Origin of the sequence: Amycolatopsis sp. cmx-4-54 (assembly GCF_046548895.1) — a bacterium.
GTDB lineage: Bacteria > Actinomycetota > Actinomycetes > Mycobacteriales > Pseudonocardiaceae > Amycolatopsis.
In genome coordinates this window covers 223605-279930 of the sequence record NZ_JAEBEJ010000006.1, presented here as the reverse complement: position 1 = coordinate 279930, position 56326 = coordinate 223605, and the positions used below count along the sequence as shown (strand labels likewise).

Sequence of the window (56326 nt, the reverse complement as noted above, 5' to 3'; positions counted from 1 at the left end):
TTCAACGGGTACCGCAGGATGTGGACGCCGTCGATGGTGACTTCGGCTTCGGTGTCCCGCTTTGTCCCTTGTGGACAGATGACGTGGACTTCCCAGCCTGCGTCGCGAAGCGTCTGGCACTCCTGCCAGACGCGGCGATCGAAGGGGACGGACAGGTTCTCGACGAGGATGAGAGCTTTACCAGGCAAGACCGACATATCCCTCTTCAGCCCGGCGACGGTCGGCGTCGGGTACGCGGACGAGATCGATGATGGTGTGGCCGCCGCCCGCCGGGAGGGCCGCGAGAACCTCCGGATCGGTGCAGCCGACGAGACAGACCTCGGCGTGGTCGACGACCTCGCCGACGGAGCCGGCGAGCAGCTGGCCGAGATGCGGCAGCCTGCCCTCGATGTACTCGCGGTTCGCGCCCATCAGCCGCGAAAGGCTGACGTTGGCGTCGTAGATGCGGAGGTCGTAGCCCTTGCCGAGCAGGCGCTCGGCGAGTTCGACGAGCGGGCTCTCCCGTAAGTCGTCTGTGCCGGGTTTGAACGACAGGCCGAACAACCCGACCTTGCGTTTCCCGGTGCGCGCGACCAGATCGAAGGCGCGCTGGAGGTGCTCGTCGTTGGAGGGCAGCACGTGCGACAGGATCGGAACGGCGACGTCCGCGCGATGCGCGGCGTAGACCAGGCCGCGCAGATCCTTGGGGAGGCACGAGCCGCCGAAGGCGAACCCGGGGCGGAGGTAGGCGGGGCTGATGTTGAGCTTGCGGTCGGCGAGGAAGACGTCGATCACCTGATGCGAGTCGAGCCCCAGCGCCCGGCAGATGGCGCCGAGCTCGTTCGCGAAGCCGATCTTGAGCCCGTGAAAGGAATTGTCGGCGTACTTCGTCATCTCGGCGACCGGGATCGGGACGCGGAAGACCTCGCCGGGAAGGCCTTCGTAAAGCGCCGCGACGACGTCACCGCTCGCCGCGTCGAGCTCGCCGATGACGGTCTTGGGCGGATCGAAGAAGTCCTTGACGCTGCTGCCCTCGCGCAGGAACTCGGGGTTCACCGCGACCCCGAAGTCGACGCCCGCCGTGCGGCCGGAGGACTTCTCCAGAATGGGGACGAGCAGGTCCAGGCAGGTGCCGGGGAGCATGGTGCTGCGGAAGACGACGGTGTGTCGTTGCGTCTTGGTCTTGAGCGCTTCGCCGATTTCCTCGGCGACGCGCTCCAGGAACGCCGTCGACAGGCTGCCGTTCGGCGCCGACGGGGTACCGACGCAGATGAGGGAGACTTCGCTGTCCGCGATCGCCTGTCTCACGTCGGTCGTCGCTCTCAGCTTGCCCTCAGCGACCACCTCCGCGGTCAGTTCCCCGATCCGGTCTTCGACCACCGGCGCCTTGCCGCTGGAGACGAGGTCGATCTTCACCGGGTTCACGTCGACCCCGACGACCTCGTGCCCGCGTCCGGCAAGGCACGCCGCGGACACGCAACCGACGTAACCGAGCCCGAAGACACTGATCTTCATGACGAATTCCTCCAGCCGCATTCCGCTGCCCGTTGGTCGGCGGGACGGCCGGGTTCGTTACCGGTGTCCGGCGTTCGGCGGAATTGCTGTCGGACAAAGGAAACGAGCATCGTCCGAGGGGCCCGAAACGCTACAGGCGGGACGTAAGGGTTTCGTCTCGATAGTCGTGAGTGATTCCGGTCGTCATAACGACCGGAATCACTCACGACCTACCACGCTTCGTCCCGGCGCGGGCTTTTTCGACCCGGTTGTGGACAACCATCCCTCCGCTCGGCCGGTTGTCCACAGATTCATCCAGCGTTCACCACCGGCGCTTTCGTGCTGCGATCGTCGACGCATGCCCTTGCCCGAACGACGAGGCACGAGTCTCCTCCCACCGTCTCTCATCAAGAAACAACAGGGAATCGTCAGCAAAGCCCAGCTTCGTTCATCCGGCCACACCCGGTCGGACGTCCGCGCGAAAGTCGACGGAGGTCGATGGCAGATCGTCCTGCCCGGTGTGGTCGCCACGTTCACCGGCGCCTTGTCCCGGCAAGCGAAACTGTGCGCCGCCTTGCTGTACGGCGGGAAGGACGCCGTCCTCAGCCATCACACGGCCGCCGAGGAATGGCATCTGGTACCGATCGCCGGCGGGCCGGTGGAAATAACCGTTCCCTATACGAACTCCGCGATCTCCCGACCCCCGCTAGTCGTCGTGCACCGGTCACGGACGCTGGCACGCACGGCGATCAAAACGAACCCGCCTCGAACCCGATTGGCCGACACCATCATCGACCTGGCCACATCACGGGCCACCCCACAGGAGGCGACGAACGCCATCGTCGACCTTGTCGGCCGCAGCCGGGTGACGACGTCCGAGCTGGAAGCGCGCCTCGACCTCCGGCCCCCGTTCCGGCACCGCGCCGGGATCCGGCGAGGGCTCGAACTGGTCCGCGGCGGCCTGATGTCCGCACTCGAAGTGGCCTACCAGGAAGACGTCGAAGACCTTCATGGCCTTCCCCGCGGAAGCAGGCAAACCCCCTTCGAGGTCGACGAAAAGACACTCTGGGAGGACGTCACCTACGACGCGCAGGGCGCCGCGGTGACCGTCCGGCTCGACGGCAGGTCGACACACTCGACACCGGGTGTCGCCTTCCGGGACCGTCGCCGTGACAACGCCGCGGAACTGGCCGGCCGGGCAAGGCTGGTTTATGGGTGGCGTGACGTCCGGGACACACTGTGCGCGGTGGCCGCCGAGGTTCGGGCCATTCTGCTGCGCGAAGGCTGGAATCCCCGAGGCGCAAGGAAAAACGTCTGTCCGCGCTGCCGCTGATCGCGGGAAGATCTCTAGAACACGTCCAGGACGCCCGTACGGTTGCCCGGCCGTGGCGCCGGAATGTTCCGCGCTGGCCACTCTCCGAACCGGACTTTAGGTTCGATCCGTCAACGATGATCGCCTGGGGGCGTCCGCAAGGAACGGGTGCGTGCCAGGCGGGACTGGGGAACACACCAATGCGAAGAACATCGCTGCGCGCGCTCGGCGTGCTCACCGCGGCCTTCACCCTCACGGGGCTGGTGACGGCCACACCCGCGAGCGCCGAGCCGGGCCCGAACCTCAAAGTGACGGCCACGGTCGTTCAAGGCCGTTACCTGCCGGGGGACGAGATCCCGGTCGACGTGACCGTCACCAACGTCGGTGACACCACCGCCGTCGAGGCCAAGGGGAGCAACTACACGCTCTCGGGGCCGTACTTCACGGTTCCCCGAGGAGCTTGGGGCGATCTGGAGAACGAAGGCCCCGGAGCCTCCTACGCTCCCGGAGAGACCCGGACCTACCGCGTGATCGGCAAGTCGATGTACGGCGGCAAAGAGGACCCCGCCGTGCAGTTCGAGGTGTACACCCCCGGCGATGTCGACTACCGGGACAACGCCGCCATCGTCACCATCGAGCACGTTCCGGCCGGTACGACCGATCGTGTCGCCGGGCAGCTGTACGGAGACGCGAACGAGGACGGCGTGCCGTCTCCCGGAGAGGGCCTGGCCGGGGCCGAAGTCCACTTGAGCGGCGTGGTCATGACGGGCGAACTGGTCACCACCACCGACTCCGCCGGCCGGTTCGAATTCGCCGCCGTGCCGATCACCCCCAACGCGAGTATCTACTTCTGGAAGGTCCCCAACGGCTGGGACTCCCCGCACACGAGTGATCTCAGGGTGGACGGAAGCGGATCGCAGACCGCACTCGTCATCAAGGCGACCCGCCCGTTGACCGACGTGCTCCAGGCGAGCGGCAGCCTCGACAAGGCGAGCTACACCGTGGGCGAGACCGCCAAGGCGACGGTCGTCCTCACCAACATCGGCGACCGGCCGCTGGCCGGCCTGTGGGTGGGTTGCGACCCGGTGGGCAGCGGGCTGGATCTCGAGATCGACGATACCCAATGGGGCCACTTCAGCCCGGCGAAACAGGCGGGCGCGCTCGCGCCCGGCCAGCGCCTGGAAATCACGGTCACGGGCAAGGTCCCGGAGAAGGCGAGTTACTTCGGCAGGGTCTTCCTGACGTGTTACATCGCGAGCAAGAGCGCAAGCTCCGGTCCTCAGGTCGAGGCATTCGGCAAGGTGCCGGGCAAACGGGCCGACTCCCGCGGCCGGATCTGGACCGACAAGAACGGCAACGGCCAGTGGGACTCCGGCGAGCAGGTGCCGAACGTGACCGCCACCTTGACCACCGACGGCGGGAAACTCGTGTCGCTCGCGAGAAGCGACGCCGACGGCTGGGTGACCTTCCCGAACGTCGCGGTCGGCCTCTACCGGTTGCGGACAGTCGCGCCGTGGCGAGCTGTCGGCGACACCGATGTCTACATCATCGCCCCGCCCTACGGGTTCGGTGACTGGCAACAGCGCGTGGCCCGGCGCTGATCGGCCGGACGACGAACGGCCCCGGGGGCGAAAGCTCCCGGGGCCCGATCCTCAGCCCTGCACGAACTTCGCCGCTAAGCCCTCACCCACGGCCGTCGACTTCCCGTTGTCCTCGATCGGCGACACCTTCGAGTTCTTGAAACAGATGTACGTGACCCCCGAGTCGACGCCGCCGTTCTTCGGGTCCGGGTTGATCCCGAGCGCTTTCGCTGCCGCGTAGGACGCTTCGCCGATGATGTCCTTCGGGCCGGTGTCACCGATGACGGTGTAAAGCACCTTGTCGTGGTAGATCACCGCGCACGAACCGGCGCCCTTGAGCCCCGCCTTCTCGAAGTTCCACGTGCTGCTGATGCTCGGCACGACGACATAAGGCGTCTGGTCGGCGATCAGCGCTTTGCCGTCGGAACGCGGGTACGCGGTGCCGTCCTGGAACCACGGGTCCGTGTTCTTGTTGCACCGCGCGGTCGGCTGCCCGTCGCAGTCGACGTCCATGTCGGCCTTCCAGAACACGGCGCTCCCCGCGTCGCAGACCGCGATGGTCCGGCCGGTTTCGTCGTCGGTCTGGTACTTGCCGTTCGACACCTGCTTGCAACCGGTGGTCTTCGCCAGCAACTGCTGCGCGGTCGGGGCGGCCTGTATCGAAGGGGAAGCCACGGCCGTCGCCGCGGGGGCCAGTCCCGCGGCCACCACCATCGCCGAGAACAGGAGCAGTTTCCGCATTCCGAGCACCCCTTTGTTAATAAAGCTTCTTTATCGAGGATGCTCAGAATGCCTTTGCCGACGGTTCGGCTCAAGGGCTATTTTCCCACCACACAACGAAACCGGTCAAAAGCGGGCAAGCCTGGCGACCCGCGCCATGATCCGTCCCGCTCGGCGGTACAGGCCCTCCCGCTCACCGAGCACGCTGTCGATCCACTCCTGGTCGACGTCGTGCCGGACCTCGATCCGCGGCCGCAGCCAGCCGTCACGCGAAGCCGCGCCACCTTCGGTCGTGTAGACCCTCGTCGCGCCGGAACGCCGGAGCCTGCTGAGCACCCGCCGGTCGTAGGCACCGAACGGCGGCGCGTACGCGCGCACGGGTCTCCCGCTCAGGTCCGCGAGCAGTTTCGGCGCGGTTTCCAGTTCACGCCGGGCGTTCCGGGCGTCGAGCCGCCGCCAGTCGCGGTGCTCCCAGCCATGCGAGCCGATCGACATGCCCGCCTCGACCAGCGCGCGAAGGCCGTCGGCGTCAAGGAAACCCCGCTGCCCGATCCGGCCTGCCAGCGGGAAGAACTCGGCCGTGAGATCGCGCTCCACCAGTCTGGGGAGCGCGATCTCGACGTCCGAGGAGTTGCCGTCGTCGAACGTGAGGCCGACGTCATCGCGTCCGGCCACGGTGTCGAGCACCCGCTCGAACTGTTCGACCGTCACCCATGTTTCGTTTTCGCCTGGATCCAGCGCGCGCACGGGCCTGCCCACGCCGCCTATCGCCAGGATCACCATCCGCCGCCTCATTCGGGACCGAGTATGTTTCCCGATTAATCGAGTTCGCGAATGGAGTAGTTACATGATCCCGCAAGGTGTCCACTAATGGATTACTTGCGGATCTCCAGGGTGCAGCACTTCGGGCCGCCGCCCGCCTTTCTCAGCTCGGAGATGTCCAGGAAGACGACTTCGTAGCCACGTTCGGTCAGCCGTGCCGCCAATCCGGTCGCCTCGACCGGCAGAACGACGTTACGGCCGTCGGACACCCCGTTCAGGCCGAAGCACTCCGCGTCGGCCCGGTCCGCGATTACCGCGTCGGGGAACATCCGCTCCAGCACCTTCCGCGACCCGGCCGAGAACGCCTCCGGGTAGTAGGCGATCTGGGCGGGCGTGGCGTCGGTGGCCTCGGCGAGCACGAACAGCGCGGTGTCGAGGTGGTAGTAGCTCGGGTCGATCAGCCGCAGCGACACGACCGGGACACCGAGGACCTCCTGCGCTTCGGCGTGCGCCGCCGGGTCGGTCCGGAAGCCGGTGCCGGCGAGCAGGACCTTGCCGGTCCACGCGAAGTCGCCCTCGGCCTCGTTGATCTTCTCGGGCATGGTGATGTCGCGGTAGCCGTGCTCGACGAACCAGCGGCGGAAGTGCTCGGCCTCGGCGGTGCGCTGCGGCGCGCGGAACCGCGAGCCGAGGACACGACCGTCGACGACGGTGCCGGAGTTCGCGGCGAACACCATGTCGGGCAGCCCTGGCTGGGCGTCGATCTCCTCGACGGTGTGACCGAGGCGCCGATAGGTGTCACGGAGTTCGGTCCATTGCGCCATCGCGGTGTCGACGCTGACCGGGACCGACGGGTCCATCCACGGGTTGATGACGTAGTCCACCGCGAAGTACCGCGGCGGGCACATGAGGTAGCGGCGCGTCGTGGGTACACGGGGCTGCTGCTCCAGTTCCGGCATACCCGAAGGGTAAGGCTTACCTAATTCCGCAATCAATCGCTGTTCGCTGCGCATATACCTGCTAAACATTGCGTGTGAACACCATCGACCAGCGAATCGTTTCATGCCTGATGGCCAACGCGAGGTCCAGCTACGCCGACATCGGCAAGGTCGTCGGTCTGTCCGCGCCCGCGGTGAAACGGCGGGTCGACAGACTGCTCGAAACCGGGGTTCTGCGCGGGTTCACCGCGGTCGTCGATCCCGAAGCACTGGGCTGGGGCACCGAGGCGTTCGTCGAGATGACCTGCAACGGCAACATCACCCCGGCCCGGATCCGCGCCCGGCTGGAGCCGTTGCCGGAGGTCGTCGCGGCGTACACGGTGTCAGGCGCGGCCGACGCGATCGTCCATCTGCGCGCGTCGGACATCCACCATCTGGAGACCGCGCTGGAACGGCTGCGCGGCCTGGAGATCGTCGACCGCACGGTGTCCACCGTCGTCCTGTCCCGGTTACTGGAACGCCCGCCGACGCCGGAAGCGTGACACCCTCGTCCCCGTGACCGATCAGATCCACTCCAGCCACGACAGCGGCGTCGCCGTGCTCACCATCGACGCGCCCGCGACCCGCAACGCCCTGACGCTCGACCTCTCCGCGCAGCTGGCCGAGGCCGTTTCGCGCGCCGAAGCCGACAAAAGTGTCCACGCTTTGGTCATCACCGGCGCGCCGCCGGCGTTCTGCGCGGGCGCCGATCTGGACACGCTCGCCGGCGCCCAGGAGGACGGGCTCCGCGCGATCTACGACGGATTCCTCTCGGTTGCGCGGTGTTCCCTCCCGACGATCGCCGCGGTCGGCGGGGCCGCCGTGGGCGCCGGACTGAACCTCGCGCTCGCCGCGGACGTCCGCATCATGGGACCGAAGGCGAAGTTCGTGGCCAGATTTCTCGATCTGGGCATTCATCCCGGCGGCGGGATGACGTGGATGATCCAGCGGCTCGTCGGTCCGCAGAAGGCCGCGGCGATGACGCTCTTCGGTGAAGTCGTCGGCGCCGAAGCCGCTGTCGAATGCGGGCTCGCGCTCCGGCTCGTCGAAGGGGATCTGATCGACGCGGCCCGTGAACTGGCGAAACCCGCCGTCGGCGCCCCGCGCGACGTCCTCCTCGCGACGAAGCGCACGCTCCGGCACACCGCCGGACTGACCGACCATTCGGCCGCCGTCGACGCCGAGATCGGGCCACAGCTGGCGTCACTCACCGCACCCGCGTTCACCGAACGGCTGGCCAGGCTCAAGGCTTCGATGACCGGCCACTGACCGTTCCTCGACCGGACTTCACTACGCTGGAAGGAGATACGGCTCACAGTCGAGCCGCATCGCCGACCGTTACCATCGGTAACAGATAAACCGGATAATCCCCGCTCAGCGCCGAGCTCAGGACACTCGAGGAGTAGGTCCAGACCGTTTTTACGGCAACCTGGAGAGTGTGCCGAGGACTAACCTCGGGACATGGCACCTGTGACCTGGCCGACATCGCCGGGCGAGGCAAGCCGACCCCCGGCACGGCCGGGGGACGACGCACGTCGGGAGAGAGGGAATCCCTGACCTATGAGCACGAGTGCGAACGGCAACGGCTCCTTGTCGGCCGTCAGGCCCACCGAGGTCGCCAAGCTGGACCGGGTGGTCATCCGGTTCGCCGGTGACTCCGGTGACGGCATGCAGCTGACGGGCGACCGCTTCACCTCGGAGGCGGCCGCCTTCGGCAACGACCTGTCGACCATGCCGAACTTCCCCGCGGAGATCCGCGCGCCGCAGGGCACCATCCCCGGCGTCTCGAGCTTCCAGGTGCACTTCGCCGACTACGACATCCTGACGCCGGGCGACCGGCCGGACGTCCTGGTCGCGATGAACCCCGCCGCGCTGAAGGCGAACGTCGCCGACGTCCCGGCGGGCGGGACGATCATCCTCAACACCGACGAGTTCACCAAGCGGAACCTGGTCAAGGTCGGTTACGAGAACGACCCGCTCGACGACGACACCCTTTCGGTCTATCAAGTCCACCGGGTGGCCATGTCGACGTTGACCAGAGGCGCGCTCGAAGCCACCGGACTGTCCAAAAAGGACGCCGAACGCGCGAAGAACATGTTCGCGCTCGGGCTGCTCTCCTGGATGTACCACCGGCCGACCGAAGGCACGGAACGGTTCCTGCGCGAGAAGTTCGCGAAGAAGGCCGACATCGCCGAGGCCAACATCCTGGCCTTCCGCGCGGGCTGGAACTACGGCGAGACGACGGAGTCGTTCGCGACGACGTACGAGGTCGCGCCCGCGAAATTGAACCAGGGCACGTACCGCCAGATCACCGGGAACACCGCGCTGGCGTACGGGCTGGTCGCCGCCGGGCAGCAGTCCGGCCTGCGGATCCTGCTGGGCACGTACCCGATCACCCCGGCGTCGGACATCCTCCACGAGCTGTCCAAGCACAAGAACTACGGCATCCTCACCTTCCAGGCCGAGGACGAGATCGCCGGTATCGGCGCGGCCCTCGGCGCCTCCTACGGCGGTGCGCTGGGCGTCACGTCGACTTCCGGTCCCGGTGTCGCGCTGAAGTCCGAAGCCATCGGTCTCGCGGTGATGACCGAACTGCCGCTGGTCGTCATCGACGTCCAGCGCGGTGGCCCGTCGACCGGCCTGCCGACCAAGACCGAACAGGCCGACCTGCTGCAGGCCATGTTCGGCCGCAACGGCGAATCCCCGGTGCCGATCGTCGCCCCGCTGTCCCCCGCCGACTGCTTCGACGCGGCGCTGGAGGCCACCAGGATCGCGCTGAAGTACCGCACCCCGGTCTTCCTGCTCTCGGACGGCGCGATCGCGAACGGCTCCGAGCCGTGGCTGATCCCGGACGTCGCGGACCTGCCCGATCTGCGCGTGGAATTCGCCACCGAGCCGAATGCCGAGGACGGTTCCGGGGAATTCTGGCCGTATGTACGTGACCCCGAGACCCTCGCCCGCGCGTGGGCGGTGCCGGGCGCCGCCGGGCTGCAGCACCGCATCGGCGGGCTGGAGAAGGCCGACAAGACCGGCCACATCTCCTACGAGCCCGACAACCACGACAAGATGGTCCGCCTGCGCCAGGCCAAGATCGACGGCATCGATGTCGGAGACCTCGTCGTCGACGACCCGAGCGGCGGCAAGGCACGGGTGCTGGCGCTCGGCTGGGGCTCCTCCTACGGCCCCATCGGCGCCGCGTGCCGCCGCGTCCGCAAGGACGGCATGCCGATCGCGCAGGCGCATCTGCGCCATCTCAACCCGTTCCCGGGCAACCTCGGCGACGTACTCCGTTCGTACGACACCGTCGTCGTCCCCGAAATGAACCTCGGCCAGCTTTCGATGCTCCTGAGGGCCAAGTACCTGGTCGACGTGAAGTCGTACACGAAGGTCGCCGGGCTGCCCTTCAAGGCCGAAGAGCTGCAAGGCGTCTTCACGGAGATCATCACCAGTACGGAGGGGACGAAGTGACCGCGATCGATCTGGGGATCCCCACCCTCGGCGGCTTGGACCTTGTGCCGACCGAAACCGAACCGCAGAAGGCGAAGGACTACAAGTCGGACCAGGAGGTCCGCTGGTGTCCCGGCTGCGGTGACTACGTCGTGCTCAACGCCGTGCAGTCGTTCCTGCCGACACTCGGCCTCAAGCGCGAGAACATCGTGTTCATCTCGGGGATCGGGTGCTCGTCCCGGTTCCCGTACTACCTGAACACCTACGGCATGCACTCGATCCACGGCCGGGCGCCGTCGATCGCCACCGGGCTCGCGACCGCGCGGCCGGATCTGTCGGTGTGGGTCGTCACCGGTGACGGCGACGCGCTGTCCATCGGCGGCAACCACCTGATCCACGCGTTGCGCCGCAACGTGAACATCAAGATCCTGCTGTTCAACAACCGGATCTACGGCCTCACCAAGGGTCAGTACTCGCCGACCTCCGGGCCGGGCATGGTCACGAAGTCCACCCCGATGGGCTCGGTCGACACCCCGTTCAACCCGCTTTCGCTGGCGATCGGCGCCGAGGCGTCGTTCGTGGGCCGCGCGCTCGACTCGGACCGCAAGGGCCTGACCGAGGTGCTGGAGGCCGCCGCGAAGCACCGCGGGTCAGCGCTGGTGGAGATCTACCAGAACTGCCCGATCTTCAACGACGGCGCCTTCGACGTCCTCAAGGACAAGGACGAGGCCGCGACCCGGCTCATCCCGCTGAAGGCGGGCGAGCCGGTCAAGTTCGGGCCGCAGGGCGAATACGGGGTCACGCGGAGCGGCTGGGCCGGCCTGGAGGTCGGGAAGGTCGCGAACATCGGCGAGGAGAATCTCGTCGTGCACGACCCGGCGATCGAGGACACGTCGTACGCTTTCGCGCTCTCGCGGATCGGCGACCAGAACCTGAACCACGTGCCGACCGGCATCCTGCGGCAGGTCGAGCGGCCCACCTACGACGACCAGGCGCGCGCCCAGGTCGCGGAGGCCCAGGCCGCGCGGAAGCCCGATCTGCAGGGTCTTTTGCGCGGCAAGGACACCTGGACCGTCGTCAGCTAGCCCGGTCCCGAACGCCATGAAAGGTCCTTTCCTTGCAAATTTTGCAAGGAAAGGACCTTTCATTGCACTTAGGTGAGGGGGCGGAACCCCACGCGCTCCGCGTCGGCGGCGGTCCGGAACCAGACCTCCGCGACCATCTTCGGGAACTGCGGCGACTCCTCCGTGCAGTACCGCAGGGCGGTCACGCTGGCCTTGACCGCGAAGTCGTCGGCGGGACGGCCACCGCCCGGCCGCGGCATCGCCGAACCGGGACCGAACGGACCGGGCGGGACCGACTCGGTCACCGGAGCGACCTGCCGCGCGGGCGGGGGCTCCGGGGCGGGCATCGCGTCGCCCGGCTGGACGGCGGGCTCGAACAGCGAACCGCTCTGCCCACCGGACAGCTCCGGCTCACGACGCTCGATCGCCCGCATGGACGGCTGGATGGGCTGCGGCGGCTCGAAACCACCGCGCACCGCACCCCGCGGCGTGCGTTTGGGCAGCACCTGGGTGGCTTCGGCGGGCGTCTCTGGCTCCGAGCCGAGGAGCCCGGCCTTCGCTTCCTCGTCGGAACCGAACGCGTACGCGGGCGGGTTGTGAAGCTCCTCTTCCCGCTCGAACCAGTTGGTCTCGACGGGGGCCTGCTCGGTCTCCACGCGCGACGCGGGGTTGAACAGCGAAACCGGCTCCGGCTGCGTCTCGACGCCTTCGGGGTCCAGCTGCATCTCCAGGCGGGACCGGTACGGCCCTTCAGGCGGTGCCGACGGCTGTGGCTCGGGTTCCGGCTCGGGCTCGACGTCCAGCTTCGAGGCGGGCTGGAGGTAGTCGGTCGCCGCGGCGACGTACGGGTTCTCCGGCTCGGGCTCGGGTTCCGGCTCCGGCAAGGCCGCCGGGATGTACTGCGTCCGCTCAGCCGCGAGCTCCACGTCAGGCTCGGGCTCGGGGTCCGGCTGGGGCGCGGTGCGGTACTCGGCCTCGTACTCTTCTTCGGGCTCGAAGATCTGCGTCGCGGAGTGCTCCGGCTCCTCGGCAGTGTCTTCATGAATGTCTTCGCGAATGTCTTCGCGAATGTCTTCGCGAACGTCCTCGTGCACGTCTTCGGCAGGCTCGGTCCACTGCTGCGCGGGCTCCTGCTCGGTGAGCGTCTCGGGGTACGCGGGCTTCGGCTCCTCGACGGCCTGGAACTCCTCGTCCAGCTCGTCGTGCGACGGCTTCGCGAGGTACGCGGTCCCGCCGGCGACGGCCGCGGCACCCGCGCCGAGGCTCACCCCGGCCGGCAGTCTCGACGTCTCGGCGTGCGCGGTGGCCAGCGAGCTTTCCAGCTCACGGATGCGCTTGCGCGCCGGGAGCACCAGCACCAGCCAGGTGAGCAGCGCGCCGACGACGAACGCCAGCAGACTCCACAGCCAAACCTGTCCGAAAATGGACATCTAACCTGCCCTTTGTCAATGCGTTCGTGCGACCAGGTAGTCGGCGACCGATTCGCAGGCGTCCCGGGCGGGCGACGCGGGCAGCGCCGCGAGTTCGGCACGCGCCCGACGAGCGTAGTCGGAAAGAGTTTCGCGTGCGCGTTCGAGTCCGGACGAGGCACGCAGCAGGTCCAGGGCCTCGGCGACGAGCTTGTCGTCGGAGATCGGCCCCGACAGCAGCTCCACCAGGCGCGGGTCGGTGCCCGGGTCGGCCAGCGCGTACAGCATCGGAAGGGTGCGGACGCCTTCGCGCAGGTCCGTTCCCTGCGCCTTGCCGAGTTCGTCCGAGGCGGACGCGATGTCGATCACGTCGTCGGAGATCTGGAACGCCGTCCCGATGATGTCGCCGAAGCGGCGGAGCGCGTCGATGAAGTGGTCGGGCGCGCCGGACATCATCCCGCCGAACCGGCCGGAGGTGGCGATCAGCGAGCCGGTCTTCTGCGCGATGACCGTGAGGTAGTGCTCGACCGCGTCGTCGCCGTCTGCCGGGCCGACGGTCTCGCGCATCTGCCCGGTGACCAGCTCACCGAAGGTCTCGGCGATGATCCGGGCCGCGTCGGTGCCGAGGTCGGCGACCAGCCGCGAGGCGTGCGCGAACAGGAAGTCGCCGGTCAGGATGGCGATGGTGTTGTCCCAGCGGGCGTTGACGCTCTCCGCGCCGCGGCGCATCGTCGCCTCGTCCATCACGTCGTCGTGGTACAGCGTCGCGAGGTGCACCAGCTCGACCGCCGCCGCGGCGGTGACCACCTGGTCGCCCTGCTTCGGCCCGAACTGCGAGGCCAGCAGCGTGAACAGCGGACGGAAACGTTTGCCACCCGCCTCGACCAGGTGCGAAGCGGCGTCTTCGACGGCCTTGACGTCACTGCGGACGACCTCGCGAAGCAGCGTCTCGACGTCGGCGAGACCGGTCGCGAGCGTGCGCAGGAGCTGCTCGTCGGCGATCTGGAGCCCCACGGACGCGCGCAGGTCCTCGATGGCACCACCTGGGGCAGGTGAAGACACAGACACGTCGGCTCCGCTCTCTTTGACACCGTTCGGGGTTGCTCCCAGCGTAGTGGCTAGCAGCTGAGGCCTGTTGACGTGCTGTCCAGGGGAAACGGTGACGAATATGACACCCCCGCCGAGTATCCTGCCCGCTTCGGCGCGAACTGGGGGGACACCGGCGTGACGACGAGGATCTCTGCGAGATCTGCGAGCGCTATCAGAGCCAAGTAGCACACCGGGTCTATTGTGATACTTTTTCAAGCTCAAGTATCACAGTAGACCCGACAGGAGAAGTGAGTACCATGCGGATCACAGCCGTTTCGGAACGCCAGAGAGCACATCTCGTGCGTTCGGAGCGCGGCTATCACGCCTTCGTCCCACCACCTCTCCCTCCAGACGTCGAGTTCGACCTCAACCTGGCGAGTGCGCTTTCCGCCGCGGACCGGGCCGTCGGCGAACTCGCCGGCATCGGACGCACCCTGCCGAGCGCGGCATTCCTGGTCCACTCGATGATGCGACGCGAGGCCGTGCTTTCCAGCCGGATCGAGGGCACGGAGGCGACCATGTCCGACCTCGTGCTGTTCGAGCTGCAGCCAACCGCCTCGAAACGAGGCTCCGACGTCGAAGAAGTACTCAACTATGTGACCGCGCTAGGACACGTCCTCGACCCCGAGCGCAGGCTGCCACTGAGCCTTCCTCTGCTGCGTGAAGCACATCGGGTTCTCCTCACCGGGGTCCGTGGCGGGTACGCCACGCCGGGTGAGTTCCGTCGTTCACAAAACTGGATCGGCCCACCCGGCTGCGTTCTCGACACGGCGAGCTACGTTCCTCCACCACCGGAACTGCTCTGGAACTGCCTCGACGCTTTCGAGAAGTACCTGCACGCCGAGCACGCCCTGCCACCGCTGATCACCATCGCCTGCCTGCATTACCAGTTCGAAGCGATACACCCCTTCATCGACGGCAATGGCCGAGTCGGCCGACTTCTGGTCGCCCTGCTCCTCGTCGAATGGGGCCTCTTGCCCGCTCCGCTCCTGGACCTGTCCGCATACTTGGAACCACGGCGCGACGAGTACTACGCCCGACTGCTCGCGGTCAGCACCCAAGGAGATTGGACCGGCTGGATCCACTTCTTCCTATCGGTATTGGGAAACCAGGCGATCGACGCGCGCAATCGCGCCGTCGCACTGCACTCACTCAGGCAGGAGTACCGGACGAGAACGACGTCCGCCCGCACTTCGAGTCTGCTGCCGCAACTCGTCGACGCGCTGTTCGAGACGCCTGCGATGACGATCAACAGGGCGGCTGACGTACTCGGCGTCACCCATCGGGCCGCGACCCAGAACGTGATCAAGCTGGTCGACGCGGGGGTACTGACGGAAATCCAGTCGCCAGGCCGCGTTCGACTCTTCCTGGCCGAGGAGATCCTCAGGACCCTGGACGGCGGCGGATCTTGATGTCGTCCATGCAGGTCGCCTTGCCCGCGACGTCGCGGTACGGATAGCCCTTGGCGTCCAGCAGTTCCATGACCTTCAGCTCGGCTTCGTCGAGCACGTCGCGTTCCTCTTCGCCCCGCAATGTGACGCGGAAGGTGAACGCGCCGAGGTGCGCGCTGTAGGTGAGCAGCCCGTCCTCGGTGAACCCCATCGACTGGTGCCGATCGAGCTCGGCGAGGAGCCGGGCGCGGGTGTCGGCGTCGGGGTGGTCGAACTTGCCGTTGACGAGGACGCGGTAGGTCGGCATGGGCTCAAATATACAGACCTGTATCCGGATACGAACTCGAATATCCAACGGGTGTGCGTGATCCACGGTCGAGTGAAACGACCGTCACACACGCAACGGGCGAATCCGACACGCAGATAGTGATGACAAAGGAAGAACGGCCAACCGGCTCGCTCTCCGTCACGTGAGGAGGACGTGGAATGCGCATCGCCATCGCCAGCCGGGCAGGCCTGGTCGGCGCCCTGCTGCTGGCAGGCCTCAGCGCCGGGGTCACCCCCGCCGCCGCGTCGAACCCCGCGGGCGTGGCCTCACTCGGCTCCGCCGCCTTCGCCAAGGGGACTTCAGTGCCGATCTCGATCGCCTCGATCGCCGACTGCGCGGTCGAGGGACCGACGAGCAACTCGTCCGGGGTCGTGAACAGGACGGGGATCACGTTCGGTGGTGGCACGACGACGTGCACGACCACCGTCGTCGACCCCGAGAACGACGTGACCACGACCAAATCGGAGGCCAACGGACAGAATTTCGAGCTGTCGGCTCTGGTCTCGTCGAGCGGGCCGAGAATCAAGATCAGGTCCTACTCGGTCAGCTGCACGGCCACGCAGACCAGCACCAACGCGAACTGGACCTACGGCGGCGCGACCGGGCTCGGCACCCTCCCGTCGCCGGTGCCGGCCGGCTACGTCAAACCGATCACCAAGCCCAACGGCACCCTGCTCGCCGAAGCGATCTTCAACGAGCAGACGTTGCCGGGCAACGGCAGCATCGGGCTGACCATGCTGCGGATCAAGTTCGCCCCGGCCTCGAACATCACCGGCGAAGTGATCGTCGGGCGCACGGCCTGCTCCCCCACTCCGTAAGCCATCCCGCCGGGAAAGGGGCGTCCGGGACTCGCCGGGCGCCCCTTTTCCATTCTGGCTTATATAAGCCTGTGCTGATATCTTGTCGGCAACCGAGCCGAGGAGGGCACCGATGGTCGACGTGACCAGCCAGATCAACTCCGTCCAGCGCAGGCTGGGCAAGCGTGTGGTCGAAGCGGGCGAGGCGGTGACGGCCACCGTCAGCCAGGTCTACGACACCGGTCTCGACGATCTCTGGGACGCCTGCACGAATCCCGAGCGCATCCCGCGCTGGTTCCTGCCGGTCAGCGGCGACCTGCGCGTCGGCGGCAAGTACCAGCTCGAAGGCAACGCGGGTGGGACGATCGAGCGCTGCGACCCGCCGAAGAGCTTCGCCGCGACCTGGGAGTACAGCGGTGACGTCAGCTGGATCGAGCTCCGGCTGAGCCCCGAAGCCGACGGGCGCACCCGGTTCGAGCTCGACCACACCGCCGTCCCAGGCGAGCACTGGAACCAGTTCGGGCCCGGCGCCGTGGGCATCGGCTGGGACATGCTGCTGAACGGGCTCGCGCTCCACCTCGAATCCGGCGAGGCCGCCGACCCCGAGGCCGCCATGGCCTGGATGACCAGCGAAGAAGGCGTGCGGTTCATGACACTGAGCAACAAGCCTGGTACGAGGCCGACGTCGCCAACGGGACGGACCCGGCCACCGCCCGCACCCGCGCCGACGCCACCTTGGCCGCCTACACCGCGCCGCCGGAGAGCTGAAGGTCCTCGGCGAGCTCCGGGGCACGAAGCAGGCCGATGAGCTCGTCGTCCGCCCGGAACACGGCGCGGGCTCCCGGCATGTTCGCCTGCCGGAGCATCGCGTGGAGGACGTCGGCGTGTGGCTGGTCGAGCAGGGTCCAGACCATCGCGCGCCGTTTCGCGTCGTCCCCCAGTTCACGCGCGGCCCACCAGCCCATGACGAGCGCGCTCACCTGGTTGACCGCCGTTTCCCGCCCCCGCGCCAGTTGCGCGCGGTTCAGCCCGCACACCTTGATGGTCTGCTCGCCCTTCGCGGTCAGCGCGCGGTAGGTCCCGATGGACAACACCAGGAACAGGTGTTCCAGCGGGTCTTCGGCGGTCGGATCGATGAGCAGGCTGTCGCCGTCTTCGTCCACCGGGAAGAGATCGCGTTTGTGGTGGCTGTTGCAGTACTCGCAGGCGAGCACGTGGTTGAGCCAGTCGAACGCGCGGCCCGGATTCCGCGCGATCGGCTCGAAATGGTCCACAGTGGACCCGAGGCCGTCGCCGCAGTACATGCAGTAGCCGCGGCCGGCGGCCATCACGTCCAGGCCCGCCCGCAGAGAACGCCGCACGGCCCGCGAAACCCGCCAGAGCCGTCGTGCTTCCTTGCTGTCACCGGGAGGGATCCGCGCCGTCAGCTCTTCGAGATCGGCCACCACCCGCCCCGGCAGCGCGATCCGGCGGATCCCGATCACCGATCGTCGGCCTCGAACCGCCTGGCCACCTCGTCGACCCGGCTCGGCGGCGAACTGCTCAGCATGCCCCGCAGCCGTTCCCATTCCCGGACGCCGTTCGCGTCCGCGCGACCGGAAGCCACCTGGAACTCCAGCTCGGCAAGATGCTCCCGCAATTCGACCGCCTGGGGCGAATACGGCGTGTCCAAACCGAAAAGGTCGGACAGCACGGCGTCGTCGCCGGAGCCGAACACGACCCGCTCGTACAGCTCCTCGGAAACCACGCGCGGCGGGACGTCCTCGTCAGGACCCGAAAGCCGGACGAGGCCGCCAGGGTCGGCGGCCTGGCAGACGTAGGGGCTGTGCGTGGTGACGATGAACTGGATCCGCGGGAAATGCGCCTTGAACCACGATCCCATGCGTTTCTGCCACGACACGTGGAGATGCGCGTCCACCTCGTCGATGATCACGACACCGGGACTCTCGTGGTCGAGGCCGGCGCCGTCGAGTTGTTTGAGCAGGTCGACCACGAGCGCGGTGACCGTGCGGTAGCCGTCGCTCATCTCCCGCAGCGGGAACCGGTCGCCCCGGTACTCGACCCAAAGCCCGTCCGAATCGACGTCCCGGATCCGGTAGCCGCCGGGCAGGAGGCCGTCACCGAGGATCTCCAGCGCCGCGTCCTTCAGCTCACGGGCGCCCGCTTTTCCTTCCAGGGCACGGAGATGCTGATTGATCAGCCAGGTGACGCCCTCGGCGAGCGAGGCGTCTTCATGGAACAGGCTGGCCATCCGCGCCAGCGATCCCGCGCCACGCATCCACGACTCGGCCTCGCCGCTCCCGCCCGCGAGCCGCCGGAACGGTCCGTACGCCGCGCAGAACGGCTGGCCGGGTGGAAGTCCGGAGATCGGCAGCAGGCCGGAGTCGAGCCAGCGGACCTCGACCGGCGCCGGGCCCTCCTCGCGCATCACCGACAGCTCGATCGACCCGGACGTCTGATCGTTGGAGATCCAGCTGCCGGCGTCCGACAGCAGCCCCCAGGCGACGTCCGGCGCCGCCGCGACCGCGATGGCGCGCAACAGCGAGGTCTTGCCGGAACCGTTGCGCCCGGCGAGCACCACCCAGCCGGGGCCGGGCAGCCGGAGGTCGACGGCACGGGCGCCGCTGAAGCCGCGGATGTTCTCCAGCCGGACCCGCTCGATGTACATGGAGAAAGCTTACGACGGCGCGGACGTCACCTGGGCCCCCGAAAGTGGGTCGCCATCACGAGCTCCATCACGGCGTGCGCCTTGGCGACATCCACGGCATGCAGCGCCCTGGACCGCGGCCATTCATCGACGCCCCGCTCCTGCTGCGACGAAATCAACAACCGGACGTGTCCCCGCGAGCCGAGATTCCCGAACGGCGAGACGTACAAGAGCAACTCGCTGTCGTCCTTGGTGCGAAGGCTGACTCCCGGGTTCCCGCTGAAGGTGTGCTGACGATGGTCCTTGAAGGTGCCCTTTGGATCCGCGTGCCACTCGCCGGGCGCGCCACCGTTCGCGGTGGCCCCGGCTTCGATCTGCACCCGATGGCGTGGCTCGACGAAGTAGCAGGAACCCGGCGTGGCGATCGGCTCGAACTCCGGCCCGAAGGTCTTCTTGACCGCGTCCCGGAACACCGCGCACTCGACGTTCGGGTCGGCGGCGCCGGCGGCCAGGATCACCTCGGCACCCGTCGGCACCTGGGCATCGACCGCCGGATCACAAGTCTCACCCTTGCTGGTGGAGACCCAGTTCGCGCAGGCGCCGACCCGGGCGGTGTCCGGAGCGTCCGGCGGGTAGACGAGGTCGTGGGGCAGCTTCGCGGCTCCGGCGGTGGCGAAGTCGCGAAGGAGTCCGCAGTCCTTGCTCCGGCTCTGGAGCGCCAGTTCGAACTGGATGGCGCGCTGGAAGCTGACCGGCACGGTGATCGCACAGCCGTCGACGGTGCCCTCGCGACGGGACTCGACCTGGTAGGCCTTCACTCCGCCGAGGTCGACGACGGCTCCGTCGTTCCGGAGTGCCGCGTGGCCCGGGTCCACGTCCTGGACGTAGAGCAGGTCCAGCTCTCCTCGGACAAGCGCGCACCGTTTCCTGCCGTGCTTCACCTCCGGACGCGTGGTCGCCAGCGCGGCATCGAGCGGCTGCCGAAGCGCGTAGGTGACCCGATCGATCAGGGCACAGAAGTCGGTCGCGGCGAGAGCGGCGTCGACGGCTTGTCCGTCGCGATCCGCGGGACGCGGCTGCTTGGGCTGCCATTTCGGAAACTGTGGTGGCGGCGGGGGCGTATCCACGGAATCCGTACAAGCCGCGAGCAGCCCGAGGAGCACTGCGCCGAGAATCACTCTTCGAAACTTCATTACGCAGAGTGTGCAAATTAGCTGGGTCAACCACCAGGAAGAACCCGGTTTCCTGGAGCAGATTCACACGATTGATTTTCACGGATAGTCACCATGATCACTGAGCCTATTCAGCGGGGAGCGGGACTTAATGCAGCGGGGTTCACCGACCGGGGAACCCTGGTAATCTTCCCGGCGTCGGATTACGCAGGGTGCATCGGGGAGACGCGCCTTGTAGCCACGGGAGGGGCAGATGACGACGGTGACTTCGGGGCGGCTTCGGCCATTCAGCGGGGAACGGTTCGGCGCCATGGAGGTGCATGGCCGTGCCTGACGGGACACCTGTCTACCCACCAGGCTTCAACCCGGGCTCGGTCTGCAAAGCCCCACCTACTGGCGGCTCCTACGGGACGCCGGTCGCGGACGGCTCGGGGTTCAAGTACGACGAGGCGACACTCCACGAACTGGTGAACGAGTGGCGCGACCTGGCCCTGCAATACCAAGCCGATCTCGCTGAAGCCGGAAAAATCGCCAGGGCCCGGCCTCCAGGCCTGGAGTACGCCAGTGGCAACAATGCCAACATCACTAACCTGTCCGGGTCAGCACTCGAGGGCACCCTGCGGCAGCGCATCGCCTACTGCGAGAACATGGCGACCAGGTACGTGACCGCACTCGGCAAGTACGCGACTGCGGAAGAGCACGCCACCTCAGTCATCAATCAACAGCCGAAAGGCATCGCCTGATGCGTCGCTCCATCCTTGTTCTCTGCGCCTTCACGTTCGCCCTCACCGCGTGTTCGCCTTCGACCAAGAACGGCACCCCCACTCCCTCCAATGGCGGTACTAGCCCGAGCCCGTCGAGCGCAGCCGGACAGATCCCGGGTCCTGGCGTTCCTAAGGTCGACAATCCGATCGACCTGGCCCGATTCAAACCGACACCCTGCAACGCCCTCACCGAGACACAAGCCGAGGAACTCCTCGGGGCCAAATCCGAAGCCAGGGAAAGGCTCGACGGATCGACTGGACCTTCGTGCTTGTGGGCACCGCCCTCCGCCACCCGCCCTACGGTCAACGTGCTCTTCAGTAAGTCGCCTGACAGGGGAATGACCAGCGTTTACGAGGCCAAGGGCAAGACCTATAAGTTGTTCGAGCCCCTCGAACCGATTGATGGCTACCCAGTGACCGCCTACGGCACGGAGGACGAGCGTGCGAGCCGAGGAAAGTGCTCCGTAGCACTGGGGACCAGCGATAACGAGACCCTCGACATCGTCTTGGAGCAGTCCGAAGCCAACATCGGCAAGAAGGACCCCTGCGACGCCGCCCGTGAAGCCGCGATCAGGGTCTTGACCACCGTCCGAGGGGGCAGCTGATGGTCGCCGAAGGACCGCTCACCGCCGCCCAGATCTATGAGCAAATCACCAAGGGTGAAGGCACCGGTTCACTCTCCGAGGCTCAGCTTGCTGCCTTCAACCTGACCCAGCGGCACCACGAGCGTGCGCAGAAGCTCACCGCGCTCACCCAGAAGACCATGGCCGGTTGGCAGGGTGGCGCCAGCGACGCGGCCGCCGACGCGACGAAGCCCGTTGTCGAAGCCGCGTACGACGACGCTATGCATCTGGCCGTGGCCCAGTCGGCGATCAGCGCGCAGATGGACGCGTTCGGGACGGCCAAGAACTCGGTCAAGCCGGTTCCGCCCGAGCAGCCCGCGCCGACGGCCGAGGACGTCAAGTCCGCCATGAGCGGCGGCCTGGTCAGCTACTGGAGCAAGGTCCAGGGGTACCAGGCCGACAGCCAGCACAATATCGATACCTTCTCGAGTTACCACTCCGCCAGCACCGCCAACGGTGACGAGCTGCCCGCCCAGTACGCGCAGCTCACCGACCCCGGCGGCAGCGTCACCCTGGACGAGGGCGGCGGCGGGAGGCCGGCGGCGAGGGGGTTCGGCGACGGCTCCGACGGGCGCGAATACGGGGTCGGCGAGCCCTACCGAGGTCCGAGCGGTCCGAGCGGTCCCGGCGGGCCGAGTGGGCCCAATGGGCCGAGCGCACCAGCACCGGGCGCGGGTGACAACGGCCCGCAGCCTGGGCAAGGTCCTCAGCCGGGTCAGCACCATCCCGGCTTTCAGCAGCCGGACGACGGGACCCGCGCGAATTCGTACACGCCGCCCCAAACCACTCCGGTCGTGCCACCGGCGGCGAACCTCGACTTTGGGCCGACCGGCAAGCCGAACCCCACGTACAACACGCCCGGCGCCTTCCCGCCCGGGTACGGCCCGGGAACGACCGGGCCCACGCCGTACGGTCCGGGCACGGGTGGCAGGTCACCCGGGGTGCCGAGCGGCGGCGGTTTCCGCGGGCCAGGCGGGCCGGGCGTGATAGGCGGACCAGGTGGGCCCGGGCAGCAGCCCGGTATGGGTGGCCGAAGCGGCGCCGGGATGCCCGGCGAGGGCGTGGCAGGCCGTGGTGCAGCGGGAACGACAGGCGCCGCCGGTCGTGGCGGGGCGAACGGGATGCCGATGGCGCCCGGAGCCGCTCGCGGTAAGGGCGAGGAGGACAAGGAGAAGAAGGCTCCGGCGTACCTCCAGAACCCGGATCCCGACGAGACCTTCGGCGGTTACATCGAAAAGCCGATGCCGCCGGTGATCGGCGAAAAGAAGAAGTAGCACCACAGTCCCAGGGGAGGGAGGCACGTGGTGCTCGCGCGCCCGGTCGAGATCACGCTCGACACCTTGTTGACCGCGTTCCGTCACGCCGGTTGCGGAGATCCGCATCTGATCTTCACGGGCGGGCTGCGCTACATTCCGCCGTCGTCGCGGAACGGCGAGGACAGGGCGGCGTTTGAGGAGCTCGGCGGGCTCGGGTTCACCGAGGGCAAGCGGCTGACCAGCGATTTCGAGGACGTCCTGCACGTACTCGACCGGCCGAACACCGAGTACTACGCGACGTTGCGAACGGAGACGGAGCAGTACAACGTGCTCGTCGCCGTCCGCGGACGGGCCGCGGTGACCGCCATCTGCGAGGGGAACCGCGTGTGGCTGAAAGGCGTGCGGACCGCCGACCGCGCGGCGGCGCTCGTGATGAACCTGCCCGAGTACCCGCCGGCCCAGTTCGCCCCGTTCTCCTTGGCCCAGGACGACTTCAACGGCGGCGGCGGGGACGGCCTCTACGACGAGCCCGAGTCCCGAAGCCGCGAAGCACGGCAGCTGGACGAGGTCTTCGAGCAGCCCTATTTCGGCGTCGGTTTCTTCGCCGCGGCCATGCGCCCGGACGGGGGTAAACGCACAGAGGCCATAGATGGCCTGTCCTATTTGGACATCGACTCCGGACGAGTGGCCATGCATGTGAGCGGTTCTCCCCGGAACCGGTACATCACCGTCCTGCCCGGCGAGCCCACGTTACTGGCCCAGAAGGTCGCCGCACTGCGGGCGAGCCTCGATCACTGACTCGATCAGGCGTACCGACCGCGCCGGATCCAGTACGACAGCGTCCACAGTGGATCGGAGTAGGGTTCGACATCGCAGGGCCGGTGCAGGCATGTGCTCCGGAGGCGAACGGGATGACCCGGAGTTCGACGGTGGTCCATCACCCGCGGGCCATCGATCTGGCGACGCAGCGTCCCTTCGTCGATATAGGCGACAAACCCAGGCGAGAGTCCGCAGGAGCGAGCGACGATCTTCGTAGCCTCCTTTTCGTACTGTGCAAGCGTTTCACACTGGAAGGACACGTCGGCGAAACCACCACGGCCCGCTGTCGCGAGACAGCGAGAGCAGCGCTTCTCGCCACTCTCCGGTGACCTGATAGACCGCGAGCAGCGCCGACACCTCCTCGGCGGACGCCGCGCGCAGGCCGGTTTCGATCCGGCTGATCGTCGACTGGGACCACGCCAGTTTGTCGGCCACTTCGGTCGCGGCCAGTCTGGCGGCCTTCCGCGCGGCTCGAAGTCCGTCGGCGAGGGCCCTCGCCTGGGGTGTGGGTCTCGGCTTCGGCGTCGCGAGCACCCTGCCCGGTGCGCCGGAGCAAGTCATTCCCCGAGCCGGGCGACCTCGCGAACAGCGGCGGAAATGGCACGAAAGTCCTTGCGCAGCAACGCCCCGTGGTTGCTCTCGACCTTCGCGCTCACCTTGATGGTCGGGTTTCGGACGGTCACCGCGTCGAGCCCGGTCCGGATCTGTTCCTGCTCGTCCGCCTTGCTGCCGAACGAGGTTCCCGAGGCGAGCACGTATCGCGTCGGAACGGTGATGCTGTCGAGCACCGGGCCCAGTGCGGCCTCCCGTGAGAGCTTGCCGAGCTCGATGTTGCTCTCCGCCTGCTGGGCCGCGGTCATCCGCGGTGCCAGTCCGGTCGGGCGCAGGACCGGCATGATCAGGTTCAGCCGCTTGAACAACTTCCGGATCCGCTGCTCCATGGCGTCGTCGAGCCAGTCGTACGGGAAGGCGCCGTCGACCAGGACCGCGCCGATGGTGCGCTCCGGATTCCGGGCGGCCCAGTGCGCCGCGACGACCGCGCCGTAGGACCAGCCCACCACCAGCGCGCGCTCCACTCCCCTGGCGGCGAGGACCGCGTCGACGTCGCGGACGGCCGCCTCGAAGGAGTAGTCAGCGGAACGGCGAGACTTGCCGCGAGCACGCTCGTCATAGGTGATGTGGCGGAAGTCCGTGCCGAGGTCGGCGAGGATCCGCCGCCAGTAGCCCTGGGTCGCGAACTGGCCGTTGAGGTAGACGACGGGGATGCCGGGGCCGCCGGAGTCGGTGACAGCCAACGCGGTGTCTTCGACGGGGAGCATTCCGGTCCAGGAAGAGGAAGTCATGAGAGAACTATCGAGGTGCGGCCTGACATCGCTCTGACGTCGCACTGACACGAAAAAGCCCCCTCACGTCAGCGAGGGGGCCTTTCGCGAACCAGGACTACTTGAGGGCGAAACCGCCGGAGCCCGCCCAGTCGAGGGCGAACGCCGGAAGCAGCCCGAGCACCAGCGTGACGATGACGCCGAGCGTGATCGCCGTCGTGGTGAACGCTCCGGGCACGGTGACGGTCGGGCCGTCAGGCGCCGGCTCGGAGAAGTACATCAGCACGATCACCCGCAGGTAGAAGAACGCGGCGACGGCGCTGAAGATCAGCGCGACGACGACCAGCGGCGCCATCCCGTCGGACAGGGCCGCCGAGAACACCACGAACTTCCCGACGAAACCACTGGTCAGCGGGATACCCGCCAGCGCGAGCAGGAGGAAGGTGAACACGCCTGCCAGTACCGGAGACCGCTTCGCGAGCCCGGCCCAGGCGGACAGATGCGTCGCCTCGCCATCCGCGTCCCGGACCAGCGAGACGACACCGAACGCGGCGAGTGTGGTGAAGCCGTAAGCCAGCAGGTAGAACAGCGTGCTCGACAGGCCTTCTTCGGTCATCGCGATCGCACCCACGAGCAGGAAGCCGGCGTGCGCGATGGACGAGTAGGCGATCATGCGCTTCACGTCGGTCTGCGTGAGACCCAGCACCGCGCCGATCAGCATCGAGATGATCGCGACGCCCCAGAGCACGCCGCGCCATTCCCAGCTCGTCGACTCGAACGCCACCTGGAACACCCGCAGGATCCCGCCGAACGCGGCGACCTTGGTGCAGGCGCCCATGAACGCGGTGACCGGCGTCGGCGCGCCCTGGTAGACGTCCGGGGTCCAGGTGTGAAACGGGCCGACCGAACCCTTGAACAGCAGACCGACCGCGAGCAGCCCGAGCCCGGCGAACAGCAGCGTGTCCGACCGGTCCGAACCGGCGGCGGCGTTGGCGATGTCCGAGAGCTTCACGGAGTTCGCGTAGCCGTAAAGCAGGGCGAGACCGTAGAGGAAGAACGCCGACGAGAACGCGCCGAGCAGGAAGTACTTGACCGCGGCTTCCTGCGAGAGCAGGCGACGACGGCGGGCGAGACCGCACATCAGGTACAGCGGCAGGCTCAGCACCTCGAGCGCGATGAACATGGTGAGCAGGTCGTTGGCCGCGACGAACGCCATCATGCCGCCGAGCGCGAACAGCGTCAGCGGGAAGACCTCGGTCTGCATGCCGGTGGTGCCGACCTGAGCGCGGTCCTGGACCGTGCCCGGGCGGATACCGGCCTGCGCGACGAACGCGCCGCCCGGTTCGACCGAGCGGTCCGCGATCAGCAGCAACGCGCCCAGTGCCAGCGCCAGCAGCGTGCCCCACAGAAACAGTGACGGCCGGTCGACGGCGATCGCACCGCTGAAGGTCGTGATGCCGTTCTTCGGCGCGGACGAGCTGGCGTACCAGGCCAGGAAGACACCCGCCGCCCCGATGCCGACCAGGGACAGGAAGACCTGCGACGGCCACCGCATGTGCTTGGGCAGGAAGGCCTCGAACAGCACGCTGACACACGCGGCCCCGAGAATGATCAGGATCGGCGTGACGGCGAAGTAGTCGATCGACGGCACCTGCACCGGTGGCGCCTGAGTCAAGAAGAGCACGGTTTACTTGCCTCCCTGCACGGACGACATGGTCGCCTGCACCGACGGGGTGATCGTGTCGAGCACCGGCTTGGGGTAGAACCCGAGCGCGATGATCAGCACGACCATCGGCGCCAGGATCGCGATCTCCTTGCCGCCGAGGTCCTTGATTGCCTTGGTCGCGCCCAGTTCTGGCGCGATAGCCGTGCCCGGGCCTCCACCGGCGCCGATCAGGGCGTCACCGCGGACGGGGCCCTGCATGACGCGCTGGTAGAGCCAGAGCACGTACGCCGCGGCCAGCACCATGCCGACCGTCGCGATGATCGTGTACACCGGATAGTCCACAAAGGACCCCAGCAGCACCAGGAACTCACTGATGAAGGAGTTCGTGCCGGGCAGGGACAAAGTGGACAGACCGGCGATGAGCAGCATCCCGCCGAGTAGCGGGGTCACCTTCGCCATGCCGCCGTAGTCGGAGATCCGCGTGGACCCGCCGCGCATCACGATCAGCCCGACGACCACGATCAGCATGCCGGTGGCGAGGCTGTGGTTCAGCATGTACGACACCGAGCCGACCATCGCCTGCTCGTTGAAGGTGAAGATGCCCAGCGCGATGAACCCGAAGTGGGCGATCGACACGTAGGCGATGAAGCGCTTCATGTCGCGCTGCCCGGCCGCGAGGATCGATCCATAAAGGACACCCGCGACGGCGAGCACCAGCACCCATGGCGCGAGTTCCTTGCTGGCGTCGGGGAACATCGGGAGGCAGTAGCGCAGGAACCCGAACGTGCCGACCTTGTCCAGCACGCCGACCAGCAGGACCGCGACGCCGATGGGCGCCTGGCCCGCGGCGTCCGGCAGCCAGGTGTGGAACGGCACCAACGGGGCCTTGATCGCGAACGCCAGGAAGAACCCGATGAACAGCCAGATCTGGGTGCCCAGTGGGGCGTCGCGGACGACCGTGACGAGCGTTTCCCAGTCGAAGGTGCCCTTGCCGAGCTCGTCCGACGCCAGCGAATACGCGCCGATCGCCGAGGCCAGCATGATCAGGCCGCCGAGGAACGAGTACAGGAAGAACTTGACCGCCGCGTACTGCCGGTTCGCGCCGCCGTAGCCGCCGATCAGGAAGTACATCGGGATCAGCATGATCTCGAACAGCACGTAGAACAGGAAGACGTCGGTCGCGGCGAACACCGCGATGGTCAGCGCCTCCTGCACCAGGATCAGCGACAGGAACCCGCCCGCCGAGCGCCCGGCCGGGAGTTTGTCGGTCAGGCCGAGCGCGCCGACCACGATCGGCACCAGCAGGCCGATGACCGCGATCATCACCAGCGCGATGCCGTCGATGCCGAACGAGATGTGGATGCCGAAGTTCGGGATCCAGTCCATTGAGGACTTCTGCTGGATTCGGTCCCCCGAAGGCGCATAACTCGCCCACATCGGGATCACCAGCAGGAACGTCAGGATCGACACCACGAGGGCGGTGAGCGTCGCCAGCCTGTCGTTCTTCTTCATCCCCGCGACGACCGCGGCGCCGGCCAGCGGCAGCAGGATGGATGCGAGTACCCAGGTCATCAGGAGAACCTCACCAGCAGGAGTGCCGCCAGAAGCAGGAATGTGCCGCCCAGCATGGACAGTGCGTACGAGCGGACGAAGCCGGTCTGCAGGCGGCGCAGGCGCCCGGATCCGCCGCCGAGCGCGGCGGCGAGGCCGTTGACCGCGCCGTCGACCCCGCGGTTGTCCACGTAGACCAGTGCGCGGGCGAGCCAGGTGCCCGGGCGGGCGACCAGCGTCTCGTTCAGGGTGTTGCCGTACAGGTCGTTGCGCGCGGCCTTGACCACGGCCGAGACCCGCTCGGGGCGTTCCACCGGAACGTCCTTACGGCCGACGAAGAGCCACGCCGCCGCCGCGCCGAGTACGGAGAGCACCACGGTGAGGATCGGGACCAGCGCGTGCGGGATGACACTGTGGCCGCCCTCTTCGAGCGGTCCGACCACCGGCGAGAGCCATTCGGCGAACCGATCGCCGAGGGCGAAGAACGCACCGGCGCCGACCGAGCCGATCGCCAGGATGATCATCGGCCACTTCATGATCGCGGGCGATTCGTGCGGGTGGAAGTCGCGGCCGTCGCTGCTCTTGATCTCCTTCCAGCGTTCCTTGCCGAAGAAGGTCATCACCATCAGGCGCGTCATGTAGAACGCGGTGAGCCCGGCGCCGAGCAGTGCCGCGCCGCCCATCACCCAGCCGCGCCAGCCGCCCTGGGACAGCGCCGCCTCGATGATCGCGTCCTTGGTGAAGAAGCCCGAGAGCGGCGGGATGCCGATCAGCGCCAGGTAGCCGAGCGCGAAGGTCCAGAAGGTGACCGGCAGGTGCTTGCGCAGCCCGCCGAACTTCCGCATGTCGACCTCGTCGTTCATGGCGTGCATGACCGAACCCGCCCCGAGGAACAGCCCGGCCTTGAAGAAACCGTGCGCGACCAGGTGCATGATGCCGAGCGCGTAGGCGATCGGGCCGAGCCCGACGGCCAGCATCATGTAACCGATCTGGCTGACCGTGGAGTACGCCAGGACCTTCTTGATGTCGTCGTAGGCGCAGCCGATGATGCACCCGATCAAGAGCGTGACCGTACCGACGAGGGTGACGATCAGGCGGCCGTCCGGGGTGGCGTTGAAGATCTCGTGCGCGCGGGCGACCAGGTAGACGCCGGCGGTGACCATCGTCGCCGCGTGGATGAGGGCCGAGACCGGGGTCGGGCCCTCCATCGCGTCCGGAAGCCAGGCCTGCAACGGGAACTGGCCGGATTTACCGCAGGCGCCCAGCAGCAACAGGATCGCGATCGCGGTGACCGCGCCGGTCGGGATCTGGCCGACGGCGCCGAAGACCTCGGCGTAACCGGTGCTCCCGACGTACTTGAACATCAGGAAGATCGCCAGCGCGAGCCCGACGTCACCGACGCGGTTCATCAGGAACGCCTTCTTCGCCGCGGTGGCCGCGGACGGGCGGTCCTGATACCAGCCGATGAGCAGGTACGAGGCGAGACCCACGCCTTCCCAGCCGAGGTACAGCGTCACGAAGCTGTTGCCCAGCACCAGGATCAGCATCGAGGCGACGAACAGGTTGAGGTAGGCGAAGAACCTCGACCGGTCGCGATCCTCGGCCATGTAGCCGATCGAGTAGAAGTGGATCAGCATGCCGACGCCGGTGATCAGCAGCACGAACGTCAGCGAAAGCGCGTCGATCCGGAGCCCGAAGTCGACCTGCAGCGCCGAAACCGGGATCCACGAGAACAGTTTGACGTCCGCGGTGGCCTTGGTGTCGGCCGTGAAGAACAGCAACAGGCCGTACACGAAGGACAGTGAGACGGTCGCACTGCCGAGGAGGTGTCCCCAGCCCCTGGCCCGCTTGCCTGCCAGCAGGAGAATAAGGGCGCCGAGGGCGGGAAAAGCCACCAGCAGCCACGATGATGCGGTCAACTCGGTGCTCCTAGTACTTCAGCAGGTTGGTGTCGTCGACCGAGGCCGAGCGCCGGGTGCGGAAGATCGCCATGATGATCGCGAGCCCCACCACGACCTCCGCGGCGGCGACGACCATCACGAAGAACGCCATCACCTGGCCGTCCAGCGACCCGTTGATCCGGGCGAACGTGACCAGGGACAGGTTCGCCGCGTTCAGCATCAGCTCGATGCACATGAACACGACGATCGCGTTGCGGCGCACCAGCACCCCGACCGCGCCGATGGCGAACAGCAGCGCGGACAGGAGCAGGTAGTACGTCGGGGTCATTCCTCGTCCCCTTCTTTCTTACCTACGAGCGCGTGCGGGCCCACAGCGTCGTCGGACGTTCCGGCGACCTGTTTGCGCTCGGTTTCCAGCTGCGCGGCCGAAGTCGACTCGATGATCTCCGAGAGCGACTCCCTGGCGATCGAGCCGTCGGGCAGCAGCGCCGGGGTGGCGACCGAGTTGGCCGTGGCGAAGACACCCGGACCGGGCAGCGGCGAAGGCCGGTCGTGCTTGCCGGTGAACCGGTCGACGACGAGTTCCTTCTGGTTCTTCTTGCCGCCCTTGGCGTGCCGGTCGGTGAACGCGAGCACCATCGCGCCGAGCGCGGCGGTGATCAGCAGCGCCGAGGTGAGCTCGAACGGGAACAGGTACTTCGTGAAGATCAGCCGTCCCAGCCCGCCGGGGCCACCGCCGTCGACGTTCGCCGGGTCGACCGGCAGGGCCGGGGTCACGTTGGCCATCGCGCGGGCGAGACCCGCGGCGAGCAGCCCGCCGACGCCGATGCCGAGCAGGGTCGCCATGACCCGCTGCCCGCGCAGCACTTCGACGACCGAGTCGGAACTCTCCCGGCCGACCAGCATCAGCACGAACAGGAACAGCATCATGATCGCGCCGGTGTAGACGATGATCTGCGTGAAGCCGAGGAACGGCGCCTGCTGGATCATGTACAGCGCGCCGAGGCACAGCATCGTGAGGACCAGCCACAGCGCCGAGTGCACGGCGTTGCGGGAGAAGATCATGCCGAGCCCGCCGAGCAGCGCGAGCGGGCCGAGCACCCAGAACGCGATGGTCTCGCCGGTGGTGATCCCGGCCGAAACGTCCGTCTGGGCGAGGAAAGCCGTGATCACTGGACCGGCTCCTTCGGCTCAGCGGGCTTCCGTGCGAGTTCCGGGCCGTTGACGTAGTAGTCCTGCTCGTTCTCGCCCAGCCGCATCGGATGCGGGGGCTGCTCCATACCGGGCAGGAGCGGCGCGAGGAGGTCTTCCTTGGTGTAGATCAACCGCTGCCGGTCGTCGTCGGCCAGCTCGTAGAAGTTGATCATCGTCAGGGACCGGGTGGGGCAGGCCTCGACGCACAACCCGCAGCCGATGCAGCGCAGGTAGTTGATCTGGTAGTCGGCGCCGTACCGCTCACCGGGCGAGTAACGCGCCTCTTCGGTGTTGTCGCCGCCTTCGACGAAGATCGCGTCCGCCGGGCAGGCCCACGCGCACAGTTCGCAGCCGACGCATTTCTCCAGCCCGTCCGGATGCCGGTTGAGCTGATGCCTGCCGTGGTAGCGCGGAGCGGCGGGGGCGCCTGCCTCCGGGTACTCCTCGGTGGCGACCTTCTTGAACATCATCCCGAAGGTGACACCGAAACCCTTGATGGGATCAAACATCCCCATCGCCGGCCTCCCTTCCACTGGAAACCGCCGCGGGCTTGCGTTTGGCAGCCCGGGCTTCGGCCTTCGCGAGGGCCTTCTGACGCGGGGTCTTGTCCGGAACCTGCAGGTCGAGCGGTGGCACCGGGAACCCGCCACCGGTCACCGGGACGTAGTCGTCGTCCGGGACCTTCTTGTCCGGCAGCAGCAGGCTCAGGATGACGACGACGAGGATGAGCGCGCCGCCGCCGATGAGGATCTGCGGAGTGGACAGGCCACCCGAGTTCTTGATCGCGCGGACCGTGACGATCACGACGATCCAGACCAGGTTGACCGGCACCAGGACCTTCCAGCCCAGCCGCATGAACTGGTCGTACCGCAACCGCGGCAGCGTGCCGCGCAGCCAGATGAAGCCGAACAGCAGGATGAACAGCTTGGCGGAGAACCAGATCAGCGGGAGCCAGCCCTGGTTCAGCGCGTGGTCGGCGCCGACGAACGGGAACTTCCAGCCACCGAGGAACAACGTCGTCGCGAACGCCGAAACGATCACCATGTTGACGTACTCGGCGAGGAAGAACATCGCGAACTTCATCGAGCTGTACTCGGTGTGGAAACCGCCGACCAGCTCGGATTCGGCCTCGGGGAGGTCGAACGGCGCGCGGTTCGTCTCACCGACCATGGAGATCAGGTAGATCACGAAGCTCGGCAGCAGCAGGTAGAAGTACCAGCCGGTCTGCTGCGATTCGACGATCTGCGAGGTCGACATCGAACCCGCGTAGAGGATGACGCCCACGATGGACAGACCCATCGCGATCTCGTAGGAGATCACCTGGGCCGCGCTTCGCAGGCCACCGAGCAGCGGATACGGCGAGCCGGACGACCAGCCGGCCAGCACGAGGCCGTACACGCCGATCGAGGAGCAGGCCAGGATCACCAGCACGCCGACCGGCAGGTCGACCAGCTGGAGCGTGGTGCGCTCACCGAAGATCGAGACCACCGGGCCGAACGGGATCGCGGCCAGCGCGATCAGCGCCGGCACCGCGGAGATCACCGGCGCGAGGAAGTACACCTTGCGATCGGCCGTGTCCGGGATGATCTGTTCCTTGAACGGCAGCTTGATCGCGTCCGCGAGGGACTGCAGGTAGCCGCCGGGCCCGACCCGGTTCGGGCCGGGACGGTTCTGCATCCGGCCGACCGCTTTCCGCTCCCAGACGATCAGGAAGATCGTCAGGATCGGGCCGATCAGCAGGATGACGACCGTCTTGATCAGGATCAGCCACAACGGGTCATCGGCCAGCAGCGCCGCCCGCTCGGCGGCGTCCGGCATCTGGCTGAGCAACGGAGTCACTTCTCACCTCCGGTGAGGGTGACGGCCGAACCGTGGCCCGCGCCGAGGGAGGCGCGGACGGCCGAGCCGTCGGAGTTGCCCGGGAGCCATACGACGCCGTCCGGCAGGTCCGCGACCTCGATCGGCAACGTGATGGAACCGCGTTCGGTGGAGACCTTCACGGTCTTGCCCAAGCCTTCGGCGGTCTTCGCCGAGAGCTTGGCGACGACCTCTCGCTGCGTGCCCTTGAGATGCGGCTCGCCGTCCTGCAAGGAACCGTTGTCGATCAGCTGGCGCCAGGTGGCGAGGAGAGCCTTTCCGTTCCCCGCCTCCGGACGTGCGATGAAAGCGTCCTTCATTGCGAAATCTGCAATGAAAGCGTCCTTCATCTCACGGTTGGGTAGCTTCGCGAGATCGGCGGCAGCAGCGGCCGGGGTCTGCGTGAAGATGTCCGCGTCCATCTCGACGGCGAGGGTGTCCAGCACCCGGCAGTCCGGCAGGGCGCCGGTGCCTTCGAGGGTGACGGCGAACTCGCGGCGGCGGCCTTCCCAGTTCAGGTAGCTGCCCGCCTTCTCGACCGCCGGGGCGATCGGGAGGACGACGTTCGCGTGCTCGGTGACCGCGCTGTGCCGCAGTTCCAGGCTGACCACGAACTTCGCGTTCACGAGTGCCCGCAACGCCAGGCCCGGATCCGGCAGGTCGTCCGGGTCGACGCCGCCGACCAGCAGGCCGTCGAGGCCGTTCTCGGCGGCCGCCTTGAGGATGGCGGTGGTGTCGCGGCCTTCCGTGGCGGGAAGCGTGACGCCCCAAGCCTTTTCGATCTCGGCGCGAGCCGCGGCGTCGGTGACCGGGCGGCCACCGGGCAACAGTGTCGGCGCCGCGCCCGCCGCCAGGGCACCGCGTTCACCCGCGCGACGCGGGATCCACGCGAGCCGGGCGCCGGTGCGCTCCACCAGCCGGTGCAGCGCGGCGAACAGACCGGGGACCTCGGCGGCACGCTCACCGACGAGTACCACCGAGCCGTCACCTGACAAGTGTTCGTCCAGATCGCGTGCGTGCTGCGCGATGCCGTCGATCGCGGCGGCCTCGGCACCCGGCGCGCAGGCCAGCAGCTCGCCGAAGGTCTTGCGGACCGACGAGGTGGTCCACTGTCCCAAGTGGACGACGCGGGTGCGGTTCTTGCGGGCCGCCTTGCGCAGCCGCAGGAACACGATCGGCGCCTCGTCCTCTGGCTCGAACGCGACGCACAGCACCGTGCGGGCCCGCTCGATCTCGCGGAAGGTGACGCCGCTTTCCGGCGTCGTCCCGACCACGTGCGACGCGAGGAAGCCCAGCTCCTCGGCCGAGTGCGGACGGGCCCGGAAGTCGATGTCGTTGGTGCCCAAGGCGATCCGCGCGAACTTCGAGTACGCGTAGGCGTCCTCGACGGTCAGGCGGCCACCGGTCAGCACCGCGGCACCCTTGCCGTCCCTCGCCTGGGCGAGCCCGGCCGCCGCCGCGCGCAGCGCGTCGGTCCAGGAAGCCTCTTCCAGCACGCCTTCGGCGTTGCGGATCAGCGGACGGCGGATGCGGTCGTCGGCGGTGGCGTAGCGGAAGGCGAACCGGCCCTTGTCGCAGATCCACTCTTCGTTGACCTCGGGGTCGTCACCCGCGAGCTTCCGCATGACCTTGCCGCGGCGGAAGTCGGTCCGCTCGGCGCAGCCGGACGAGCAGTGCTCGCAGACGCTCGGCGCGGACACCAGGTCGAACGGCCGCGAACGGAACCGGTACGCGGCCGACGTCAGCGCGCCGACCGGGCAGATCTGGATGACGTTGCCGGAGAAGTACGACTGGAACGGCTGGCCCGACGTGGTGCGGGACGCCAGGTCCAGCACGTCGGCCGTCTCGGCGGTGCCGATCTGCTGGTGGGCGCCGCGTTCGAGCAGCTCGATGAACGGGTCGCCGGCGATCTCGCGGGAGAACCGGGTGCAGCGCTGGCAGAGCACGCAGCGTTCGCGGTCCAGCAGGACCTGAGAGGAGATCGGCAGCGGCTTCGGGAACGTCCGCTTCGTGTCGACGAAGCGGGACTCCGCGCGGCCGTGCGCGAGCGCCTGGTTCTGCAGCGGGCATTCGCCGCCCTTGTCGCAGACCGGGCAGTCCAGCGGGTGGTTGATGAGCAGCAGCTCCATCACACCCTGCTGGGCCTTGTCCGCGACGGCCGAGGTCAGCTGGGTCTTCACGACCATGCCGTCGGCGACCGTCATGGTGCATGAAGCCTGCGGCTTCGGCATCGGGCGGCCGCCCATTTCGACCTCGACCAGGCACTGGCGGCAGGCGCCGGCCGGGTCGAGCAGCGGGTGGTCGCAGAAGCGCGGGATGACCGTGCCGAGCCGTTCGGCGGTGCGGATCAGCAGCTCGCCCTTGGGCGCGATGACCTCTTCACCGTCGATGACCAGCTTGACGTGGCCTTCGGGGACCGGAGTGTCCTCTGTGGACGTTCCCGGCTTGTCGGGTGCGATCGTCATGCCTGCGCCCCCACCAATTCGCGCTTGTTGGTTTCACACAACGCGAGGAACTCCTCGCGGAAGTACTTGATCCCGCTCTGGATCGGCGAGACCGCGCCGTCGCCGAGGGCGCAGAACGAGCGGCCGAGGATGTTGTCGCAGACGTCGAGCAGGGTGTCGATGTCCTCCTCGGTGCCGTGGCCCTCGACCATGCGCTCCAGGATCTGCGCCAGCCAGTACGTGCCCTCACGGCACGGCGTGCACTTGCCGCAGGACTCGTGCTCGTAGAACTGCGTCCACTTCATCACGGCCCACGGCACGGAAACGGTCGTGTTGAAGACCTGCACGGCCGTCGTGCCCAGCATCGACCCGGCTTCCGCCGCGCCCTCGAAGTCCAGCGGAACATCGAGGTGTTCGGCGGTGAACATCGGTGTGGACGAACCACCCGGCGTCCAGAACTTCAGCGGGATGCCGTCCTTCATGCCGCCCGCCATGTCCAGCAGCTCGCGCAGCGTGGTGCCGAGCGGGCATTCGTACTGGCCGGGCTTCTCGACGTGGCCGGAGATCGAGTAGATCTTCGGACCGGGCGACTTCTCGCGGCCCATCTGGCGGAACCAGTCCGAGCCGCCGTTGATGATGTACGGCGCGCTCGCGATGGTCTCGACGTTGTTCACCGTGGTCGGCGCGGCGTAGAGACCCGCGGCGGCCGGGAACGGCGGCTTGAGCCGCGGCTGGCCGCGACGGCCTTCCAGCGAGTCGAGCAGCGCCGTCTCCTCGCCACAGATGTACGCCCCGGCGCCCGCGTGCACGGTGATGTCGAGGTCGAATCCGGAGTCGAGGATGTTCTTGCCGAGGTAGCCCGCTTCGTACGCCTCGCGCACGGCCGCGTTGAGGCGGCGGATGCAGTGCAGCGCCTCGCCGCGGACGTAGATGAAGCAGTGGTGCGATCGCATCGCGTACGAGGCGATGATGCAGCCCTCGATCAGCGAGTGCGGGTCCGCCATCATCAGCGGGATGTCCTTGCAGGTACCCGGCTCGCCCTCGTCGGCGTTGATGACGAGGTAGTGCGGCTTGTCCTCATTGGGGGGCATGAAGGACCACTTGATGCCCGCCGGGAAGCCGGCGCCACCACGGCCGCGCAGGCCGGAGTCCTTGACCAGCTGGACGATCTGCTCGGGAGTGGCCTTGAGCGCCTTGCGGATCGCGGTGTAGCCCTCGAGGGCTTCGTAGGACTGGATCGTCCAGGAGTTGGGCGAAAGCCAGCGCTTCGTGAGGACCGGAGTGATGGGATCGGCCATTACTTCGTCTCCCCTGTTTTTGAAGGCACAGCAGGCAGTGGGACGTCCTTCATCGCGGGCGCGGTCCAGCCGCGGTCCTGCGCGACCTGCGCTCCCCGCAAGGTTTCGACGGCCTGCGAAGGACCGTCGACGTCCGTGCGGTACTGCTGCGCGTCCTCCGGGAAGAACCCGGCGAGCTGCAGTTCGGCGCCCTTGAAGTTCGTCAGCGGCGCGCCGCGCGTCGGAGCGGGCTTCTTGCCCGCCTGCAACGCGTCGACCAGCGCGACGGCCTTGTCCTCGGTCTGGTTGTCGAAGTACTCGTAGTTGACCTGGATGACCGGGGCGAGGTCACAGGCCGCGAGACATTCGGCGTGCTCCAGCGTGATCGAGCCGGGCTCGTTCGGCGTGCCCGCGGTCTCGTTGTGCCCCAACGGCTTCTCTTCGGAACCGAGATGTGTCTGGAGCTTCTTGTAGATCGCGTCGCCGCCCATGGCCGCGCAGAGGGTATTCGTACACACACTGACCAAATGCTCGCCGCACGGACGGCGCTTGTACATGGTGTAGAACGTCGCGACCGCGCTGACCTCGGCGTCGGACAGGTCCAGGTTCTGCGCGCAGAAGGCGATGCCCTCCTGGCTCACGTAACCCTGCACCGACTGCACCAGGTGCAGCATCGGCAGCAGCGCCGACCGCGACTGCGGGTACCGCGAGATCAGGTTCGCGGCCTTGGCGTAGGTGTCGGCGTCGAAGATGTCTTCGAGCTTCGCGTTCTCCAGGATCCCTTCCGCCTCGGCGGGGTCCGGCGCGATCGCGATCACGTCGACGTCACCACCGGCGGCGATATGGGTCTGCTCGGCCAGGCTGGTGCCGGGCTCGGGCGTCGGTGTCGTTCCGGGCTGGGTCATCAGCGGTCCACTCCCCCCATGACGGGGTCGATCGAGGCGATGGCGGCGATCACGTCCGCCACCAGGCCGCCTTCGGCCATCGCGGGCATCGACTGCAGGTTCACGAAACTCGGTTCGCGCACGTGGACCCGCAGCGGCCTGGTGCCGCCGTCGGAGACCAGGTGCACGCCGAGTTCACCGCGCGGCGATTCCACCGACGTGTAGGTCTGGCCCGGCGGGACCTTGAAGCCCTCGGTGACCAGCTTGAAGTGATGGATCAGCGATTCCATCGACTGGCCCATGATCTTGCGGACGTGCTCGAGCGAGTTGCCCATGCCGTCGCTGCCGATCGAGAGCTGCGCCGGCCAGGCGACCTTCTTGTCCTCGACCATGACCGGGCCCGGCTCGAGCTTCTTCAGGCACTGCTTGATGATCCGCAGGCTCTGGTGCATCTCCTCGACGCGCAGCAGGTAGCGCGCCCAGCAGTCCGCCTCGGTCGAGGTCGGGATGTCGAACTCGAACTCGTCGTAGCGGGAGTACGGCTCGGTCTTGCGCATGTCCCACGGGAGACCGGCGCTGCGCAGCACCGGGCCGGTGACGCCGAGCGCGAGGCACGCGTCGACCGGCAGGTACCCGACACCCTTGAGCCGGTTGCGCCAGATCGGCTGACCGGTGAAGAGCTTGTCGTACAAGGGAAGCCGCTCGTCCATCGTCTTGACGAACGCGCTGACCACCTCTTGGTAGTCGGCGGGCATGTCCTGCGCGAGACCACCGGGGCGGATGAACGCGTGGTTCATCCGGAGACCGGTGAGGTGCTCCAGCAGGTGCAGGACCTCTTCGCGCTCACGGAAGCCGAGCGTCATCGCCGTGGTGGCACCGAGTTCCATACCGCCGGTGGCGATGTAGACCAGGTGCGAACCGATGCGGTTGATCTCCAGCAGCATCACGCGCAGCAGCTCGGCGCGGCGCGGGGCCTGGATGCCGAGCAGCTTCTCGACCCCGAGGCAGTACGCGAGTTCGGTGGAGAGCGGCGCGAGGTAGTCCATGCGCGTCACGAAGGTGACGCCCTGGGTCCACGTGCGGTACTCGCAGTTCTTCTCGATGCCGGTGTGCAGGTAGCCGATGACCGACCGGAGCTGGGTGACGGTCTCGCCCTCCATCTCCAGCACGAGCCGGAGCACGCCGTGTGTCGACGGGTGCTGCGGGCCCATGTTGATGACCATGCGCTCGTCGTGGCGGGAGTCCTCGATGAGGTCTTCCCAGTCACCGCCGGAAACGGTGTAGACGCGGCCTTCGGTGGTGTCGCGGGAGTCGGCTTCGGGGACGCTGTCGCTGCCCTCGGGAGAAGTGTCCGTGCCGGTCGTGACGTCGGCGAGGTGTTCGGTGCTCACGAGTACGACCTCCGCTGGTGACGACATGGCCGGGATATCCGTGTCCGCAGGAAGTTGCTCACGAGTACGACCTCCGCTGGTCCGGCGGCGGGATCTCCGCGCCCTTGTATTCGACCGGGATCCCGCCGAGCGGGTAGTCCTTGCGCTGGGGGTGGCCGTCCCAGTCGTCCGGCATGAGAATGCGGGTCAGCGCCGGGTGACCGTCGTAGACGATGCCGAACATGTCCCAGGTTTCCCGCTCCTGCCAGTCGGCCGTCGGGTAGACCCCGACCAGCGACGGGACGTGCGGGTCTTCGATATCGAGCGTGACCTCGAGCCGGATGCGGCGGCGGTAGGTCATCGACGTGAAGTGGTAGACCGAGTGCAGCCGCTGCGGGACGTCGACGCCGTAGTCCACGCCGGAGACGGAGCTGAGCAGCTCGAAACGGAGACCGGTGTCGTCGCGCAGGACCTTGGCGATCTCGACCAGGTGCTCGCGGGCGACGTAGAAGGTGATCTCGCCGCGGTCGACCGTGGTCTGCAGGATCGCGTTCGCCGGGATCTTGTTGTCCGCCAAGGCCGCGTAGAACTCGTCGGCGAACTCGTCGAACCAGCCGCCGTACGGGCGCTCCGCCGGGGGCGGGTTGTACGCCGGGAGGCGGACGCCGCCGTAACCGGAGGTGTCACCGGTGCCGCGCACGCCGAACATGCCCTGGCGCTCTTTACCGGTGACGACCGGCTCGGCCGGGCGCGTGCCCTGCGGTTCGAGGCCGCCTTCGGGCCGGTCGGCGCTGGACTGCTCGCCGCCGATTTCCGGTGTCTCTTCGGGGGTGTTGTCTTCGGGCACGTCGCTCACTTCTTCGCGTACTTGATCGAGGAGGCGATCAGCTCGGTGCGCTCACCGCTGGCGGCGCGGATCGCGGCCCGGCGGGCGTTGATCGGCTCGTCCTGGATCTTGGCGTGCAGCTTCAGGATCGCGTCGAGCAGCATCTCGGGGCGCGGCGGGCAGCCGGGGAGGTACATGTCGACCGGGACGATGTGGTCGACGCCCTGCACCACGGCGTAGTTGTTGAACATCCCGCCGGACGAGGCGCAGACGCCCATCGCCAGCACCCACTTGGGCTCGGCCATCTGGTCGTAGATCTGGCGGAGCACCGGCGCCATCTTCTGCGTGACGCGGCCGGCGACGATCATCAGATCCGCCTGGCGCGGCGTCGCGCTGAAGCGCTCCATGCCGAAACGCGCGATGTCGTAGCGGGAACCGCCGACGGTCATCATCTCGATCGCGCAGCAGGCGAGACCGAAGGTGGCGGGCCACATCGAGTTCTTGCGCGCCCAGTTGACCAGACCTTCAAGGCTGGCGAGCAGGATGCCGTTGGGGAGTTTTTCTTCGAGGCCCATGCTTCTCTAGTTCCAATCCAGGCCGCCGCGACGCCACACGTAGGCGTACGCGAAACCGACCGTCGCGATGAACAGCACGATCTCCACCAGGCCGAACATGCCCAGCGCGTCCGCGGAGACCGCGAACGGGTAGAGGAAGACCATCTCGATGTCGAACAGGATGAACAGCATCGCGGTGATGTAGTACGCGACCGGCATCCGGCCGCCGCCGACGACCGGCTGCGGCGACGGTTCGATCCCGCATTCGTAGGCCGCGGTCTTCGCCCTGTTGGGGCGGCTCGGACCGACGAGCGGACCGAGCAGCACCGAGAGCACCGCGAAGCCGAGAGCGAGGACGAACAAGAGGACCAGGGGGAGGTACATGTCGAGATTGGGCACTGCCGGCACCGAAGGGGTGTCGGCCTGGGCCAGCACGGGCAACATCAGCACGGGGTTTTCGCCATCCTTTCCGCGCCGCTGCGGTTTTCGAGTCGGGGTTCACCGCTTCCCTCGGTCGGCACCCTAAGTCACCTGGGTCACACCGCCGGGGGTAAGGCAACCCTTACGGGCCGTGCATGACGGCCCCCTTGCTTGTGAAATAGTTCACAAGCCTCCCGTCGAGGATGTGAAGCGATTCACAAAGCATGGGGCGAGTGTAGGACGTGACTCACATTCTTGTCCCTAGGCCCCGTGCTATAAGGCTGCCCTAACTTGGCCGCACGGCCAGTACGGTTACTTCCGGCGTGCGGTACCGATGACCTGCGACGTCGTTCCCAAGATCGGCTTCAGGGGGCTGTTCGACCACCTTTGTCCTGTGACCGATACCACTGCCCGGAGTACCCGAGACTGGTCCAGACGTGTGGTCCGGCGCAGGTGGGAGCCGGGGTGGGTCAGGTATCCGGCCCCGGCGAGGGCGTTGCGCGTGAAGGCCCCCTTCCCTCGGCTGAGCCGAGGGAAGGGGGCCTTCACGCGAGTTACGAGGGTGTGGGGTCGCCCCCCTCACGCATTTAGTCCTCTAATTGCGGTCGGGGGGTCAGCGCGGGGAGGGGGTGGCGCGGGCCAGAGCGGCGATGAGGCGGTCGACGCCGTCCCCGCCCTTGGCGTCGTAGCAGCCCGAAAGTCCCTTGTACACCAACGGAAGGATCGAGTTGATCCGCAGCCCGTACTTCGTCGCGGCGTGCATGACCTTCGGCTTTCCGATCAGCTTCGCGAACACGTTGCCGAGCCGGTAGTAACCGCCCATCAGCTCCCCCACGGCGCGCGGGTAACCCTCCAGCGCCCGCTCGCGCGAAGGGCCTTCGCGGCGCGCCAGCGCCTGCACGACGAACTCCGACGCCAGCTGCGCGGACTCCATCGCGGCCGAGATACCCTCGCCGTTGAACGGGCTGACCATGCCACCCGCGTCACCGAGCAGCAGCAGGCCGTCGCGGTAGTGGGGGGTGCGGTTGAAGCCCATCGGGAGACCGGCGCCGCCGACCTTGCCGATGGCGTTCTCCTCGCGGTAGCCCCATTCCTCGGGCGTCCCGTCGAGCCACTGGCGCAGCAACGCGCGGTAGTCGGTGCTGCGGAACGCGGCCGACGTGGACAGCATGCCGAGACCGACGTTCACCGTGCCGTCGCCCAGCGGGAACGCCCACCCGTACCCGGGCAGCAGCTTGGGGTCGCGTGGGTCCGAGCGGTCCCACAGCTCAAGGTGGCCCTCGATGAACGGGTCGTCGTGGCGCGGGCTCTTGTAGTACTGCCGCACCGCGACGCCCATCGGGCGCTTCTCGTTCTTCTGGATGCCGACGCTCAGCGCGAGCCGCGCGGAGACGCCGTCGCAGGCCAGTACCAGCGGAGCGCGGTAGCTCACCGGCGTCTTCTCCGGGCCGACCTTCGCCTCGACGCCGATCACGCGGCCGGTCGGGCTGGTGATCGCGCCGGTGACGGTGGTGCGCTCGTAGAGCCGCGCGCCCGCCTTGACCGCGGTCTTCGCGAGCAGGTCGTCGAAGTCCTGACGGGTCCGCGAAACGCCGTACGGCGGGTAGCTGGTCAGGTCCGGCCAGTCCAGCTCCAGCGTGAGCTCGCCGGTGAGGATCCGCAGGCCGCGGCTGTGCACCCAGCCCGCGTCCTCGCTGGTGTCGATCCCCAGGTCGATGAGCTGCTTGACGCCACGCGGGGTCAGGCCGTCGCCGCATACCTTTTCGCGCGGGAACTCGGTCTTCTCCAGCAGCAGCACGTCGACGCCCGCTCGGGCGAGGTACGTGGCGGCGGTGGAGCCGGCCGGTCCGGCACCGACGACGATGACTTCGGCGTCGTGGTCAGCGTTGCGACGGGTCATGCCCAAGAATCTACAGAGGGCTTTTTGGCTCGGTGGATGGCGACGACGCCGAACGTGAGGTTCAGCCACTCCACCTCGGTCCACCCGGCGCTCGCGATGATCTCCCCGAGCGTCCGCTGGTCTGGCCACGCGAGCATGGATTCGGCCAGGTAGGAGTAGGCCTCGGGGTTCGACGAGGTACGGGCGCCGACCCAGGTGAGCAGCTTCGCGATGAACTTCCGGTGCAGGAACCGGATCGGGCCGAATGTGGGCGTCGACACCTCGCAGATCACCAGACGGCCGCCCGGTTTGACCACCCGCGCGATCTCGGTGAGCGCGGCCTTGGTGTCGACGAAGTTCCGCAGCGCGAGCGAGATGGTCACCGCGTCGAAGCTGTCGTCGGCGAACGGCAGCTTCATCGCGTCGGCGGCCACCATGGGGACGCCGCGATGCTTGCCCGCCTTGAGCATGCCGACCGAGAAGTCCGCCGCGAGACACCAGGCGCCGTTGCGCGCGTACTCGACGGTGGACACGCCGGTGCCCGCCGCGAGGTCCAGCACCTTCTCGCCGCGTTTGGCGTCCAGCACCCGGCCGGTGACGGTGCGCCAGCGGCGGTCGAAGCCGAAGGTCATGAACGAATTCGCGCGGTCGTAGCCGTCCGCGACGTCGTCGAACATGGCGGCGACTTCGTGCGGATCCTTGTCAAGACTCGCTCGGGACATACCTCGAACCCTAACCCCGAGGTCCTGAGACACGTCGGCCAAGCGGGAGCAAAGCGACGCGCCGTAGGTTCACCTGGCCCGGTGAAGCAACGCCGGGGCACGGTGCGCACCGGCCCCCGCGACCTCGCCGGCGAGGATCCTCCGCTCCAGCAACCGCAGTTCCGGCCCCGGTTCGAGGCCGAGCTGATCGACGGAGACCCGGCGCGCACGCCGGTACGCCGCCAGCGCGTCGGACGTGCGCCCGGCTCGCCAAAGAGCGTCCATCAGGAGGTACTGGGCACGCTGCCGCAACGGATTCCGCCGCACCAGATCGGCCAGCTCGACGGCCGCGCTCGCGTGCCGCCCGAGGTCCAATTCGGCCTGGTGGAGCTCTTCGAGCAGGACAAGCCGGTGCTCGGACAGGCGCATCGTCTCGTCCGAAAGCAGCGGGACGTCGAGGCCTTCGTAGGGCGCGCCGTGCCAGTGCGTGAGGGCCTGCCGGATCAGTGAGGCGCGCTGCGCGGGGTCGGTGGACTTGAGCGCCTGGCCCGCCAGCGTCTCGAAGGTCTCGACGTCGAGTTCGCCGGGATGGACCTCCAGCCGGTAGCCACCGTTGTCGAAACCGAGCCGGTCATCTTCGGGCAGGGCCTGCCGCAGCTTGTGGACGTGCCAGTGCAGCTTCGGCACCGCCCGCGGCTCCCACTTGCTCTCCCACAGCGCCTCGGTGAGCACGTTCACCGGTACGAAGGTGTTCGCGCGGACCAGCAGCACGCCAAGGAGCGTTCTCCTCATCCGGCCGTGCAGCGGGACCGACCGCGCTCCGGAAGAGATGCTGAACGTGCCCAGTACTTCGAACCTCACGTGCCGTCCTCTCGCTCGATGGCGTGAGGGGACGATGAATGCCGGTTGTACAAAGAAGATACAAAGTGATCAAGCGAGTGCGGAGAGCATTCCCTGCACCGATCTCGGCCAGGCGAATTCCTCCGCCCGCGCCCGCGCCGCCGCCCGCCGCGCGTCCTCGGGGCGCTCCAGCAGGCCGGTGACAGCGCCCGCGAAGGCCGGGGCGCGATCGTCGACGGCCTCGCCGCAGCCGGGACGCACGATCTCCCGCAGCGCCGACGACGCCGAGACCACCACCGGCGTCCCCGAAGCGAGCGCCTCCAGCGCCGCCAGCCCGAACGTCTCGTGTGGACCGGGCGCGAGGGAGACGTCCGCGCTGGCCAGCAGGCGGGCGACGTCGCCGCGTCCGGAGAGGAAGCCGAGGAAGGTCACCGGCAGCCCGCGCGCCCGCCGTTCCAGCGCACGCCGCCGAGGGCCGTCGCCGGCGATCACCAGCCGTACGCGGTGCCCCGCCTCGGTCAGCTCGGCGACGGTGTCCACGCTGCGCTCGACGTGCTTCTCCGGCGACAGGCGTCCACAATGGACGATCAACGCGTCGGCGTCACCGCACAGCGTGTGCCGCCAGCCGTCGTCGCGCCGGGCCGGGGCGAACGTCGTGAGATCGACGCCGAGCGGGACACGCCGCACGTTCGGCGCGGCGATCCGGTCGAATTCCGCGCGGGCGAACGCCGTCGTGCAGACGACCGTGTCGTAGCGTCGCGCCATTCGCCGGTTCGCGACGTCCGCGACGCGCCGCGCGACGGGTTCCGGCATCAGGAACTGCTCCAGGAGCCTGTCGAGGCGCTCGTGCGAGATGACCATGCTGGGCACGCCGTTGCGCCGCGCCCAGACTCCCATGCCGCGCAGGGTGAGTCTGTCGGACACCTCCAGTCTGTCCGGTTCCAGGCGTTCCAGCACCACGCGCACCCGGTGCGGATCGACCGCGCGATAGCCGCCGGTGCCCGGGATCCGCGGCGCCGGAAGGGAAAACCGGCGGACTCCCGACGGCAGTGTCTCGTCCGCGTAGCGCCGCCCTGGCACCACGAGAGTCACCTGATGACCGCTGGCCACGTAGCCGGCGCCGAGATGATGCAACGCCGTCCGCAGTCCGCCCGAGCGTGGCCCGTAGAAGTTGGCCAGCTGGATGATGTGCATCAGGCCGCGCGCGCGACTTTGCCCTGGACGGCCTCGTAGTGGCCGACCAGTTCGTGGCAGACCGCGGGCCAGGTCCGGCCGAGCACGACCTTGCGCGCCTTCTCCCCCAACCTGGCGCGCAACGCTTCGTCGCGCAGGTCGTTCACCTTGTCCACCAGCGCCGTCGCGAAGCCGTCCCGGTCGGCGGGCAGCAGGTATCCCGTGCGGCCGGGCAGGACGAGATCCTTCGGGCCGCCCGCGTTCGGCGCCAGCACCGGCAGCCCGGACGCCATCGCTTCCTGGATGGCCTGGCAGAACGTCTCGTGCGGTCCGGTGTGGACGAACACGTCGAGGCTCGCGTACGCGGCGGACAGCTCTTCGCCGTATCGGGCGCCGAGGAACGCCGCGCCCGGGATCCGTTCGCGCAGCATCGGCAGTTCCGGGCCGTCCCCGACGACGACCACGCGAATCCCGTCGACCCCGGCGAGCGCGGTCAGCCGCTCGACCTCCTTCTCGGGCGCGAGCCTGCCGACGAAACCGACCAGCAGTTCCCCGTTCGGCGCCAGCTCGGCGCGCAACGCGGGGTCGGCGTGGACCGGCGAGAACCGCTCGATGTCGACGCCGCGTGCCCAGCGGTGCACTCGCGGGATTCCGTGCAGTTTCAGCTGTTCCACCGAGTCCGTGGACGGCGCGAGCGTGCGGTCGGCCCGCGAGTGCAGGCGGCGGACCCAGCGCCAGGCCGCGCGGGCGGCGATGCCGAAGCCGTACGCGGCGGCGAACCCGGCGATATCGGTCTGGTACACCGCGACACACGGCACCCGCAGCCGTCTGGCCGCGGCGAGCCCGCGGGCGCCGACCACGAACGGCGACGCCAGATGCACCACGTCCGGGCCGAAATCGGCCAGCGCGGTGAGCACCGTCCTGGTCGGCACGCCGACCGGGAGTGAATTCACGCCGGGGAAGTCGAGGGCGGGAATGCGCACGACCGGGGCGCCGAGGTACTCCACGGGACCCGGCCCCGGGGCGATGATCAGCACGTCGTGCGCGCGGTCGCGGAGGTGTTCCACGACGCGGAGCACGGAGTTGGTCACGCCGTTCACCTGGGGCAGGAAACTTTCGGTGACTATCGCGACTCGCACGCGGATCACTGTCGCATCCGGTTGTGACGCCCACGCCAACAAAAACGGAACAGACGACATGTCATCTCAAGGTCGTGTTCCGTAAACCAGGCTCGGCCACACTAGTCAGGCATGACCCTCCTGTCCTCAAGGCCGCCTCAGCCCGTCGAGCCGGGGCTGGTGTCGAGGGCCCTCGAAGTGGCCGGGCGGCTGGCCAACGACGCGACCGACGTGATCACCGCGACCGCGGGCCGGGGCGCCCAACCCGGTCCGAAGGACTCGCCCTTCGACTGGGTCACCGACACCGACCGCATCCTCGAACGCCACACCCGCCGGGTGCTGACCGCGGAATTCCCCGGCATCCCCGTCGTCGGCGGTGAATTCGGTGCCGACCACGGGGCCGACGTCGCCGAATACCGCTGGGTGGTCGACCCGGTCGACGGCACCGCGAACTACGTCGCCGGTGTCCCCTGGTGCGCGTACAGCCTCGCCCTGATCGACGCTTCGGGGCCGGTGGTGGGCGTGGTCGCGGACCCGTACCGCGCCCAGATCTACGCCGCCGCGCGCGGTCGCGGCGCGCGGGCGAACGGGAGACCGATCACGCTCACCGACCGGTGCGGGACCGCCGGTGCGATCGTCTGCACGGAGCTCACGCGCAAGGGTGTCTGGCCGGGGATGGGCCAGTTCATCGAACGGGCCGCCGCCGCGCACGCCGGGGTCCGGGTGCTCGGCTCGGCGGCACTGGCGATCGCGCAGGTCGCGCTGGGCCACGCGGCCGCGGCGGTGCTGCACAGCTACCGCGAATGGGACGTCGCCGGATCGGTCGCGCTGGCCATCGAGGCGGGTGCCGTGGTCCTGGACCGGCACGGGGAGGACAGCGCCCTGCCGGTCGACGCCCTGCTGGTCGCGGCGCCGGGGGTGGCCGACGAGGTCCTGGGCTGGTGGCAGGAGTCGGTCGGCTGAGTTACGCCCCTGATCACGCGTGTCGTCCGTTCAATCACGCGTGTTGTCCGTCTGATCACGCGTGTTCGCCGATTCCGCACAGGAAGACCGCGTGATTGGGCGCGGACTCGCGTGATCAGACGGACGACTCGGCGGGCGAGCGCCGGTAAGCCAGCCGTTGTCGCCGGATCCACCACAGCAGTGGCCCGGCGATCAGCCAGGTGAAGAAGATCATGCTGCCCAGCGGCAGCAGCGTGTTCGACGCCGAGCGCCCGGCCACCCGCGCGAGTTCCGGGTCGCCGACGTCGTACTCGATGTTCACGAGCTGCCCGGCGGCCAGCCCTGCCGGGTAGAGCACGCCGTTGGCCGGGCTGTGCATGATGCCGTCGGGGGTCGCGTAGTTGATGATCGTGCGGTCGAAGGCCACCGACTCGACCTGTGCCGTCGCCTGCCCGAGCTCCGCTTCGATCGCGCTGTCGTTGCGGATGGCGGCGAACAGCAGCGAGACGCCGAGCACGGTGACGAGTGAGGCGACAACGAGGGCGGCATACCACCCGATGCGCCTCACCCGCTCCGTTTTGGCCGTCACGCCGCGAGCGTAGCGCTACCCGTCAGTGGGCGTGTCGCTCGGCGAGGAATTCGTGGGTGGCCTTGATCTGCGGGTAGGACTTCGGTGCGACCGGGGCCACAGCGGCCCGGAAAGCCTGCGCACCGTTCGGGCCCACGGTTGGCTTGCCCTTGGTGTACAGCCACGTCTGGAACAGGTCGTACAGCGGCTTGCCCGAGATCTTCTCCGCCAGCGCGATGAACTCCGGGATCACCGCCGACTTGGCCTTCTTCACCTGCTGCCAGGTCTGCAGGATCCGGAAGAACGTGTCGTCACCCACGGCCTTGCGCAACGCGTGCACCGCGAGCGCGCCGCGGTCGTAGACGGCCGCGTCGAACTGGTTGTCCGCGCCCGGGTCGGCGGGCAGGACCTGCCAGAACGGGTCCTCGGCCGGCACCGAGTCGTAGATGTACTGGGCGAGTTCGTCGGCCGTGCCCTCGCCGCTCTCCTCCGACCACAGGAACTCGCCGTAGGAGGCGAAGCCCTCGTTCAGCCAGATCTCGCTCCACTTGCCGAGCGTGACGCTGTCGCCGAACCACTGGTGCGCCTGCTCGTGCGCCACGATCGAGGTGTTCGAGCCGGACCGGAAAGCCCTGGCGCCGTAGACCGGCCGCGTCTGGTTCTCCAGCGCGAAGGTGATGCCGGTGGTGACGACGCCGCCCTGCGCCTCGAACGGGTAGGGCCCGAACTTCGAGGCGAGGAATTCGGTGATCTCCGGCGTCCGCTCGATGCTGGCCTTGGCCGCGCCGAGCGATTCGCCGAGGTCGGCGCCGTAGGCGGTGATGAACGGTTTGCCGTCCGGCGTGGTCTGCTCGTTCACCTCGAACTTGCCGACCTCCAGCGACGTGAGGTACGTCGCCTGCGGTTTGGTGCTGCGCCAGTTCCAGCGCGTCCAGCCCGGCCGCTGCACCGTCTTGCGCACGAGCGTGCCGTTCGACAGCGCGGCGACAGCGTTCGGGACCTCGACCGAGATGTCGTAGGTCGCCAGGTCGGTCGGGTGGTCGTTGGACGGGAACCACCAGGCCGCGCTCTGCGGCTCGTCGACGGCCAGCGCGCCGTCCGGGGTCTTCTTCCAGGCGGTGAAGCCGTCGATCTTCACCTTCGACGGCGTGTCCGCGTAGGCGACGACGACGGCAGCCGTCTGGCCCTTCTTCAGCGGCGAAGCCGGCGTGACGGTCAGCTCGCCGGTGCCGTCGGTCGACGTCGCGAATTTCGCGGGCCGGTTGTTGACCCGGACGCTCGACACCTTCAGCCCGAAGTCGAGGTTGAACGCCGAGAGATCCTGCGTCGCGGTGAGCAGGATCGTCGTGGCGCCGGAGAGCAGGTCGGTGGACGGCTGATAGGTCAGCCGGAGGTCGTAGTGACCGACGTCGTAGCCGCCGTTCCCGGCGTGCGGGTAGTACGGGTCGCCGATGCCGATCGAACCGGGCGCGGGTGCGGCGGACGCGGTGCCCACGAGCAGCACCCCTACGACGCCCGCGGTCAATCCGGCGAAGCCGGCGCGAGTCTTCAAGCGCATTGCGAATCCTCCCAGGATTTGTCAGCGCGCTCGAACGTAGCCAGCCGATCAACGCGGAGACACGTCCGAAGGAGGGGTTCCTACCCTCTGGAATCGGCTAGACAGCGCGTACGGCCGACGACACCGCCGTACGGAGGCGCGCGTGCAGCTCGCGGTGACGCGTTCGGTCCACGCGGACCTCCACCACGCGCAGCCCCGGCGCGGGCTTGAGCGCCGCGCGGAACTCGGTGAGCGTCTCGGCGACGACGTGCGGCACGCGGTAGCCGGCGCACAAGGCACCGAGGTCGGCGCCGTGCGGTGTGCCGAAGACACGCTCGAAGCTGGCGTTGTGCTCGGGCGCGCCCTGCTCCAGCAGGGAGAAGATGCCGCCGCCGTCGTCGTTGAGCACCACGATCGTCAGGTCGGGGCGCTGTTCGGCGGGCCCGGTCAGCAGGCCGCTCGCGTCGTGCAGGAACGTCAGGTCGCCGAGCAGGGCGTACGAATGTCCCCTGTGGACGGTCGCGGCGCCGATCGCGGTCGACACCATGCCGTCGATCCCGGCGACGCCGCGGTTGCGGTGCACGAGGACGTCGGGCCGCAGCCGCCCGGCGAGGGCGACGTCCCGGGTCGGGTTGGACGAGCCGACGACCAGCAGCGATCCCTCCGGGACCGTGTCGACCAGCTCGGTCGCCAGGCGCAGCCCGCTCGGCCACGGCTCGTCGGCCAGCGCTTCGGTGACCGCCACCGACGCCGCCTGGTCGGCGCGCTGCCAGCTCGCCAGCCATTCCGGATCGGCCGGTTTGGTCGGCTCGTCGAACCACTGGCCGACCTGGCGGACGTTGTGCGCGGGCGCGGGCCAGTCCGAATCGGGCCGGACCAGCAGCACCTCGACGTCCGGATCGGACAGCACCCGCTGGACCTGCCGGAACACCGTCGGCCGCCCGATGCACAGGACCTGCTCGGGTTTGTGCCGCGAGATGAACTCCTCGACGCCGAGCAGCCACGCGCCGGACGAGATCGCCGTCGCGCCCGCCATCCCGATGCCGCCGGTCTCGGAGACGACCGGCCAACCGTGCAGCTCGGCCCATTCGCTGGCGGCCTGCACGCCGGTGTCGCACGCGATGACCAGACCGTGGCGGGCCGAGGGCACCACGAACGAGGGAAGCGCGCCGAAGTCCGGGAGCTCCGTCCAGCGAGCACCGTCGGGACGCCCTTCGAGTGACTCGTACCACTCGCCGTTATCGTCGATATCGGGCACGAGCGGCTCGCGGAACGGGATGTTCAGGTGCACCGGCCCGCAGCGCCATTCGCCGTACGCGGCGTTCCAGGCGCGGCAGATCTGGCCGCGCCAGTACGAGTTCTGCCCCGCCCGGCGTTCGGCGACGGCGAGCTCGTCGAAGTAGCGGATGGCGTTGCCGTAGAGCTGGTGCTGGTCGATGACCTGGCTCGCGCCGGCGGCCCGCATCTCGGGCGGCCGGTCGGCGGTCAGCACGATCAGCGGGACTCCAGCGCGGTCGGCCTCCAGGACGGCGGGATGGAAGTTCGCGGCCGCGGTGCCCGAGGTGCACAACACGGCCACGGGACGGCCGGTGCGCGCGGCGATGCCGAGGGCGAGGAAACCGGCGCCGCGTTCGTCGATGCGGACGTGCAACTGGAGCCGTCCGGCGGCCGCCGCGTCGTACAGCGCGATCGACAGCGGGGCATTGCGTGAGCCCGGGCAGAGGACGACGTGCGAGACGGTGTTGCGGACGAGTTCGTCGACGATGACCCTGGCCTGCGCGGTGGAAGGGTTCACCGGCAGACCTCGGGTTTCACACTACGACTCACGGCCACACGTCCTATTCTCCCAAACGTGGATGACGCCCAGGTTTCCGAGCTGTTCGACCCCGCCTCGTGGACGGAAGTCGACGGTTTCGACTTCACCGACATCACCTATCACCGCTCCTCTGAGAGCCGCTCAGGCAAACGTGTCGTACGTGTCGCGTTCGACCGTCCGGAGGTCCGCAACGCCTTCCGCCCGCATACCGTCGACGAGCTGTACCGCGCGCTCGACCACGCGCGGATGAGCTCGGACGTCGGCTGCGTCCTGCTCACCGGCAACGGCCCATCGCCGAAGGACGGCGGCTGGGCGTTTTGTTCCGGTGGTGACCAGCGTATTCGCGGACGCTCCGGGTATCAGTACGCGGATGGGGAGACCTCCGACACGATCGATCCGGCCAGGGCCGGGCGGCTGCACATTCTCGAGGTCCAGCGGCTGATCAGGTTCATGCCGAAGGTGGTCATCGCGGTCGTCCCGGGATGGGCGGCGGGCGGCGGGCATTCGCTGCACGTGGTGTGCGACCTCACGCTCGCTTCGGCCGAGCACGCGCGCTTCAAGCAGACCGACGCCGACGTCGGCTCCTTCGACGGCGGCTACGGCTCGGCGTACCTGGCCAAGCAGGTCGGGCAGAAGTTCGCGCGGGAGATCTTCTTCCTCGGCCGCGAGTACACCGCCGAGCAGATGCAGGCGATGGGCGCGGTCAACTCCGCCGTCCCGCACGCGAAGCTCGAGGCCGAGGCGCTGGACTGGGCGTGGGCGATCAACGGCAAGTCGCCGACGGCGCAGCGGATGCTGAAGTACGCGTTCAACCTCACCGACGACGGTCTGGTCGGCCAGCAGCTCTTCGCCGGCGAAACCACCCGACTGGCGTACATGCAGGACGAGGCCGTCGAAGGCCGCGACGCCTTCCTGGAGAAGCGCTCCCCCGACTGGTCGGCCTTCCCGTACTACTACTGACCTGCGTTTAGCGGGCTAATCGCGATCCGGGGACGGACGTAGGGTGGCGGGATGCGTGCGGTAGGGGTGGACGGGAGTCCGGAGTCGATCGCCGAGTTGACCGCGGCACTGGCCGAAGCGCTCGGCGGCGGCCCGGCCGTCCTCCCCTACTCGTCCGAGCCACTGCGGGACGCGATGGAGCCCGCGCGTCCGGCCGAGCCCGGGACGGCGGTGGTCATCGCCACCTCCGGGTCCACCGGCGAACCGAAGGGCGTGTTGCTGTCGGCGTCGGCGCTCACCGCGTCGGCTCACGCCACCCACGCGCGGCTCGGCGGGCCGGGTCGCTGGTTGCTCGCGACCCCGGCGCACTACATCGGCGGGCTCCAGGTGCTGGTGCGTTCGCTGCTGGCCGGGACGACGCCGTCCGTGCTGCACGCGTCCGGTTTCCGGCCGGACGACTTCGCCGAAGCCGCCGCGCCGCTGCTGTCCTTGGACGGCCCGCGCTACACCGCGCTCGTGCCGACCCAGCTCGGGCGGCTGCTCGACGCGGGCGGCCGCGGTCTGGCGGCGGCCCGCGCGTTCGACGCGATCATTCTCGGCGCCGCGGCGACCACGGCGGAGCTACGCGAGCGCGCCGCCGAAACGGGCGTGAAGATCGTGCCCGCGTACGGCATGAGCGAGACCGCGAGCGGCTGCGTCTACGACGGCGTACCGTTGGACGGAGTACGCGTCGAACTCGAGGACGAGCGGGTCTGTATCACGGGTGACGTTCTCGCGCACGGCTACCGACTGCGACCCGGCCTGACCGCGGAGGCCTTCGAGAACGGCCGGTTCCGCACTTCCGACCGCGGCCGGTGGTCGGCGGACGAGCGGCTGGAGATCCTCGGGCGGATCGACGACATGATCAACACCGGCGGGGTGAAGGTGGCCGCCGCGACCGTCGAACGGATCTTGACCGCACAGCCCGGAATCCGGGACGCGTGCGTGGTCGGAGTCCCCGACCCCGAGTGGGGCGAAGCGGTCGTCGCGCTCGTCGTCGGCGCTGGTTGCGACGTCGCTTCGCTGCGCGCTGCCTGCCGTGAAGAAGCAGGCGCGGCCGCCGCTCCGAAGCGGGTCGAGTTCGTCGAAGAGCTCCCGTTGCGAGGCCCCGGGAAGGTCGACAGGACGGCCGTCAGGAATCTCCTACGAAGGTCGTGAATTCCCCACCGATTACCGGGACGTTGTTGACACAGTCATTACCCGCGGGTTTACGTCTACCTATGACGCGCTGGACACGCACAGTATTGGCCTGCACCGCCGTCACGATGGGACTGGTCGCTTTGGCCGGGCCCGCGCTGGCGGACGAACCGGAGACCGCCGTTCCGAACAGCGGCACGCTCACCTGGACCCTGGAAGACGCGATCGACGACCTCAAGTAGCGCGGCTCGTCACCTGCTCGCGCTGCGCGAGCAGGTGACGAGCCCCGCATACCGGCCGGTAGTCGCCAGGGCCAGAATGGCGGCATGGCGACTGCTGGTGAATGGATCGAAGGGGCGCGCCCGCGGACGCTGCCCAACGCGGTGGCGCCGGTGGTCGCCGGAGTCGGCGCGGCGGTCGCGCTCGACGGCTTCTCCTGGACCCGCTCGATTCTCGCGCTGCTCGTCTCGCTGGCGCTGATCGTCGGCGTCAACTACGCCAACGACTACTCCGACGGCATCCGCGGCACCGACGAGCACCGCGTCGGCCCGCTGCGACTGGTCGGCTCCGGAGTCGCGAAGCCGAAAGCCGTCCTGGCGGCCGCCCTCGTGGCTCTCGGGCTCGCCGGAGTCCTTGGGCTCGTGCTCGTCGCGATCAGCGGGCTGTGGTGGCTGCTGGCGATGGGCGCGGTCTGCATCCTCGGCGCCTGGTTCTACACCGGCGGCAAGAAGCCTTACGGCTACTACGGTTTCGGCGAGATCGCGGTCTTCGTCTTCTTCGGGCTGGCCGGCGTGCTCGGCACCGTGTACGTCCAAGCCGGACAGCTCAGCTGGACCGCGCTCGGCTGCGCGGTCGCCGTCGGCTCGTTCTCGACCGGCGTGCTGACCGCCAACAACCTCCGCGACATCCCGACCGACATCGAATCCGGCAAGCGCACGCTCGCCACCCGGCTCGGCGACCAGGGCACGCGGCGGCTTTACCTGGTGCTGGTCGCGGTCCCGTACGTCGTGAGCGTGCTGCTCGCCTTCGTGACGCCGTGGGCGCTGCTGGGCCTGCTGACCGCGCCGCTGCTGCTGAAGTCGGTCAAAGCCGTCGGCGGCGGGGCGCAGGGGCGGGCGCTGATCCCGGCGCTGCGGGACACGGGGTTCGCGATGCTGGGGTGGGCGGTTCTGACGGCCGTCGCTCTCGCGCTGTGAGGCCGGGTCGGTTTGAGGCGGTTTCGGGGCGTTGGATGACCCGGTGCGGCACGAACGGCCTGGTCACGCTGCGGGGCACCGGGGTTCTGCGGTGCCGGGGTGGTGCTGACCGCCGTCGCTCTGAGTCGTCACCGGACCATTGATACGGGACTGTGTGGAATTCGGGACGTTAGATGACCCGAAATCCACACAGTGCGCCACGAAGGACCCGGTCACGCTGCGGGGCACCGGGGCTAGCGGTGCCGGGGTGGTGCTGACCGCGGTCGCTCTGAGTCGTCACCGGACCTTTGATGCGCGACTGTGTGGAATTTGGGGCGTTAGACGACCCGGTGCGACACGAACGGCCTGGTCACGCTACGGGACACCGGGATTCGCGATGCCGGGGCGGTGCTGACCGCGGTCGCTCTGAACCGTCACCGGACCATTGATACGGGACCGTGTGGATTTTGGGCGTTGGATGATCCAGTGCCGCACGAAAGGCCCGGTCACGCTACCGGACACCGGGATTCGCGATGCCGGAGCGGTGCTGACCGCCGTCGCTCTGAACCGTCACCGGACCATTGATACGCGACCGTGTGGAATTTAGGACGTTAGATGACCCGAAATCCACACAGTGCCGCACGAAAGGCCCGGTCACGCTACCGCTGACGCCCAGCGGGCCCGGACGACGCTCAAGGGGATGAACGCACCGTTCATTCCTTGAGTTTTCCGCCGAGAGCCACCACCCGTAGTGCTCCGACACCTGGGCGACCACTAAATGCAGCCCACGCGATAGCAAAGGTCCCTTGCTCTTTTGGCGATCCGGCGAACCTGAGGTAGGCCCCCAACCGACGTTGCGAAAGCCACTTTCGCAACGTTGAAGGTTGCGAAAGTGGCTTTCGCAACATCCCCGGGAAGGCCGCCCAGCCCCTCAGGCCTCCGGAGCGAGCTTCCCGCTCACCAGGAACTCCCGGTACTTCTCCAGGTAAGGCGCGATGTCGATGTTCTTCTGCGCCAGCCAAGCGTCGTCGTAGTACGTGTTGGCGTACCGCTCCCCGCCGTCGCACAGCAGCGTGACGATACTGCCCGCCTGGCCTTCCGAGACCATCCGCGAGATCAGCGTGAACGCGCCGAAGAGGTTCGTCCCGGTCGAGCCGCCGGCCCAGTGCCCGGTCCGCTCGCGCAGCACGCGGATGGCCGCCAGCGAAGCCGCGTCCGGCACCTGGAACATCTCGTCGATCACGCCGGGTACGAACGACGGCTCGACGCGCGGCCGCCCGATTCCCTCGATCCGCGAAGGCATGCCGGTGCTGTAGTCGAGCGCCCCGGTCTGCCAGGCGCCGAAGAACGACGAGTTCTCCGGGTCGACGACGGCGATCTTCGTGGTGTGCCGCTTGTAGCGGACGTAGCGGCCGAAGGTCGCGCTCGTGCCGCCGGTCCCGGCGCCGACGACGATCCACGTCGGCACGGGGTGCCGTTCGGACTGCATCTGCGCGTACACCGATTCGGCGATGTTGTTGTTCCCGCGCCAGTCCGTCGCGCGCTCCGCGTAGGTGAACTGGTCGA

The 56326-nt window shown here is 68.2% G+C and carries 53 protein-coding genes and 1 pseudogene (2 of these 54 only partly in view); 18 read left to right on the top strand and 36 right to left on the bottom strand.

Annotation, left to right across the window (positions count from 1 at the left end; genetic code table 11):
- A protein-coding gene (locus ACLJQ7_RS21895) for a glycosyltransferase family 4 protein (RefSeq protein WP_410650057.1) crosses the window boundary here: on the bottom strand, positions 1-197 show its beginning. 991 nt of this gene lie to the left of the window's left edge; the window shows 197 of its 1188 coding nt (coding positions 1-197); it begins with the start codon at positions 195-197; its stop codon lies beyond the left edge, outside the window.
- Positions 178-1494 carry a nucleotide sugar dehydrogenase gene (locus tag ACLJQ7_RS21890; protein ID WP_410650056.1) on the bottom strand — a complete coding sequence of 439 codons (1317 nt, stop codon included), beginning with the start codon at positions 1492-1494 and terminating at the stop codon, positions 178-180. Before ACLJQ7_RS21890 ends, ACLJQ7_RS21895 begins: the two co-directional genes overlap by 20 nt.
- A 337-nt stretch (positions 1495-1831) precedes the next feature.
- Between ACLJQ7_RS21890 and ACLJQ7_RS21885 the strand changes: the two genes are divergently transcribed.
- Both ACLJQ7_RS21885 and ACLJQ7_RS21880 read left to right on the top strand, forming a co-directional pair.
- The gene (locus tag ACLJQ7_RS21885) at positions 1832-2806 is read left to right on the top strand and encodes a hypothetical protein (protein WP_410650055.1); all 975 of its coding nucleotides are present in this window, start codon (positions 1832-1834) and stop codon (positions 2804-2806) included.
- Positions 2807-2985: 179 nt separating this feature from the next.
- Positions 2986-4386 (top strand): hypothetical protein, encoded by a 1401-nt coding sequence (locus tag ACLJQ7_RS21880; protein WP_410650054.1) that lies wholly within the window; start codon positions 2986-2988, stop codon positions 4384-4386.
- A gap of 51 nt (positions 4387-4437) precedes the next feature.
- Here the strand turns inward: ACLJQ7_RS21880 and ACLJQ7_RS21875 are convergent, their stop codons facing one another.
- From ACLJQ7_RS21875 to ddaH, 3 genes are all read right to left on the bottom strand, one after another.
- Positions 4438-5106, bottom strand: a complete 669-nt coding sequence (locus ACLJQ7_RS21875) for a glycoside hydrolase family 75 protein (protein ID WP_410650053.1) — start codon at positions 5104-5106, stop codon at positions 4438-4440.
- 105 nt (positions 5107-5211) lie between these two features.
- Entirely contained in the window at positions 5212-5868 is a 657-nt protein-coding gene (locus tag ACLJQ7_RS21870; RefSeq protein WP_410650052.1) for a polysaccharide deacetylase family protein, read from the bottom strand.
- A gap of 92 nt (positions 5869-5960) precedes the next feature.
- Positions 5961-6806 carry a dimethylargininase gene (gene ddaH / locus ACLJQ7_RS21865; RefSeq protein WP_410650051.1) on the bottom strand — a complete coding sequence of 282 codons (846 nt, stop codon included), beginning with the start codon at positions 6804-6806 and terminating at the stop codon, positions 5961-5963.
- A gap of 74 nt (positions 6807-6880) precedes the next feature.
- Here ddaH and ACLJQ7_RS21860 point away from each other — a divergent pair, with 74 nt between their 5' ends.
- The 4 genes from ACLJQ7_RS21860 (at position 6881) to ACLJQ7_RS21845 (ending at position 11356) form a co-directional block, all read left to right on the top strand.
- Positions 6881-7327, top strand: coding sequence for an Lrp/AsnC family transcriptional regulator (locus tag ACLJQ7_RS21860; protein WP_005151923.1), 447 nt, complete (start codon positions 6881-6883; stop codon positions 7325-7327).
- A gap of 13 nt (positions 7328-7340) precedes the next feature.
- The gene (locus ACLJQ7_RS21855) at positions 7341-8093 is read left to right on the top strand and encodes an enoyl-CoA hydratase (RefSeq protein WP_410650050.1); all 753 of its coding nucleotides are present in this window, start codon (positions 7341-7343) and stop codon (positions 8091-8093) included.
- Positions 8094-8384: 291 nt separating this feature from the next.
- Positions 8385-10292, top strand: coding sequence for a 2-oxoacid:acceptor oxidoreductase subunit alpha (locus tag ACLJQ7_RS21850; RefSeq protein WP_410650049.1), 1908 nt, complete (start codon positions 8385-8387; stop codon positions 10290-10292).
- A complete protein-coding gene (locus ACLJQ7_RS21845; protein ID WP_410650048.1) occupies positions 10289-11356 on the top strand; it encodes a 2-oxoacid:ferredoxin oxidoreductase subunit beta in 1068 nt (355 codons plus the stop codon). The genes ACLJQ7_RS21850 and ACLJQ7_RS21845 overlap by 4 nt, the downstream gene beginning before the upstream one ends.
- A 68-nt stretch (positions 11357-11424) precedes the next feature.
- Here the strand turns inward: ACLJQ7_RS21845 and ACLJQ7_RS21840 are convergent, their stop codons facing one another.
- Both ACLJQ7_RS21840 and ACLJQ7_RS21835 read right to left on the bottom strand, forming a co-directional pair.
- Complete coding sequence (locus tag ACLJQ7_RS21840) at positions 11425-12765, bottom strand: hypothetical protein (RefSeq protein WP_410650047.1); 1341 nt, start codon at positions 12763-12765, stop codon at positions 11425-11427.
- 15 nt (positions 12766-12780) lie between these two features.
- Positions 12781-13806 carry a polyprenyl synthetase family protein gene (locus ACLJQ7_RS21835; RefSeq protein ID WP_410650292.1) on the bottom strand — a complete coding sequence of 342 codons (1026 nt, stop codon included), beginning with the start codon at positions 13804-13806 and terminating at the stop codon, positions 12781-12783.
- Between the two features lie 284 nt (positions 13807-14090).
- Between ACLJQ7_RS21835 and ACLJQ7_RS21830 the strand changes: the two genes are divergently transcribed.
- Complete coding sequence (locus ACLJQ7_RS21830; protein WP_410650046.1) at positions 14091-15245, top strand: Fic family protein; 1155 nt, start codon at positions 14091-14093, stop codon at positions 15243-15245.
- Here the strand turns inward: ACLJQ7_RS21830 and ACLJQ7_RS21825 are convergent.
- The gene (locus ACLJQ7_RS21825) at positions 15217-15531 is read right to left on the bottom strand and encodes a DUF6204 family protein (protein WP_410650045.1); all 315 of its coding nucleotides are present in this window, start codon (positions 15529-15531) and stop codon (positions 15217-15219) included. The genes ACLJQ7_RS21830 and ACLJQ7_RS21825 overlap by 29 nt on opposite strands.
- A 179-nt stretch (positions 15532-15710) precedes the next feature.
- Between ACLJQ7_RS21825 and ACLJQ7_RS21820 the strand changes: the two genes are divergently transcribed.
- Together ACLJQ7_RS21820 and ACLJQ7_RS21815 are read left to right on the top strand one after the other, a co-directional pair.
- Positions 15711-16370 (top strand): hypothetical protein, encoded by a 660-nt coding sequence (locus ACLJQ7_RS21820; RefSeq protein WP_410650044.1) that lies wholly within the window; start codon positions 15711-15713, stop codon positions 16368-16370.
- A gap of 112 nt (positions 16371-16482) precedes the next feature.
- A pseudogene (locus tag ACLJQ7_RS21815) lies at positions 16483-17117 on the top strand (SRPBCC family protein).
- Here ACLJQ7_RS21815 and ACLJQ7_RS21810 read toward each other — a convergent pair.
- From ACLJQ7_RS21810 to ACLJQ7_RS21800, 3 genes are read right to left on the bottom strand one after another with little or no spacing between them, the layout of a single operon-like run.
- Positions 17093-17833 (bottom strand): HNH endonuclease, encoded by a 741-nt coding sequence (locus ACLJQ7_RS21810; protein ID WP_410650043.1) that lies wholly within the window; start codon positions 17831-17833, stop codon positions 17093-17095. The pseudogene ACLJQ7_RS21815 and the gene ACLJQ7_RS21810 overlap by 25 nt on opposite strands.
- Positions 17830-19017, bottom strand: a complete 1188-nt coding sequence (locus ACLJQ7_RS21805; protein WP_410650042.1) for an AAA family ATPase — start codon at positions 19015-19017, stop codon at positions 17830-17832. The genes ACLJQ7_RS21810 and ACLJQ7_RS21805 overlap by 4 nt, the downstream gene beginning before the upstream one ends.
- Positions 19018-19043: 26 nt before the next feature.
- Positions 19044-20189, bottom strand: coding sequence for a hypothetical protein (locus ACLJQ7_RS21800; protein WP_410650041.1), 1146 nt, complete (start codon positions 20187-20189; stop codon positions 19044-19046).
- Between the two features lie 299 nt (positions 20190-20488).
- On the opposite strand from ACLJQ7_RS21800, the gene ACLJQ7_RS21795 reads away from it, so the two are divergent.
- Genes ACLJQ7_RS21795 through ACLJQ7_RS21780 form a run of 4 tightly spaced genes read left to right on the top strand, consistent with a single transcriptional unit; the run spans position 20489 to position 23609 of the window.
- Positions 20489-20911: a hypothetical protein gene (locus ACLJQ7_RS21795; RefSeq protein WP_410650040.1), complete on the top strand. Its 423-nt coding sequence runs from the start codon at positions 20489-20491 to the stop codon at positions 20909-20911.
- The gene (locus tag ACLJQ7_RS21790; RefSeq protein WP_410650039.1) at positions 20911-21537 is read left to right on the top strand and encodes a DUF3558 domain-containing protein; all 627 of its coding nucleotides are present in this window, start codon (positions 20911-20913) and stop codon (positions 21535-21537) included. The genes ACLJQ7_RS21795 and ACLJQ7_RS21790 overlap by 1 nt, the downstream gene beginning before the upstream one ends.
- Positions 21537-22829, top strand: coding sequence for a PPE domain-containing protein (locus ACLJQ7_RS21785; protein ID WP_410650038.1), 1293 nt, complete (start codon positions 21537-21539; stop codon positions 22827-22829). The genes ACLJQ7_RS21790 and ACLJQ7_RS21785 overlap by 1 nt, the downstream gene beginning before the upstream one ends.
- A 27-nt stretch (positions 22830-22856) precedes the next feature.
- Complete coding sequence (locus ACLJQ7_RS21780; RefSeq protein WP_410650037.1) at positions 22857-23609, top strand: ESX secretion-associated protein EspG; 753 nt, start codon at positions 22857-22859, stop codon at positions 23607-23609.
- Between the two features lie 264 nt (positions 23610-23873).
- Here the strand turns inward: ACLJQ7_RS21780 and ACLJQ7_RS21775 are convergent, their stop codons facing one another.
- The 21 genes from ACLJQ7_RS21775 to ACLJQ7_RS21675 form a co-directional block, all read right to left on the bottom strand.
- Positions 23874-24191, bottom strand: coding sequence for a helix-turn-helix domain-containing protein (locus tag ACLJQ7_RS21775; protein ID WP_410650036.1), 318 nt, complete (start codon positions 24189-24191; stop codon positions 23874-23876).
- Complete coding sequence (locus ACLJQ7_RS21770; RefSeq protein ID WP_410650035.1) at positions 24188-24973, bottom strand: alpha/beta fold hydrolase; 786 nt, start codon at positions 24971-24973, stop codon at positions 24188-24190. The genes ACLJQ7_RS21775 and ACLJQ7_RS21770 overlap by 4 nt, the downstream gene beginning before the upstream one ends.
- 97 nt (positions 24974-25070) lie before the next feature.
- Positions 25071-26636 carry an NADH-quinone oxidoreductase subunit NuoN gene (gene nuoN / locus ACLJQ7_RS21765; RefSeq protein ID WP_410650034.1) on the bottom strand — a complete coding sequence of 522 codons (1566 nt, stop codon included), beginning with the start codon at positions 26634-26636 and terminating at the stop codon, positions 25071-25073.
- A 3-nt stretch (positions 26637-26639) separates the two neighbouring features.
- Positions 26640-28190, bottom strand: a complete 1551-nt coding sequence (locus ACLJQ7_RS21760) for an NADH-quinone oxidoreductase subunit M (protein ID WP_410650033.1) — start codon at positions 28188-28190, stop codon at positions 26640-26642.
- Positions 28190-30088, bottom strand: coding sequence for an NADH-quinone oxidoreductase subunit L (nuoL, locus tag ACLJQ7_RS21755; protein WP_410650032.1), 1899 nt, complete (start codon positions 30086-30088; stop codon positions 28190-28192). Before nuoL ends, ACLJQ7_RS21760 begins: the two co-directional genes overlap by 1 nt.
- A 10-nt stretch (positions 30089-30098) precedes the next feature.
- On the bottom strand, positions 30099-30398 hold the full coding sequence (nuoK, locus tag ACLJQ7_RS21750) for an NADH-quinone oxidoreductase subunit NuoK (protein ID WP_005151882.1): 300 nt from the start codon (positions 30396-30398) through the stop codon (positions 30099-30101).
- Positions 30395-31243, bottom strand: a complete 849-nt coding sequence (locus ACLJQ7_RS21745; protein ID WP_219146223.1) for an NADH-quinone oxidoreductase subunit J — start codon at positions 31241-31243, stop codon at positions 30395-30397. Before ACLJQ7_RS21745 ends, nuoK begins: the two co-directional genes overlap by 4 nt.
- The gene (gene nuoI / locus ACLJQ7_RS21740) at positions 31240-31779 is read right to left on the bottom strand and encodes an NADH-quinone oxidoreductase subunit NuoI (protein ID WP_400935880.1); all 540 of its coding nucleotides are present in this window, start codon (positions 31777-31779) and stop codon (positions 31240-31242) included. The genes ACLJQ7_RS21745 and nuoI overlap by 4 nt, the downstream gene beginning before the upstream one ends.
- Positions 31766-33103, bottom strand: a complete 1338-nt coding sequence (gene nuoH / locus ACLJQ7_RS21735; RefSeq protein WP_410650031.1) for an NADH-quinone oxidoreductase subunit NuoH — start codon at positions 33101-33103, stop codon at positions 31766-31768. The genes nuoI and nuoH overlap by 14 nt, the downstream gene beginning before the upstream one ends.
- Complete coding sequence (locus ACLJQ7_RS21730; protein WP_410650030.1) at positions 33100-35586, bottom strand: NADH-quinone oxidoreductase subunit G; 2487 nt, start codon at positions 35584-35586, stop codon at positions 33100-33102. Before ACLJQ7_RS21730 ends, nuoH begins: the two co-directional genes overlap by 4 nt.
- On the bottom strand, positions 35583-36863 hold the full coding sequence (gene nuoF, locus ACLJQ7_RS21725; RefSeq protein ID WP_410650029.1) for an NADH-quinone oxidoreductase subunit NuoF: 1281 nt from the start codon (positions 36861-36863) through the stop codon (positions 35583-35585). Before nuoF ends, ACLJQ7_RS21730 begins: the two co-directional genes overlap by 4 nt.
- Complete coding sequence (gene nuoE / locus ACLJQ7_RS21720; protein WP_410650028.1) at positions 36863-37747, bottom strand: NADH-quinone oxidoreductase subunit NuoE; 885 nt, start codon at positions 37745-37747, stop codon at positions 36863-36865. Before nuoE ends, nuoF begins: the two co-directional genes overlap by 1 nt.
- Positions 37747-39144: an NADH-quinone oxidoreductase subunit D gene (locus ACLJQ7_RS21715; RefSeq protein ID WP_410650027.1), complete on the bottom strand. Its 1398-nt coding sequence runs from the start codon at positions 39142-39144 to the stop codon at positions 37747-37749. Before ACLJQ7_RS21715 ends, nuoE begins: the two co-directional genes overlap by 1 nt.
- Positions 39145-39175: 31 nt before the next feature.
- On the bottom strand, positions 39176-39943 hold the full coding sequence (locus ACLJQ7_RS21710; protein ID WP_410650026.1) for an NADH-quinone oxidoreductase subunit C: 768 nt from the start codon (positions 39941-39943) through the stop codon (positions 39176-39178).
- Between the two features lie 5 nt (positions 39944-39948).
- Complete coding sequence (locus ACLJQ7_RS21705) at positions 39949-40497, bottom strand: NuoB/complex I 20 kDa subunit family protein (protein ID WP_005151847.1); 549 nt, start codon at positions 40495-40497, stop codon at positions 39949-39951.
- Between the two features lie 6 nt (positions 40498-40503).
- Positions 40504-40920: an NADH-quinone oxidoreductase subunit A gene (locus ACLJQ7_RS21700; RefSeq protein ID WP_410650291.1), complete on the bottom strand. Its 417-nt coding sequence runs from the start codon at positions 40918-40920 to the stop codon at positions 40504-40506.
- Positions 40921-41509: 589 nt separating this feature from the next.
- Positions 41510-42796: a geranylgeranyl reductase family protein gene (locus ACLJQ7_RS21695; RefSeq protein WP_037332937.1), complete on the bottom strand. Its 1287-nt coding sequence runs from the start codon at positions 42794-42796 to the stop codon at positions 41510-41512.
- The gene (locus tag ACLJQ7_RS21690) at positions 42793-43497 is read right to left on the bottom strand and encodes a demethylmenaquinone methyltransferase (RefSeq protein WP_410650025.1); all 705 of its coding nucleotides are present in this window, start codon (positions 43495-43497) and stop codon (positions 42793-42795) included. The genes ACLJQ7_RS21695 and ACLJQ7_RS21690 overlap by 4 nt, the downstream gene beginning before the upstream one ends.
- A gap of 69 nt (positions 43498-43566) precedes the next feature.
- Complete coding sequence (locus ACLJQ7_RS21685) at positions 43567-44337, bottom strand: AfsR/SARP family transcriptional regulator (RefSeq protein WP_410650024.1); 771 nt, start codon at positions 44335-44337, stop codon at positions 43567-43569.
- Positions 44338-44406: 69 nt separating this feature from the next.
- Entirely contained in the window at positions 44407-45510 is a 1104-nt protein-coding gene (locus ACLJQ7_RS21680; protein ID WP_410650023.1) for a glycosyltransferase family 4 protein, read from the bottom strand.
- Positions 45510-46628 (bottom strand): glycosyltransferase family 4 protein, encoded by a 1119-nt coding sequence (locus tag ACLJQ7_RS21675; protein ID WP_410650022.1) that lies wholly within the window; start codon positions 46626-46628, stop codon positions 45510-45512. The genes ACLJQ7_RS21680 and ACLJQ7_RS21675 overlap by 1 nt, the downstream gene beginning before the upstream one ends.
- A gap of 111 nt (positions 46629-46739) precedes the next feature.
- Here ACLJQ7_RS21675 and ACLJQ7_RS21670 point away from each other — a divergent pair, with 111 nt between their 5' ends.
- A complete protein-coding gene (locus ACLJQ7_RS21670) occupies positions 46740-47570 on the top strand; it encodes an inositol monophosphatase family protein (protein ID WP_410650021.1) in 831 nt (276 codons plus the stop codon).
- A gap of 115 nt (positions 47571-47685) precedes the next feature.
- Here the strand turns inward: ACLJQ7_RS21670 and ACLJQ7_RS21665 are convergent, their stop codons facing one another.
- The 3 genes from ACLJQ7_RS21665 to menD all read right to left on the bottom strand — a co-directional run bounded on the left by ACLJQ7_RS21665 (position 47686) and on the right by menD (position 51449).
- Positions 47686-48138, bottom strand: a complete 453-nt coding sequence (locus ACLJQ7_RS21665) for a DUF3592 domain-containing protein (protein WP_410650020.1) — start codon at positions 48136-48138, stop codon at positions 47686-47688.
- Between the two features lie 22 nt (positions 48139-48160).
- On the bottom strand, positions 48161-49675 hold the full coding sequence (locus ACLJQ7_RS21660; protein ID WP_410650019.1) for a M1 family metallopeptidase: 1515 nt from the start codon (positions 49673-49675) through the stop codon (positions 48161-48163).
- 97 nt (positions 49676-49772) lie between these two features.
- Positions 49773-51449 (bottom strand): 2-succinyl-5-enolpyruvyl-6-hydroxy-3-cyclohexene-1-carboxylic-acid synthase, encoded by a 1677-nt coding sequence (gene menD / locus ACLJQ7_RS21655; protein WP_410650018.1) that lies wholly within the window; start codon positions 51447-51449, stop codon positions 49773-49775.
- A gap of 57 nt (positions 51450-51506) precedes the next feature.
- Here menD and ACLJQ7_RS21650 point away from each other — a divergent pair, with 57 nt between their 5' ends.
- The 4 genes from ACLJQ7_RS21650 (at position 51507) to ACLJQ7_RS21635 (ending at position 54781) form a co-directional block, all read left to right on the top strand.
- On the top strand, positions 51507-52430 hold the full coding sequence (locus ACLJQ7_RS21650; RefSeq protein WP_410650017.1) for a 1,4-dihydroxy-2-naphthoyl-CoA synthase: 924 nt from the start codon (positions 51507-51509) through the stop codon (positions 52428-52430).
- Positions 52431-52481: 51 nt separating this feature from the next.
- Positions 52482-53606 (top strand): o-succinylbenzoate--CoA ligase, encoded by a 1125-nt coding sequence (menE, locus tag ACLJQ7_RS21645; RefSeq protein ID WP_410650016.1) that lies wholly within the window; start codon positions 52482-52484, stop codon positions 53604-53606.
- Positions 53607-53668: 62 nt separating this feature from the next.
- A complete protein-coding gene (locus ACLJQ7_RS21640; RefSeq protein WP_167337758.1) occupies positions 53669-53827 on the top strand; it encodes a hypothetical protein in 159 nt (52 codons plus the stop codon).
- Between the two features lie 84 nt (positions 53828-53911).
- The gene (locus tag ACLJQ7_RS21635) at positions 53912-54781 is read left to right on the top strand and encodes a 1,4-dihydroxy-2-naphthoate polyprenyltransferase (protein WP_410650015.1); all 870 of its coding nucleotides are present in this window, start codon (positions 53912-53914) and stop codon (positions 54779-54781) included.
- A 910-nt stretch (positions 54782-55691) separates the two neighbouring features.
- On the opposite strand, the gene ACLJQ7_RS21630 is transcribed toward ACLJQ7_RS21635, so the two are convergent.
- Positions 55692-56326, bottom strand: partial view of a PLP-dependent cysteine synthase family protein gene (locus tag ACLJQ7_RS21630; protein WP_410650014.1) — the 3' portion only. Its footprint extends 448 nt past the window's final position; only the last 635 of its 1083 coding nucleotides appear in the window; the start codon falls outside the window, past its right edge; it ends in the stop codon at positions 55692-55694.

What these genes read in the sequence shown, in the direction of transcription:
- ACLJQ7_RS21660 (WP_410650019.1), bottom strand. Translation starts at nt 49,675, where the DNA reads ATGCGCTTGAAGACTCGCGCCGGCTTCGCCGGATTGACCGCGGGCGTC.
- ACLJQ7_RS21680 (WP_410650023.1), bottom strand. Translation starts at nt 45,510, where the DNA reads ATGCACATCATCCAGCTGGCCAACTTCTACGGGCCACGCTCGGGCGGA.
- ACLJQ7_RS21670 (WP_410650021.1), top strand. Translation starts at nt 46,740, where the DNA reads ATGACCCTCCTGTCCTCAAGGCCGCCTCAGCCCGTCGAGCCGGGGCTG.
- ACLJQ7_RS21885 (WP_410650055.1), top strand. Translation starts at nt 1,832, where the DNA reads ATGCCCTTGCCCGAACGACGAGGCACGAGTCTCCTCCCACCGTCTCTC.
- nuoE (WP_410650028.1), bottom strand. Translation starts at nt 37,747, where the DNA reads ATGACCCAGCCCGGAACGACACCGACGCCCGAGCCCGGCACCAGCCTG.
- ACLJQ7_RS21820 (WP_410650044.1), top strand. Translation starts at nt 15,711, where the DNA reads ATGCGCATCGCCATCGCCAGCCGGGCAGGCCTGGTCGGCGCCCTGCTG.
- ddaH (WP_410650051.1), bottom strand. Translation starts at nt 6,806, where the DNA reads ATGCCGGAACTGGAGCAGCAGCCCCGTGTACCCACGACGCGCCGCTAC.
- ACLJQ7_RS21875 (WP_410650053.1), bottom strand. Translation starts at nt 5,106, where the DNA reads ATGCGGAAACTGCTCCTGTTCTCGGCGATGGTGGTGGCCGCGGGACTG.
- ACLJQ7_RS21790 (WP_410650039.1), top strand. Translation starts at nt 20,911, where the DNA reads ATGCGTCGCTCCATCCTTGTTCTCTGCGCCTTCACGTTCGCCCTCACC.
- ACLJQ7_RS21700 (WP_410650291.1), bottom strand. Translation starts at nt 40,920, where the DNA reads ATGTTGCCCGTGCTGGCCCAGGCCGACACCCCTTCGGTGCCGGCAGTG.
- ACLJQ7_RS21870 (WP_410650052.1), bottom strand. Translation starts at nt 5,868, where the DNA reads ATGGTGATCCTGGCGATAGGCGGCGTGGGCAGGCCCGTGCGCGCGCTG.
- ACLJQ7_RS21850 (WP_410650049.1), top strand. Translation starts at nt 8,385, where the DNA reads ATGAGCACGAGTGCGAACGGCAACGGCTCCTTGTCGGCCGTCAGGCCC.
- ACLJQ7_RS21705 (WP_005151847.1), bottom strand. Translation starts at nt 40,497, where the DNA reads ATGGGCCTCGAAGAAAAACTCCCCAACGGCATCCTGCTCGCCAGCCTT.
- nuoK (WP_005151882.1), bottom strand. Translation starts at nt 30,398, where the DNA reads ATGACCCCGACGTACTACCTGCTCCTGTCCGCGCTGCTGTTCGCCATC.
- ACLJQ7_RS21730 (WP_410650030.1), bottom strand. Translation starts at nt 35,586, where the DNA reads ATGACGATCGCACCCGACAAGCCGGGAACGTCCACAGAGGACACTCCG.
- ACLJQ7_RS21695 (WP_037332937.1), bottom strand. Translation starts at nt 42,796, where the DNA reads ATGACCCGTCGCAACGCTGACCACGACGCCGAAGTCATCGTCGTCGGT.
- ACLJQ7_RS21640 (WP_167337758.1), top strand. Translation starts at nt 53,669, where the DNA reads ATGACGCGCTGGACACGCACAGTATTGGCCTGCACCGCCGTCACGATG.
- ACLJQ7_RS21805 (WP_410650042.1), bottom strand. Translation starts at nt 19,017, where the DNA reads ATGTACATCGAGCGGGTCCGGCTGGAGAACATCCGCGGCTTCAGCGGC.
- menE (WP_410650016.1), top strand. Translation starts at nt 52,482, where the DNA reads ATGCGTGCGGTAGGGGTGGACGGGAGTCCGGAGTCGATCGCCGAGTTG.
- ACLJQ7_RS21800 (WP_410650041.1), bottom strand. Translation starts at nt 20,189, where the DNA reads ATGAAGTTTCGAAGAGTGATTCTCGGCGCAGTGCTCCTCGGGCTGCTC.
- ACLJQ7_RS21795 (WP_410650040.1), top strand. Translation starts at nt 20,489, where the DNA reads ATGGCCGTGCCTGACGGGACACCTGTCTACCCACCAGGCTTCAACCCG.
- ACLJQ7_RS21760 (WP_410650033.1), bottom strand. Translation starts at nt 28,190, where the DNA reads ATGACCTGGGTACTCGCATCCATCCTGCTGCCGCTGGCCGGCGCCGCG.
- ACLJQ7_RS21880 (WP_410650054.1), top strand. Translation starts at nt 2,986, where the DNA reads ATGCGAAGAACATCGCTGCGCGCGCTCGGCGTGCTCACCGCGGCCTTC.
- ACLJQ7_RS21775 (WP_410650036.1), bottom strand. Translation starts at nt 24,191, where the DNA reads ATGACTTGCTCCGGCGCACCGGGCAGGGTGCTCGCGACGCCGAAGCCG.
- ACLJQ7_RS21830 (WP_410650046.1), top strand. Translation starts at nt 14,091, where the DNA reads ATGCGGATCACAGCCGTTTCGGAACGCCAGAGAGCACATCTCGTGCGT.
- ACLJQ7_RS21715 (WP_410650027.1), bottom strand. Translation starts at nt 39,144, where the DNA reads ATGTCGTCACCAGCGGAGGTCGTACTCGTGAGCACCGAACACCTCGCC.
- nuoI (WP_400935880.1), bottom strand. Translation starts at nt 31,779, where the DNA reads ATGGGGATGTTTGATCCCATCAAGGGTTTCGGTGTCACCTTCGGGATG.
- ACLJQ7_RS21890 (WP_410650056.1), bottom strand. Translation starts at nt 1,494, where the DNA reads ATGAAGATCAGTGTCTTCGGGCTCGGTTACGTCGGTTGCGTGTCCGCG.
- ACLJQ7_RS21770 (WP_410650035.1), bottom strand. Translation starts at nt 24,973, where the DNA reads ATGACTTCCTCTTCCTGGACCGGAATGCTCCCCGTCGAAGACACCGCG.
- ACLJQ7_RS21825 (WP_410650045.1), bottom strand. Translation starts at nt 15,531, where the DNA reads ATGCCGACCTACCGCGTCCTCGTCAACGGCAAGTTCGACCACCCCGAC.
- ACLJQ7_RS21690 (WP_410650025.1), bottom strand. Translation starts at nt 43,497, where the DNA reads ATGTCCCGAGCGAGTCTTGACAAGGATCCGCACGAAGTCGCCGCCATG.
- ACLJQ7_RS21635 (WP_410650015.1), top strand. Translation starts at nt 53,912, where the DNA reads ATGGCGACTGCTGGTGAATGGATCGAAGGGGCGCGCCCGCGGACGCTG.
- ACLJQ7_RS21785 (WP_410650038.1), top strand. Translation starts at nt 21,537, where the DNA reads ATGGTCGCCGAAGGACCGCTCACCGCCGCCCAGATCTATGAGCAAATC.
- ACLJQ7_RS21840 (WP_410650047.1), bottom strand. Translation starts at nt 12,765, where the DNA reads ATGTCCATTTTCGGACAGGTTTGGCTGTGGAGTCTGCTGGCGTTCGTC.
- nuoF (WP_410650029.1), bottom strand. Translation starts at nt 36,863, where the DNA reads ATGGCCGATCCCATCACTCCGGTCCTCACGAAGCGCTGGCTTTCGCCC.